Below are 57,671 nucleotides of genomic sequence, written 5' to 3'. Positions count from 1 at the left end.
TCGTTGCGACTTCTTTTTGCCGGTAGCCCCGAGGTTGCTGTTCCCAGTCTCGACGCGCTCCTGAACTCCGAGCACGAGGTAGCTGGCGTCCTCACCCGCACCGACTCGCCGCAGGGCCGTCGACGCGTCATGACACCGACGCCGGTGGCCGCGCGCGCTGAAGAAGCGGGGATCAGCGTGATTCGCGCCAATCGGCTCGACGCCGCTGCGGCATCCGCGATTACTGACCTCACCGTTGATCTGGGCGTCATTGTGGCCTATGGCGGGCTTGTTCCGGCCTCAGTTCTCACGATTCCGCGGCTCGGGTGGATCAACCTCCATTTCTCTCTCCTGCCTCAGTGGCGCGGAGCCGCCCCGGTGCAGCGCGCGATCATGGCGGGCGACACCGTCTCAGGCGCAGCGGTCTTTCAACTCGTCGAACAGCTTGATGCTGGCGACGTTTTCGCGACGATGACTGAACCGATTGGCGCCCAGCAAACAGCAGGGTCGCTCCTGCAACAGTTGTCCTTCTCGGGCGCTGAGCTGCTCAGCCGCGTGGTCGACTCCATCGGCGCAGGCACTGCCACCGCAGTTCCGCAAACCGGCGATGTGACTCTCGCGCCCAAGCTGTCGCTCGAAGACGGCCGCATTGACTGGACAGAGTCCGCTCAGACAGTGCACAACCGCATTCGTGGCGTGACGCCAGAACCCGGTGCCTCGACGACAATCGACGGAGCACGACTCAAGGTTCTCGAGGCCGCGATCGCTCGCGACGTCCCGACGCTCGCGCCGGGGCACTTCGATTTCGTCGGCAAGAAGGTGCTGGTCGGTACCGCAACCGAACCCCTTGAACTTCTCCGGGTCCATCCCGAGGGACGCAAAGCAATGGATGCCGCAGCCTGGTGGCGCGGCCTTAACTCAGAATCAGAGGTGGTGGCTTCGTGAGCTACGCACAGTCAGCCCGTCGGGTCGCGCTCGACGTCATCATGGCGGTGCGCGAGTCGGATGCGTACGCGAACCTTCTTCTTCCCGTGCACCTGGAGCGCGCGAAACTCTCGAGCGCGGATGCCGGCCTTGCCACCGAACTGACCTACGGCACCCTGCGTATGCAGGGCTATTACGACGCGGTGATCGCTCAGGCGGCCGGCCGCGACGTGTCCAAGATCGACCCGCCTGTGCTCGACGTGTTGCGCCTCGCCACGCACCAGTTGCTGTCGATGCGCGTTCCCTCGCACGCGGCAGTGGATGAGTCGGTGCGCCTCGCTAAGACGATCGGATCGCGTTCCGCGGTCGGGTTTGTCAACGCGGTGCTGCGTGCGATCACGAAGTACGATGCTGATACGTGGCGCGAGCGAGTGATTGGTGCTGCAAGCTCGGGGGAGCAAGCCCTTGCGGTGGCGTATTCCCATCCGTTGTGGGTGACCCGGGCTTTCCGGCAGGTATTGGTCGCTGAGGGTCGCGAAGCTGAGCTCGAAGGTTTGCTCGCAGCAGACAATGTTCCGGCCCGGGTATCGGTCGCGGCGCTTCCTGGATTCTCTAAGGTCGCCGGCATCGACATCACGCCGGCAGAATACTCGCCCGTGGGCGGAACTTTGCGTGAAGGAGACCCGTCGAAGAACTCGGCTATCGCCGCAGGGCGCGCTCGAGTGCAAGACGAAGGCTCCCAGATTGCGGCACTCGCGCTCAGCCGCGCTCGGCCCATCGTGGCCGGGGAGTCGTGGCTCGATATGTGTGCCGGACCGGGTGGCAAAGCCGCTCTGTTGGCCGCGGAAGCTCTGGAAGGCGGTGCCGTGCTCACCGCCAACGAACTGATTCCGGCCCGCGCCAAGCTCGTTCGCAACGCCCTCGCGGTCTTCGACGCTCCGCCTGTGGTCTGGGAGAAAGACGGCATCGATATCGGCGAGGAGCATCCCGAGCAGTTTGATCGCATCCTTCTCGATGCGCCGTGCACCGGCCTCGGTGCGCTACGCCGTCGCCCTGAAGCTCGCTGGCGCAAACAACCCGGCGATGTCGCTCAGCTGGGCGCGATTCAGACGGCGTTGCTGCAATCAGCATTGAAGGCACTCAAGCCGGGCGGAGTGTTGGCGTATGTGACCTGCTCGCCTCATGCCGCCGAGACAAAGGCGATTGTCGGTTCTGTGCTGCGCAAGGCTGAGGGCATCACCAAGATGGATACGCCCTCCGTGGTTCAGAGTTTCTCGAAAGCAGAACTCGACCTGCCGGAGGCAACTCATGTTCAGCTGTGGCCACACCGTCACGGAACAGACGCCATGTTCATCCAACTCCTTGTCAAAGCAGACTCCTAGATAGGCTCTCGGTATGTCAGTGCGCATTAGCCCCAGTATTCTCGCCGCCGATTTCGTCAACCTTGAGCGGGATATCGCGAAGATTTCGAATGCGGATTTCGTCCACGTCGACATCATGGACAACCATTTCGTGCCCAACCTCACGTTCGGTCTCCAAATGACAGAGCGTATTCAACAGGTGTCGTCGATTCCGCTCGATGTGCACCTGATGATCACCGATCCCGACCGCTGGGCCCCCGACTACGCCGATCTCGGTGCCTATGGTGTTACTTTCCACGCCGAGGCGGCAGCGGATGCGGTGGCCCTCGCCCGCACGCTGCGGGCGAAGGGTGCGCGAGCGGGCATCGCGGTCAAGCCGGGCACCGCTATTGAGCCGTACCTCGAGTTGCTCGAGGAATTCGACCAGGTTCTCGTGATGACGGTCGAACCGGGTTTTGGCGGCCAAAGCTTTATGGAAGAGACAATGCCGAAGCTGCGACAGCTGCGGGAGCTGGTCGACAAGCGCGGTCTCGACGTGTGGCTCGAAGTTGATGGCGGTGTCGATGAGCGCACGATTGAGATTGCCGCAGCTGCGGGTGCCGACACCTTTGTCGCGGGCTCCTCGGTGTATCGCGGAGATGATCCCTCGTTGCGTGTCTCAGAACTTCGTGAGCGCGCGAGCGCGCACCAGCACTGATCATCGCCGCCGCGTGACCACGCCGCCGAGAGCGAACATGGGCTCACGCGGCATCCACTAGCGCCGGTTTTAGTTTTGTTTCTGGTTGACTGGTCATATGACCGATTCAGGAAAAACTAAGCCAGAGGTCGAGTTCTATGCGGGCGATGCCCCCACCGAACTCGTCATTATTGACATTGAAGAGGGAACCGGCGCCGAAGCAACTGCTGGTTCCACCGTTGACGTGCACTACTTGGGCGTCGACTTTGAGACTCTCGAAGAGTTCGACTCCTCGTGGAGCCGCGGCGAGTCCATCAACTTCCCGCTGATGGCGCTCATCAGCGGTTGGCAAGAAGGAATCCCCGGCATGAAGGTGGGCGGCCGTCGCCAGCTCATCTGCCCGCCGCACCTCGCTTACGGTCCCGCAGGCGGAGGGCATCAGCTCTCCGGCCGCACGTTGACCTTCGTGATCGACCTGCTCGGCACGAACTAGTAACCCCACGTTCGAGTCATGCGGCAAGGGACCGCCCTCCGGGGCGGTACCCTTGACGTGTGAAAGACTTCGACGCACTTTTTGCTGAACTCAGCCGCAAAGCGGTAGAACGCCCGGCCGACTCCGGTTCGGTTGCCCTATTGGATGCCGGAGTGCATTCGATCGGCAAGAAGATTGTGGAAGAGGCTGCCGAAGTATGGATGGCAGCCGAGTACCAGTCGGATGAAGAAACCGCAGACGAAATCTCCCAACTCATTTATCACCTTCAGGTTCTGATGGTTGCTAAAGGGCTCAGCCCCGAGGACGTGTGGCGACATCTCTGATGTCCCTACGACCACTTTTCGCACCAACTGACTGAGAGCTGACATGTTAAGAGTTGCAGTGCCCAACAAGGGTTCACTGAGTGAGACCGCTTCCGAAATGCTGTATGAAGCGGGCTACACGGGCCGTCGCGATCCACGCGCGTTGAATGTGCGTGACGACCGCAACGGCGTCGAGTTTTTCTATCTTCGCCCTCGCGACATCGCGACTTACGTGGGCTCGGGAGCTCTCGACGTAGGAATCACCGGCCGAGACCTCCTGCTGGATTCTGGATCCACCGCGACAGAGATCGCCAGCCTCAACTTTGGCGATTCCACGTTCCGTTTCGCCGGGGAGCCTGGCCGCTTCACTGAACTTTCCGATCTCAACGGTGTTCGCGTTGCCACGAGCTACGCCGGGCTCGTCGGTGCCTTCCTCGAACGCAATGGCGTCACGGCAGAGCTCGTCAGCCTCGACGGTGCCGTTGAATCTGCGATCCGACTTGGTGTTGCGGATGCCGTGGCCGACGTCGTGTCGACAGGCTCAACCCTGCGCGCGCAGGGCCTCGAAATTTTCGGCCCTGTCATCCTCGATTCAACTGCTGTGTTGATCAGTTCAGGCAATGAGGTTGAGGGCAGCGCCACGCTCCAACGCCGCCTGCAGGGTGTGCTTGTCGCCCGCCAGTATGTGTTGATCGACTACGACGTGCCGGTAGCCCTCCTCGAGGCTGCGACGAAGGTGACTCCCGGTATCGAGAGTCCAACCGTTTCTCCGCTCCAAGACCCCGCGTGGGTTGCGGTGCGCTCGATGGTGCGTCGCGTCGATACCAATCAGGTGATGGACGAGCTTCACGCGGTTGGGGCGCGCGCGATCTTGGTCAGCGCGATTCACGCAGCGAGGATCTAAAATGGCGGTCGCAGTTCGGGTCATTCCGTGCCTCGATGTCGCCGACGGCCGTGTCGTCAAAGGCGTCAACTTCAAAGATCTCCGCGATGCGGGTGACCCGGTTTCCCTCGCGCGGCTCTACTACGAGCAAGGCGCTGACGAGGTGACGTTTCTCGATGTCACGGCCACAGTCGAGGGACGCGCAACGATGTATGACGTCGTGCGGTCGGCAGCCGAGCAAATCTTTATTCCCTTGACGGTCGGTGGGGGAGTCCGCGAGCCAGACGATGTCTCCAAGCTTCTCGCCCACGGCGCAGACAAAGTCGGGGTCAATAGTGCCGCTCTCGCCCGACCACAGCTCATTGATGACATCGCCCACCGCTTTGGTGCCCAAGTCCTCGTGATGAGCCTCGATATCAAACGGCGTGGTGATGGCTGGATCGTCACGACCCACGGCGGCCGCACCGAAACAGACCGCGACGCGCTCGAGTGGGCGCGCGAGGCGATGGAACGAGGAGCGGGCGAACTACTCGTCAACTCAATCGACGCGGATGGCACGAAAGAGGGCTTCGACCTCGAACTCGTGTCCGCGATCAGTGAGTTTGCGACAGTCCCGGTCATCGCCAGTGGCGGAGCGGGCAAGGTCGAACACTTTGCGCCGGCTATCGACGCCGGCGCCGATGCCCTGCTCGCGGCATCCGTTTTCCACAGTCGCCAGTTGACGGTGGGAGACGTTAAAGCTTCACTCAACAGTCATGGATTGGTTACACGATGAGCGATGAACTCACTCTTGAGACCGTCAGCGATGTGCTTGAACGCGCGCAGTTTGCTGCCGATGGTTTGTTGCCGGCAATTATTCAGCAGTGGGACACCAAAGAGGTGCTCATGCTCGGGTACATGAACGCTGAGGCGCTCACCCGCACGCTCACCGAGGGTCGCGTGACGTTTTATAGCCGTAGCCGCCAAGAGCTGTGGCGCAAGGGTGACACGAGTGGGCACCGTCAATACGTCCGCACTGCGGCCCTTGATTGCGATCGCGATGCGCTGTTGGTCGGAGTGGAGCAGGTTGGTCCTGCATGCCACACCGGCGCTCATTCCTGCTTCGAAGTAGACCCACTCGTACCTCATCAGGGGTTTTCTCATGAATAGCACGACGAGTCGCGAGGAATTCGAGGCGCTGGTTTCCGGCGGCAATCGCGTTGTCCCCGTTATCCGTCAGCTCTTTGCCGATGGTGAGACTCCCGTTGGGGTGTATCGCAAGCTCGCCAAGGCGAACCCGGGAACGTTTTTGCTTGAGTCGGCGGGCCAGGGTGGCATCTGGTCACGCTTCTCCTTCGTGGGCGTCGCCAGCTTCGGTGTTCTCACCCAACATGAGCACGGCGTCGAGTGGATTGACTATGGGATGCCGCGCGAGCGAATCCTCGGTGATGACTGCCCGACGGCGCCGCTGGAAGCCCTCGCTCATCTCAACGAGCGTTGGAAAACGCCGCGCGTCGAGGGGCATCCTCCGCTCACCGGCGGCCTTGTCGGGTTCATTGGTTGGGAGGCTGTTCGCGAGCTGGAGAACCTTCCCGATGCCCCGCCCGCCGACTTCGAGGTTCCTAGCCAGGCGCTGAGCTTTGTCTCCGACCTCGTGGTGCTCGACCACCGTTTCGGCACCGTCATGCTCATCTCGACTGCGCTGAACGACGGGCATCAGGATGTCGAGGAGATGTGGACCGAGACCCAGTCCCGCCTCGACGTGCTTCAGTCTGGCCTCGCTCAACCCACGGACGCCTTCCTCGCTGATGTGGATATCGAGATCGATCCCGAGCCAACGTCGCGTTCCACGCCGGCGGAGTACGCGAAGGCGATCGAGAAATCGAAGGAGTTCATCCGCGACGGCGATGTCTTCCAGGTCGTCATTTCGCAGCGGTTCGACCATGAGGTTTCGGCTACTCCGCTTGATGTCTATCGCGTCTTGCGCACTCTTAACCCGTCGCCCTATATGTATTTGCTGTCGCTTGTTGACATGGATGGTCGTCCGTATTCGATCGTCGGCGCGAGTCCGGAAGCACTCGTGAAGGTTTCCCAAGAACGCGTGCACATGCATCCCATCGCCGGTTCACGACCGCGTGGCGCTGACACCGAGCGAGATCTTGAGCTCGCGGAAGAACTGCTCGCCGACACGAAAGAACGTGCCGAACACCTGATGCTTGTTGACCTCGCGCGTAATGACCTCCTGAAGGTATGTACGCCGGGTACCGTCGCCGTCACCGAGTTCATGCAGGTCGAACGATTTAGCCACATCATGCACCTCGTCTCCTCGGTGGAAGGCGATCTCAGACCTGAAGCCTCCGCTGTCGATGTGTTCCGTGCTACTTTTCCTGCAGGCACGCTCTCGGGCGCGCCCAAGCCCCGCGCCCTTGAGATTATCGATGAGCTAGAACCAGCCCAGCGTGGCGTCTATGGGGGAGTCGTGGGCTACTTCGATTTCGCCGGCGATGCTGATCTCGCGATCGCCATTCGCACGGTCACGATCGTGGATGGCGTTGCTCGCGTTCAAGCCGGAGCTGGCCTTGTTGCCGATTCCGACCCTGCCGCCGAGCACCAAGAGGCTCAGAACAAGGCTGCGGCGCCCCTTCGCGCTGTCGCGGTCGCTAATGCGATGACTCACCTCAGCTCATGATCTGGAAACGTTCACGTTCGATCGTGCTGAGCAGCCTGGTGCTGCTTGGTGCAGTAGTAATGCTGTCGTGGACGCAGCGCTGGTTCACGATCACACTCCAGGATGAGGTGAGCGTCGAGGTGCTGGGCAGCGATGTTGCCGGGGCACTTGCTGCGCTCGCGCTCTCGACTTTCGCGCTCGTCGCAGCCCTCGGCATCGCATCGGTCACTGTACGGCGTGTTCTCGGAGTCATCGCCGCCATCGTGGGGGGAATCATCGTTGCGGTCAGCCAGGCGACGCTTGCCGACCCCGCCCGCGCAGCCTCGGAATTGATTACGGAGGCGACGGGAATCAGCGGCATCGACTCAATCCGTTCCTTAGTGGTCGCTGTTGACGGTAGTGCGTGGTCGTTCACGGCACTGGTTGCCGGCGTCCTCATCATCGCTATCGGCATCGCTGCCGCAGTTTCCGCTCGGCACTGGCCGACTGCGACCAAGAAGTATGACCGAACGACCGCGGTGATCGCCGATGATCCGGCATCACAGTGGGATGCTCAAAGTCGAGGATTAGACCCGACTGAGGGCTGATTGGCAACGCCAAGCGGGTTACTCCCGCTACAATTTAGGATCAGCAAAGAATGGAGCCTGATGAGTACTGATACTGACCCCGGCCACGGAAATTCCCCGGCGGCATGGACCGCTGTAGTGATCATGTTGGTCGCGTTCACGATCGGAACGCTCGCTTTTTGGTTCAACGTGGCATGGCTGGTGTACGCATCGGCTGGGCTGGTCGTCGTTGGTCTCCTTGTTGGCCAGGTGCTGAAGAAGCTTGGCTATGGCGTGGGTGGCGACAAGCTCACCCCCAAGCCGCACAGCTAGAGTGCTCTCCGATTTAGTTGACGGCGCGCTCGAAGATGCCGCCGTCCGTCGTGAGTCCGTCAGCCTTGCTGATGTAGAGCGTGCTGCCGCTGATGCGCTTCCGGCGTTAGATGCGCTGGAGGCTTTGTCTCCTCGCGAGCGAGTTCACATCATTGCGGAGATCAAGCGGTCAAGCCCGTCTCGTGGTGCTTTGGCTGAGATCAGCGACCCGGCGTCGCTTGCGACGTCCTACCAAACTGGTGGAGCAAGCGCGATCAGCGTTCTGACTGAACAGCGTCGTTTTGGTGGTTCTCTCGAGGACCTCATGACGGTGAAGTCGATCGTGCGCCTCCCGGTGCTTCGCAAGGATTTCATTGCTGAGCCGTATCAAGTGTTTGAGGCGCGAGCCGCTGGTGCTGACCTCGTTTTGCTGATCGTGGCGGCCCTGGAGCAAGAGAAGCTTCGCACGCTCTACGACCTCATCGTCGAGCTAGGCATGACGCCGCTCGTCGAAACACACTCCGCAGACGAGGTCTCTCGTGCTCTCGATGTTGGCGCAAGCCTCGTCGGCGTTAACGCGCGCAACTTGAGCACTTTCGAACTCGATCAGAATCTGTTCGGTGAGCTTGCCGACCAGATTCCTAGTGGAGTCATCCGTATCGCAGAATCAGCGGTCAAAACGGCCGCTGATGTCGCGCACTATCGCAACGCCGGCGCCGATGTGGTTCTGGTTGGCGAGGCTCTCGTCACCGGTGATCCGATCGCCACGTTGCAAGACTTTTTGGACTGCTAATGCTGAAAGATGAACTGGGCCCCTACTTTGGTGAGTTCGGTGGTCGATTCGTTCCTGAATCGCTCATCGCTGCTCTTGACGAGTTGGATGCCGCCTATAACGAAGCCAAGAATGATCCGGAGTTTGTCGCTGAGCTTGCCGAGCTTCACGCAAGCTACACCGGTCGGCCGTCGATTATCACCGAAGTACCGCGGTTTGCGGAGTACGCCGGTGGGGCTCGCATCATTCTGAAGCGCGAAGACCTCAACCACACGGGTTCGCACAAAATCAACAATGTGCTCGGCCAGGCGTTGCTTGCCCGTCGCCTGGGCAAGACCCGCCTCATTGCTGAGACCGGCGCCGGTCAACACGGCGTTGCAACGGCCACCGCTGCTGCGCTCTTCGGAATGTCATGCATCGTGTACATGGGGGAGGTCGACACCGAGCGTCAAGCGCTCAATGTTGCCCGCATGCGGCTTCTTGGCGCCGAGGTTATTCCGGTCACTGCAGGGTCGCGCACTCTCAAGGACGCGATCAACGAGGGTTTGCGCGATTGGGTAGCCAACGTCGATGACAGCCACTACCTCATGGGAACTGTTGCTGGCCCGCATCCCTTCCCCGTCATGGTTCGCGACTTCCACCGTGTCATCGGTGACGAAGCTCGTGAGCAAGTCATCAAGCTGACGGGCGCACTGCCGGATGCTGTCGTGGCGTGCGTCGGTGGTGGCAGCAATGCCATGGGTATTTTCCATGCCTTCCTCGACGACGCCGATGTTGCGCTCTACGGCTACGAGGCCGCTGGAGAGGGCCACCTGACGGAACGTCATGCCGCTACGCTCACTCGCGGTCGTCCCGGTGTTCTCCACGGGGCGCGCAGCTATATGCTGCAAGACGCTGAGGGCCAAACTGTCGAGTCGCACTCCATCTCTGCCGGTCTCGACTACCCCGGAGTTGGCCCTGAGCATTCGTGGTTGAAAGACATCGGTCGAGCCAACTATGAGCCCATTACCGATGCTGAAGCCATGGATGCGCTGCGCCTGCTCAGCCGCACCGAGGGCATCATTCCCGCAATCGAGTCGGCACACGCCCTCGCCGGAGCGATCAAGCTCGGCAAGGAACTCGGTCCGGATTCGGTGATCCTCGTGAACCTCAGCGGCCGCGGTGACAAAGATATGGAAACTGCGGCGGAATACTTCGATCTGATCGATTCGGCTGAGAAGGCGTCAGCGGAGGACAGGAAGGCGTCTGACAAGAAGGCCGCCGACGAGCAGAACGCTGCGGGGGATAAGTCATGAGCGCTGTAGAAGAAGCAATCGCTCAGGCCAATCGTGACCGTGCGGGTGCCCTCATCGGCTACTTGCCTGTCGGTTTTCCCACTGTTGCTGAGAGCATCGAAGCTGCTGTGGCCCTCGCAGAGAATGGCGTCGACGTCATTGAGCTCGGCCTGCCGTACTCAGACCCCGTCATGGACGGCCCTGCTATTCAGAAGGCTACCCAGCTCGCTCTCACGAACGGTTTTCGCCTCCAGGACGGCTTCGACGCGGTCGCCGAGATCACGTCTCGCGTGTCGACGCCTGTCATTCTCATGAGTTACTGGAATCCGATCATGCAGTATGGCGTCGATCGTTTTGCAGACGAGCTGAAGGCTGCTGGCGGAGCGGGAATCATCACGCCAGACCTCGTGAGCGATGAGGCCGCTGACTGGATTGCCGCCTCCGAGCGCACCGGTCTTGACCGCATTTTCTTGGCGGCTCCGTCCTCCAGCGATGAACGGCTCGTGCGCGCTGTTGAGGCCAGCACCGGCTTTGTCTATGCCGTATCTACCATGGGTATCACCGGTGCTCGTTCCGACGTAGATATCGCGGCCAAAACCCTCGTGGCACGCTTGCGTGAGGCAGGCTCCACGAGTGCGTGTGTCGGTCTGGGTATCTCCACTGCTGAGCAGGTTCGCGAAGTTCTTACCTACGCGGATGGCGCCATTGTGGGGTCCGTTTTCGTTAGTGCGTTGTCTTCCGGTGGGGTGGATGCTGTCGCTAAAACGGCCGCGTCGCTTTCGACCGGTACTCTTGCTTAGTCGCAGTTCAGAAAGGTCACCGTTTTGTCACTAATGCCGTTGAGCATTCCCAGCCCGCCTGATTCATGGGCGACGCTTGTTACCCTTCCGTTTGGCCAGTGGTTCAGCAACCTGGGCCTCAATTTCGGCGGTACGGTCGTGATTCACACGTACGCGATCTGCATCCTGATCGGCATTATTGCGGCAACATGGCTGACGTCACGTCGGTTGACTCGTCACGGTGCTGAGCCCGGGATTGTTATTGACATCATCATTTGGGCTGTCCCCCTTGGCCTTGTGGGTGCACGTTTGTATCACGTGTTTACCCACCCGGGCGATTACTTCTACGATGGCGCAGACCCGTGGGAGATCATTCGCATCTGGAATGGTGGAAACGCCATCTTCGGATCGCTGATTGGTGGTGCTGTCGGTGCCTACATCGGTGCTCGCCTGACGGGCATCCGTTTCTGGAGCTTTGCGGATGCACTGGCGCCCGCAATTCTGCTCGCTCAGGCCATTGGCCGCCTCGGTAACTACTTCAATCACGAACTCTTCGGTCAGCCGACGGCTTTGCCCTGGGGCCTCGAGATCGAGGCGGGCAACTCGGCTATTCCGGTTGGCCTGCCGGTTGACACTCTCTTCCACCCGACCTTCCTGTACGAAATGGTCTGGAACGTCGTCGGAATCGTCTTCTTGCTCACGATGGAGCGCCAGTACGGCTTCGTCAAGAAGCACGTTCTTGGCCTCTCCGTTCCTGTTTTCGCTGCAGTCGGTCCCGTTCGGTTGCAGTGGGGCAAGGTCTGGGCCTTGTACATGATTTGGTACGGAGTCGGCCGTTCGTGGTTCGAATCGATCCGTATTGATCCCAGCGAGGTCTACTTCGGTTTGCGCGTGAACGTGTGGGGAGCCATCCTTACTGTTGCGCTCGGTATCCTGCTCTACGTCATTCAGTCTCGCCGTCACGTTGGTCGCGAAAAGAGCGCCTACGTCGACGGTCACGTCTGGAGTGCCGATGGTGTTGTAAACTCCGATGAAAGATATTCCGAGCATGACATTGTCGTCAGCGCTGCGGAGGAGTCCGCTCCTGTCGTAGATTCGAAGTAGTCCGCCACAAGCGGCCACACCCCCTCAGGCCTGAATCAGGTACTGATTTTCTTTGGGCCATAGAAGTCCCTCTCCGCACCAGTAATACGTGAGGACGGTACGGCATGGCTGTTACCCCACCCTTTGAACGCTTTGGTTCTATTCCCGCAGCACAGGGAATGTACGACCCATCCAATGAGAAAGATGCCTGTGGCCTTGCCATGGTGGCGACGCTTCGCGGCACGCCGGGGCATGACATTATTGCGACGGCTCTAGAAGCGCTGCGCAACCTTGAACACCGCGGGGCCGTAGGGTCCGACGCGGGCACCGGTGACGGTGCTGGCATCATGACGCAGATCCCGGATGCCTTCTTCCGCGATGTTGTCGACTTTGAGCTGCCTTCTGTTGGCCGCTACGCCGTCGGCATTGCGTTCTTGCCGCTCGACAGCGTTGCTCGTGATGACGTCAAGCGCGGCATTGAGAAGTTAGCGGAAGAAGAAGACCTCACTGTCCTCGGGTGGCGCACTGTGCCGATCCAGCCGGGGGAGCTCGGTTCGCTCGCACGGGGAGCAATGCCCGCATTTGAGCAGCTCTTTCTGCAGTCGAAGCGCGTTGACCTCAAGGGCACGCTTCGTGGCATCCACCTCGATCGCCAGACCTACCGCTTGCGCAAGCGGGCTGAGCGGGATCTACACGTCTACTTCCCATCGCTGTCGTGCCGCACCATTACCTACAAGGGAATGGTCACGACCCTGCAGCTCGAGCCGTTCTACCCTGACCTGTCAGATGAACGCTTTGCCTCAAAGCTCGCTCTCGTGCACTCGCGGTACTCCACCAACACGTTCCCCTCATGGCCGCTCGCACAGCCGTTCCGTATGGTCGCCCACAACGGTGAGATCAACACGGTGCAGGGAAACCGCAACTGGATGCGCGCACGCCAGTCGCAGCTTGAATCTGCCGTTTTCGGCGACATCAAGGACATTCTGCCGGTCAACACGCCTGGCGCTAGCGACTCGGCGTCGTTCGATGAGGTTGTTGAGCTTCTCAACCTCGCTGGCCGTCCGCTGCCGCACGCCATGATGATGATGGTTCCGGAAGCGTATGAGAACCAGACAGACACCGATCCTCGTCGCCGTGCATTCTACGAGTACCACTCGATGCTCATGGAGCCGTGGGATGGTCCAGCCGCCCTGGTCTTCACCGACGGTTCGCTCGTAGGCGCGACTCTCGACCGCAATGGGCTTCGCCCCGGTCGCTACCTTGTCACCGACGATGGTCTTGTCGTGTTGGCGAGTGAGATTGGCGTCTTCGATATTGAGCCGACGAAGGTCGTGCGCAAGGGTCGGCTTCGCCCGGGCAAGATGTTCCTTGTCGACACGGCTGCCGGTCGTCTTATTGAAGATGATGAGATCAAGGCCGAGCTTGCCGCGTCGCGTCCCTGGGCTGAGTGGCTCGAGAGCGGCCGCATTGCTCTCGAAGAACTTCCCGAACGCGAACACATCGTGCACACGCCGGCGTCAGTTACGCGCCGCCAACGTACCTTCGGTTACACCGAGGAAGAAGTTCGCATTCTCATCGAGCCAATGTCGCGACTCGGCGCGGAACCGCTGGGCGCCATGGGCTCTGACACTCCCATTGCCGTGTTGTCTCAGCGACCCCGTTTGCTATTCGACTACTTCACGCAGCAGTTTGCTCAGGTTACGAACCCGCCGCTTGACTCGATCCGAGAGGCCGTCGTCACGTCGATGCGCCTCGGGGTTGGCCCTCAGCGCAACCTGCTCAGCGCAACTCAGGACCACGCTAGGCAAGTAGCGCTAGCGTTCCCGGTGATTGACAACGATGAGCTAGCGAAGATCCAACACATCGAGCCTCATCCTGGCAGCCGCTTAGCTACCACGATCAAGGGTCTCTATCGTGTGGATGCTGGTCCGTCCGCGATGCAAAAGCGTCTTGACGAAATGTGCGCGGAAGCTGACGCAGCAATCGCCGACGGCGCAGAATTCATCGTGCTCTCCGACCGCGATTCCAACAAGGATTTGGCACCGATTCCGTCGTTGCTCATGTTGGCAACGGTTCACCACCACCTCATCCGCCAAGAAGAGCGCATGAAGGTCGGCATGATCGTCGAAGCTGGCGACGTGCGTGAAGTTCACCATGTTGCGCTTCTAGTGGGTTATGGCGCTTCCGCCATCAACCCCTACCTCGCTATGGAGTCAGCTGAAGAGCTCGTGCGTAATGGCACGATCACCGACATCACTCCCGAGAAGGCTGTTCGCAACCTGATTACCGCGCTCGGTAAGGGCGTTCTGAAGATCATGTCCAAGATGGGCATCTCTGTGGTCAGTTCCTATGCTGGCGCTCAAGCTTTCGAAGCTGTTGGTTTGTCGCAGGCGTTCGTTGACCAGTACTTCACGGGAACCACGAGCATCTTGGGGGGAGTCGGTCTCGACGCGATTGCACGCGAGAACGCTGCCCGCCACGTAGCGGCGTACCCCGAAGACCGCGCACCCACGGTTCACGAACGACTCAACACGGGTGGCGAGTACCAGTGGCGTCGCGAGGGTCCGCCCCACCTCTTCAACCCGGAGACCGTATTCAAGCTGCAGCACTCTACTCGCACGCGCCGCTACGACATCTTCCGCGAGTACACCTCGAAGGTCGATGAGCAGGCCGAAGCGCTGATGACCCTTCGCGGGCTCTTTAAATTCAACATGACGGATCGCACGCCGGTTCCGATTGATGAGGTTGAACCGATCTCGAGCATCGTTAAGCGCTTTAGTACCGGTGCGATGAGCTATGGATCGATTAGCAAGGAAGCGCACGAAACGCTTGCTATTGCGATGAACCAGCTCGGCGCGCGCTCGAACACTGGTGAGGGCGGGGAGGATGTCGATCGACTTCTTGACCCCACTCGCCGCAGCGCCATCAAACAGGTGGCATCCGGTCGCTTTGGCGTCACGAGCATGTACTTGACGCACGCTGACGACATTCAAATCAAAATGGCTCAGGGAGCGAAGCCCGGTGAGGGTGGCCAGCTTCCCGCAGGCAAGGTTTATCCCTGGATTGCGCGCACTCGACACGGCACGCCAGGCGTCGGCCTCATTTCGCCGCCTCCGCATCACGACATCTATTCGATCGAAGACCTCAAGCAATTGATCTTCGATCTCAAGCGCTCGAACCCTTCGGCGCGGGTGCACGTCAAGCTCGTGAGCCAAAAGGGCATCGGTGCTGTTGCTGCCGGTGTCACGAAGGCAAAGGCCGATGTTGTTCTGGTGTCCGGCCACGATGGCGGAACGGGTGCTAGCCCGCTCAACTCGCTCAAGCACGCCGGAACGCCGTGGGAAATCGGTCTTGCGGAAACGCAGCAGACCCTCATGCTCAATGGCATGCGCGATCGCGTTGTGGTGCAGGTAGATGGCCAAATGAAGACCGGTCGCGACGTCATTATTGGCGCGCTTCTCGGTGCCGAAGAGTACGGTTTCGCCACCGCACCTCTCGTTGTCTCTGGTTGCATCCTCATGCGTGTGTGTCATCTCGACACGTGCCCGGTCGGTGTTGCCACGCAAAACCCCGTGCTTCGGGAGCGCTTCACCGGCAAGCCAGAGTTCGTCGTCAACTTCTTCGAGTTCTTGGCTCAAGAAGTTCGCGAATACCTCGCTGAGCTCGGCTTCCGCACTCTTGAGGAAGCCATTGGCCACAGCGAGATTCTCGACGTCAACCGCGCTATTTCACACTGGAAGACTGACGGTCTCGACCTGTCGCCCGTGTTCAATGGTCCGGAGTTCAGCGACACTGAGCCTCGCACGCACGCTGTCGAACAGGACCACGAGCTTGCTGAGCACTTTGATCAGCAGCTGATCGCCCTGAGCGAGGCTGCTCTTGAACGCAAAGAGCCTGTCTCGATCGATCTCCGCGTTCGCAACACCGACCGCGCGGTCGGCACGATGCTCGGTCACAATGTCACGTTGCGCCACGGTGAGCACGGTTTGCCCACCGACACGATTTCGATCACGCTGCACGGTTCTGCCGGTCAGTCGCTGGCCGCGTTCGTTCCGGCCGGTATTTCGATCAAACTGTATGGCGATAGCAATGACTACGTCGGAAAGGGATTGTCTGGCGGTTCCGTCGTAGTACGCCCTGATCTGACGAGCACGTTTGCGGCGGAGACCAACGTCATCGCCGGAAACGTCATTGGTTATGGCGCTACGAGCGGCAGCATCTTCATTCGCGGCAAGGTTGGCGAACGATTCATGGTGCGCAACTCGGGAGCCACTGCCGTCGCGGAGGGAGTGGGAGACCATGCCCTGGAGTACATGACCGGTGGCCTCGTTCTCATTCTGGGAGCCACAGGCCGCAACCTCGGCGCTGGTATGTCGGGCGGCACCGCCTACATCCACCAGCTTCGCGAGGAGCGCGTCAACGGTGACTCACTGAGTTCCGGCGAGCTTCAGCTGAGCGGACTCGGTGGCGCCGACGTTGAGATCGTCAAGGATCTTCTCGAACGCCACCTCGAAGAAACCGGCTCGGTCGTTGCCGAAGGCATGCTGGCCGACATGGATGCCACGGCAGCCCAGTTCACGAAGGTTACTCCTCGTGACTACGCGGCTGTCATCCAGACTCGAGAGACTGCAATAGCCGAGGGACTCGACCCCGACGGGGACGTTACCTGGGCTCGAATTAGGGAGGTAACCGGTGGCTGATCCCAAGGGATTCCTCAAGGTTCAAGAGCGTGAATTGCCGAAGCGGCGGCCTGTCAGCCTTCGGTTGATGGATTACAAAGAGGTCTACGAGCAGCAAGAATCGGGTGAACTGGCCCGTCAAGCTGGTCGCTGCATGGATTGCGGTGTGCCGTTCTGCCATCAGGGATGCCCGTTGGGCAACCTGATTCCCGAGTGGAACGACCTTATGCGTCGCGGCGAGAGCGCTGAAGCAATTGAGCGCCTCCATGCGACAAACAACTTTCCGGAGTTCACCGGACGTTTGTGTCCAGCACCGTGTGAGAGCTCGTGTGTTCTGGGAATCAATCAGCCTGCCGTCACGATCAAGCAGATCGAAGTCTCGATCATTGATCAGGCGTTCGCCGACGGTAATGTCACTCCGCATCCTCCGGGACGTTTGACGGGTAAAACTGTTGCTGTTGTCGGTTCGGGGCCCGCCGGCCTTGCGGCTGCTCAGCAGTTGACGCGCGCTGGCCACACGGTCGCTGTTTTCGAACGTGAAGATCGCATCGGTGGATTGCTGCGCTACGGCATCCCCGACTTCAAGATGGAAAAGCGCCACATCGAGTTACGTTTGGCTCAAATGCAGGCCGAGGGAACTCGTTTCCGTGCCGGCGTGAACATCGGTGTCGATATTTCGTGGAGCGATCTTCGCACCCGCTACGACGCTGTCGTAGTTGCTACCGGATCTACCGTGCCACGCGATCTGCCCATCCCCGGCCGCGATGCGCTCGGCGTTCACTTCGCTATGGAGTACCTCGTTCAGTCGAACCGCGCCGTTGCCGGCGACACCGTGAGCGAGCAAGTCACCGCAGAGGGCAAGCACGTCGTTGTTCTCGGTGGTGGCGACACTGGTGCTGACTGCATCGGCACAGCTCACCGTCAGGGTGCACTGTCGGTCACAAACCTGGCCATTGGTGTTCAGCCTCCCTCGGAGCGCCCGGAACACCAGCCGTGGCCATTGACACCGACCCTTTTTGAGATGTCGAGCGCCCACGAAGAGGGCGGCGAACGTGAATACCTTGCATCGACGGTGGAGTTCTTGACGAACTCTGTCGGCGAAGTTCGTGCGATTCGTGTCGCTGAGACCGAGTTCCTCGACGGCCGTCGTGTTCCTAAGGCTGGAACCGAGCGGGAGATTCCTGCCGACCTGGTTCTTCTTGCACTGGGCTTCACCGGGCCTGAGACCGAAACCCTCTCCACACAGCTTCCTCTCGCAGCGGATGCGCGGGGAAACCTCTCGCGCGACGAAAGCTACGAGACCGCAACCCCCGGCGTCTACGTTGTCGGGGATGCCGGCCGTGGGCAGTCGCTCATCGTGTGGGCTATCGCCGAGGGAAGGGCTGCAGCATCCGCCGTAGATCGCTACCTTGAAGGGGAGACGCAATTGCCATTCCCTGTTCGCCCAGACGATCGCGGCATGTCTCTCTAGAAGTTCCACCACCACTACCACCACCACTAACCCGTCAAAGGAAGTTATGAGACGCGCAAAAATCGTCGCGACACTCGGCCCGGCTACGTCGAGCTACGAGAACATCAGAGCAATCATCGATGCAGGTGTCGATGTTGCCCGGATGAACCTCAGCCATGGAAGCTACGCCGTCCACGAAGAGGTGTACGCGAACGTTCGTCGCGCCGCTGAGGATGCCGGCAAGCCGGTAGCGGTGATGGTTGACCTCCAGGGTCCCAAGATTCGTCTCGGAAAGTTTGAGGACGGCCCCTACGACCTCGCGGTCGCCGACATCTTCAAGATCACTATCGACGACATCGTGGGTAACCGCGAGATTTGCGGCACCACGTTCAAGGGTCTTCCTCAGGACGTTGCTCCCGGTGACTTCTTGCTCATTGATGACGGCAAGGTCAAAGTTAAGGTCGTGAGCGCGACTGACACGGTTGTCACAACTGAGGTCATCGTCGCCGGTGCGGTTTCTAACAACAAGGGCATCAACCTTCCCGGAGTTGCGGTCAATGTTCCTGCTCTGTCAGAGAAGGATGAAGACGACCTGCGCTGGGGCCTCAAGCTCGGCGCAGACCTCATTGCTCTTTCTTTCGTGCGCAACGCAGAAGACATTGTTCGCGTCCACGAGATTATGGACGAAGAGGGCCGTCGGGTTCCCGTCATCGCAAAGATCGAGAAGCCTCAGGCCGTCGACCACCTCGAAGCGATCATCGATGCGTTCGACGCCATCATGGTTGCCCGTGGTGACCTGGGCGTAGAGCTTCCTCTCGAGGCTGTTCCGATTGTGCAGAAGCGCACCGTTGAACTCGCGCGTCGCATGGCGAAGCCGGTAATTGTCGCGACTCAGATGCTTGAGTCGATGATTTCCAGCCCCGTGCCGACCCGTGCTGAAACATCTGACGTCGCGAACGCAATTCTCGATGGTGCTGATGCCGTCATGCTCAGCGGTGAGACTAGCGTGGGGGAGTACCCCGTGATTACCGTTCAGACCATGGCGAAAATCGTTGAGTCCACGGAAGAGCACGGTCTCGACCGCATCGCAAAGCTGGGCACCAAGCCCAAGACTCAGAGTGGTGCGATTACTCTTGCGGCAGCCGAGGTCGCTTCATTCGTTGAGGCGAAGTTCGTCTGTGTCTTCACGGAGTCGGGAGACTCTGCGCGTCGTATGTCGCGTTTGCGCTTCCGGATCCCTATGAAGGCGTTCACTCCGAGTCCAGAAATCCAGCGTCGCATGTCGCTGATTTGGGGCATTGAGTCGTTCATCGTTGACCGCGTTACGCACACCGATGAAATGTATCGCCAGGTAGACGAACTTCTGCTTGGCCAAGAACTCGCTGAGGTTGGCGACAAGGTCGTCGTGATTTCGGGATCCCCTCCCGGAATTTCGGGTTCCACTAACGACCTGCGAGTGCACGTGATCGGCGATGCCGTGAACGCCAAGGCACCCGCGTGGGCTACGAAGTAGCGTCAGCGCACTAATAAACGCCCAGCAGCGGCGCGAACTCTCGGGTTCGTGCCGCTGCTGTCGTTAACAAGAAAAACCGGGAGCACGTGCTGCTCCCGGTTTTTCGTGTAAATGTTGTGCCGAATGTGGGACTCGAACCCACACGTCCTTTCGAACAAAGCATTTTGAGTGCTCCGCGTCTACCATTCCGCCAATTCGGCTGACTACAACGCTGAATAGAATACCGTAGGCTTGCACTTGTGACTGACCAAAACACCAATCAAACTGCTCCCCGCCGCGTTGTCGTTGCCGAAGATGAGTCGCTCATCCGCATGGACATTGTCGAAATCCTGCGGGATGCCGGCTACGAGGTTGTCGGAGAAGCGGGTGACGGCGAGACTGCTGTTGCGCTCGCTACCGAGCTTCGCCCCGACCTGGTCATCATGGATGTCAAGATGCCTCAGCTCGACGGAATCTCCGCTGCGGAGCGCCTCAGCGCCAACCACATCGCCCCTGTCGTACTGCTGACTGCCTTTAGCCAGAAAGAACTCGTAGAGCGGGCTTCTGAGGCCGGAGCGCTGGCCTACGTGGTCAAGCCCTTCACCCCGAACGATCTTCTTCCGGCAATCGAGATCGCTCTCAGCCGTTACACACAGATCCTCACCCTCGAGGCTGAAGTGAGCGACCTGGTTGAGCGTTTCGAGACCCGCAAGCTCGTCGACCGCGCTAAGGGACTACTGAACGAGAAGATGGGGCTCAGCGAGCCTGACGCTTTCCGTTGGATTCAGAAGGCATCCATGGATCGCCGCCTGACGATGCACGATGTGTCTCAGGCCATCATCGACCAGCTCAGCGCCAAAAAGTAGCAGGCGCCCGCACCTTCTCCTCTGGGGTTCAGTTGCGGGCTCTCAACGCCGCTGAGAACTCCTAGCGGGGTTTCGACACGCCCGTCGCTACGCGGTTGGGCGATCTTTCAGGATGTTCGTAATCCGGATGGTGGAGAGCCGACGTTCTTCCTCATCGCGGATAACGATTTCATGTGTCGCTAGAGTGCGCCCGAGGGCGATCGCGGTGCAGGTAGCGGTGACGATGCCCGAGCGCACGGAGCGGCTGTGGGTCGCGTTGATTTCGATTCCCATCGCGACACGACCGGGGCCGGCGTGGATCGCCGACGAAATTGATCCGAGGGACTCGCCGAGCACGACGTGAGCGCCTCCGTGCAGGATGCCGATCACTTGAGTGTTGCCTTCAACGGGCATCGTTGCGACGGATCGCTCTGCGCCAAGTTCGAGAAACTCAATTCCCATTTTTCGCGTGAGAGAGCCGCCCCCTGACTCGACAAGTCGCGCAAATAGTTCGGGATCGAGGTCATCGGGGTACTTCACAGAGGGTGTCCTTCGCATTCGGCCGTTTCCGCTGTCGGCAGCCGCGGCTAGGCTGGCTCCGTGTCGGATTCCCAAAAGCCTACTCTTATGATCATTGATGGCCACTCGTTGGCCTTCCGAGCCTTTTATGCGCTCCCCGTCGACAGTTTTCAGAACCGCGAGGGGCAGCACACCAATGCCATCCACGGTTTCTTGTCGATGCTGATTTCTCTCTTGCAGAACGAGAAACCTACGCATTTGGCCGTTGCCTTCGATATTTCACGGTACTCATTCCGTACGCGGGAGTATCCCGAGTACAAGGGAACCCGTGGCGAAACGCCGGTGGAGTTCGTGGGGCAGATTCCCTTGCTCGAAGAGGCCCTCAAGGCGATGGGCATCCAAACTCTGAGCAAAGAGGACTACGAGGCTGACGACATCCTCGCCACCTTGGCGCACGAGGGCTCAGAGAACGGCTTCCGCGTTCTCGTGGTCTCCGGTGACCGCGATGCCATTCAGATGGTCAACGACAACGTCACCCTGCTGTATCCGAATGCTCGCGGTGTTTCTGAACTCAAGCGTTACGACCGTGACGCGGTTTTCGAGCGGTACGGCATCGAGCCTCACCAGTATCCGGATGTCGCAGCTCTTGTCGGGGAAACCAGCGACAACCTGATCGGCGTCGACAAGGTGGGGGAGAAGACTGCAGTCAAGTGGATCAACCTCTACGGCTCTCTCGATGAGGTGTTGGCTCACGCCGAGGAGATCAAGGGCGTTGTAGGCCAGAACCTTCGTGATCAGATTGATCGCCCCGTTCGCAACCGCAAGCTCAACCACTTGCTCACCGATGTTGAGCTTCCGGTCAATGTCGGCGATCTCGATCGCCGTGCGATCGACGAGGCTGCCGTACGTGAGGTGTTCGATCGCCTGCAGTTCAAGACGCTCTTGCAGCGCGTGATGAAGATTTCTGCGGTCGAAGGCGGCGGTGATGCGCAATCGTCGTCAGCAGCGAGCGCTCCTGACGATGCTGCAGCTATTCCTGCCGTGCGTACCATGGTTGACGAAGAGTTGGCCAAGTGGATTGCGACCAATAGCAACGGCAGTACGTCACCGCTGGGGCTCACCATCGCGAGTGTTGATGGCGTTGTCACCGGGCTTGGTCTTGCGACGGTCTCGGAGACTGCCTTTGTGCCGTGGGCGGCGGATCGCCCTGACTATGACGCGCTCACGCAGTGGCTCGCAAGTGACGCCCCCAAGTACATGCACTCCGCTAAGTCCCAGCTCAAAATTGCCGCCAACTGCGGCCTAACGATCGCGGGCGTGGCGTTCGACACAACGCTCGCGTCGTGGCTCTTGAAGCCGGGCGGCAAGCCTGAAGAGCTTGAGTCTCAGGTGTACAACTACCTCGGCGAAACCATCGAGCAGGGCGACCCCAACCAGTTGGTTCCGGAGACTGAAGAACTGAGTCCCGCCACCAAGTCGTGGTACGTCGTTCGCTTGGCTGCTTACCTTGCTGGGCGCCTCGACGAGGGCTCTCTGGCTGTGCTCACCGATATTGAGATGCCGCTCGTGCCTGTCTTTGCTCAGATGGAACGCACGGGCATTGCGGTCAACCGCCAGTTGCTTGACGACCTCAGTAGCTCCCTCAGCACGACCGCGGCCGATGTCGCCCGCAATGCGTTCGAGGTCATCGGTCGCGAGATCAATCTCGGCAGCCCCAAGCAATTGCAAGAGGTTCTCTTCACGCAGCTTGAGATGCCCAAGACCCGCGCGAACAAGACGGGCTTCTCGACGGATGCCGCGAGCTTGGCTGACCTCCAGGAACAAGCACCGCATCCGTTCCTCGACTTGCTCCTGCAGCACCGTGATGCCACCAAGCTCGTGCAGATCATTACCGGCATTGAGAAAGCTATTGATGCGTCGGGCCGGGTGCACACCACGTACGAGCAGGCCGGCTCGAGCACTGGCCGAATCGCCTCGAACGATCCAAACCTGCAGAACGTGCCAGTCAAGACGGCAACCGGGCGCCAGATTCGTGCTGCTTTCGAAGCGGGAGAGGGGTATGACACGCTTCTCACCGCTGACTATTCACAAATCGAAATGCGCATCATGGCGCACCTTTCGGGCGATGAGGGGCTCATTCAGGCTTTCAACGAGGGCGAAGATCTTCACCGCTTCGTTGGCTCTCGCATCTTCGGCGTTGAGCCGGCCGATGTCACTCCCGAAATGCGTACCAAGGTGAAGGCAATGTCCTACGGCTTGGCATACGGGCTGAGCGCGTTTGGCCTGAGCAAACAGCTTCGTATCGAGACGAGCGAAGCCAAAGCACTCATGACGGATTACTTCGCGCGGTTTGGCGCGGTGCGGGACTACCTCCGCAACGTTGTCGAGCAGGCCCGAGTTGATGGGTACACCACAACGATTTTCGGCCGCCGTCGGCCTTTCGGAGATCTCACGTCAAAGAACCGAGTGTTGCGCGATAACGCGGAACGTCAGGCACTCAATTCGCCCATCCAGGGCTCGGCAGCAGACATCCTCAAGCGCGCCATGCTTCAGATCGATGGCGATATCCGTGAGGAGGGCCTGAAGTCACGAATGTTGCTTCAGGTGCACGACGAATTGGTGTTCGAAATCGCTGGAGGTGAGCTCGAGCGAATGACTACTATTGTTCATGAGCGAATGTCAGGGGCTGCAACCCTGTCGGTTCCGCTTGATGTGCAGATCGGCACCGGTCACAACTGGGATTCGGCTGCACATTAGGCTCGCACCGTGCGGCATCCACTCTCAGAGCACCCCACAAAGGAGCAGCGGTGAGTAGCACAACGGTAGTGATTGGTTCACGGGTTGGCCTGCACGCGCGTCCCGCTTCTGTCTTCACGCATGCCGTTGCGCAGTGCGGAATCACGGTGATGCTGACGGATGCCGCGGGCTCAACGATCAACGCCGGCAGTATCCTCGGCGTGCTCGCGATGGGTATCGGCTATGGCGATGTCATCACTCTCAGCTCAGACGACGACGCGGCGGAGTCCGTCTTGGCGTCCCTCGCCGCGCTGCTCGAACGCGAACTCGATAGGCCCTAGCGTGACCTCGGGGCGGATTGCCCGCCCCATCAATTCCCGACGATCAATCAAGGAGCCAGACAACGATGTCAGATTTGACGCCCTCTACTTCGGAAGCTGCAACCTCGGGTCGGCAGGCTACGCCGCTCGATGCGATTGCTGAGGAATGGGTCACCACTCTGGTTGAACTAGACCCGACCATCGGAACGTATATCGGTTCGCCGGGACAACACTCGGGGTATGCCGACTATTCGCCCGAAGGGCATGCTCATGTTGTGGCGTCGACCAGGGACATTCTTGCTCGGCTCGAAGCCGCACCGGTGATGGATGACGTTGATCTCGTTACAAAGTCCGACATGGTCTCCACTCTGAAGCTCGATCTAGAGTCCGATGCCGCGCAATTGTGGAAGCGTGATCTTAATAATCTGGCGAGTCCCGCCCAAGAGATTCGTGGCGTTCTCGATCTGATGCCGACCGCATCGAGCGAAGATTGGTCCGTGATTGCGGAGCGCCTGCACAATATTCCGGAGGCGATCAATGGCTACATCGCCACTCTTCGTCACGGTATGGATGGGGCAGTGGTTCCTGCGCAGCGTCAGGTTGCCGAAGTTGTGGCGCAAGCCCGCCAGATCTCAGCCCCCGGAGGATTCTTCGAGTCGTTCATTGCGCAGGCTGAGGCTGTGGGCGGCGACAGCGCTCTCCAAGCAGCGCTGGCAGATGGCGCTGCCGTTGCGGCATCCAGTTATCAGCGACTTGAGCGTTTTTTGAGTGACGAGCTTGCTCCGCGGGCGACACCTCAGGACGCTTTTGGACGCGAGCTTTACGCGTTGCAGTCTCAACGCTTCCTCGGCGCCACGGTCGACCTCGATGAAACCTATGAGTGGGGGATTGAGGAACTGGCGCGCATGACTGCTGAGCAAAAGCAGATCGCGCACGAGATCAAGCCGGGAGCATCCATCGCCGAAGCAATCGAGCTTCTTGACTCCGACCCTTCGCGAACGCTGCACGGCACCGATGCCCTGCAGAGGTGGATGCAGCAGCTCAGCGATGAAGCCATCGAAGCGTTGGCAGGCACCCACTTTGATATCGCAGAGCCCATGCGCGCGTTGGAGTGCATGATTGCGCCGACTCACGACGGAATCATCTATTACACGGGGCCGAGCGATGACTTTTCGAGGCCGGGTCGCATGTGGTGGTCTGTGCCGGAATCGGTCACTGAGTTCACCACGTGGCGCGAGGCGACAACCGTCTATCACGAGGGCGTTCCCGGGCATCACCTCCAGATCGCCCAAGCCGTCTATAACCGCGATCAGCTGAATACCTACCGTCGGCAGCTGTCGGGAACCTCTGGCCATGCCGAGGGATGGGCGCTCTATGCTGAGCGGCTGATGGCGGACCTCGGTTTCCTCGACGACCCTGCCAATCGACTCGGGATGCTCGATGGTCAGCGGATGCGTGCTGCCCGCGTTGTTCTCGACATCGGTGTCCATCTCGGCAAGCCCAAGCTCACTGGTTCGGGCGTCTGGGATTGGGATTATGCTCTCGATTTCATGACGAACAACGTCACGTTAGATCCCGCCAATGTTCGCTTCGAAGTGAACCGTTATTTCGGTTGGCCAGGACAGGCACCGTCATACAAGGTGGGGCAGCGCATCTGGGAGCAGCTGCGCGATGAGTGCAGTGCCATTGAGGGCGCTGATTTCTCACTTCGTGAGTTCCACCGTCGTGCCCTCAATGTGGGTGGCGTTGGGCTGGATACCCTTCGGGCCGCGCTTCTGGCCCCCTACACAGCACGCTGATCTTCGGCAGGATTTTCGCTCGAGAGGTCTGAGGGATCCCGCAGCACGAGATACCTCGAAACACGGCCGTTAAGTGGTTGGTTTTACCGCCGTCGAAGCGCTAGGCTGGAGTGTCGCATTTGTGACTTCTTATTCGCCTGCCTACGGCGAGCACACAGATTCATTTCGCCGTCGGCCCAATTATGCGCTTTTCGAAGCGTGACCCATACCGGAGCAACTACTACATGACAAACGCAACGACTGACAAGGCACCCAAGCAGGTCGCCATCAATGACATCGGATCTGCTGAAGATTTCCTCGCCGCAGTCGAAAAGACGCTGAAGTTCTTCAACGATGGTGACCTTATCGAAGGTACCGTCGTCAAGATCGACCGTGACGAGGTTCTCCTCGACGTCGGTTACAAGACTGAGGGTGTTATCCCCTCTCGTGAACTTTCCATCAAGCACGACGTTGACCCCACTGAGGTTGTCAACGTCGGTGACACCGTTGAGGCCCTCGTTCTTCAGAAAGAAGACAAAGAAGGCCGCCTCATCCTCTCCAAGAAGCGCGCACAGTACGAGCGTGCATGGGGCGACGTCGAGAAGATCAAGGAATCGGATGGCGTTGTCACCGGTTCGGTCATCGAGGTTGTCAAGGGTGGACTCATCGTCGACATCGGACTTCGTGGATTCCTCCCCGCATCGCTCATCGAGCTTCGCCGCGTTCGTGACCTCACGCCGTACCTCGGCCAGGAGATCGAAGCCAAGATCCTCGAGCTCGACAAGAACCGCAACAACGTTGTCCTGTCGCGCCGCGCACTCCTCGAAGAGACGCAGTCGGCAAGCCGCACTTCGTTCCTCAACAACCTCGCCAAGGGCCAGGTTCGCAAGGGTGTCGTGTCGTCGATCGTCAACTTCGGTGCATTCGTTGACCTCGGTGGCGTAGACGGCCTCGTCCACGTTTCTGAGCTCTCGTGGAAGCACATCGAGCACGCTTCAGAAGTTGTTGAAGTTGGCCAGGAAGTTACGGTTGAGATCCTTGAGGTTGACCTCGAGCGCGAGCGCGTGTCGCTGTCGCTCAAGGCAACGCAGGAAGACCCGTGGCAGGTATTCGCCCGCACCCACGCAATCGGACAGGTTGCTCCCGGTAAGGTCACCAAGCTCGTTCCGTTCGGTGCGTTCGTTCGCGTCGCAGACGGCATCGAGGGCCTCGTGCACATCTCCGAGCTTTCGGGTAAGCACGTTGAACTCGCCGAGCAGGTTGTTTCGGTCGGCGACGAAGTATTCGTCAAGGTCATCGACATCGACCTCGAGCGTCGTCGCATCTCGCTTAGCCTCAAGCAGGCTAACGAGGGTGTTGACCCCGAGGGTACCGAGTTCGACCCGGCACTCTACGGAATGCTCACCGAGTACGACGACCAGGGCAACTACAAGTACCCCGATGGTTTCGACCCCGAGACCAACGAGTGGAAAGACGGCTTCGAGTCACAGCGCGAGAAGTGGGAGCAGGACTATGCTGCAGCCCAGGCGCGTTGGGAACAGCACAAGAAGCAGGTTGCCGCCGCAGCGATTCAGGAAGAGTCGATCAGCAGTGCACCCGCCGGAGCATCGTCGTTCTCCAACGACGACGCTGCAACAAGTGCAGGCGCGGGCACGCTCGCAGACGACGAGACTCTCGCCGCTCTGCGCGAGAAGCTCTCGAGCAACAACTAGTAACACTTAGCTGAACAGTGTGGCCAGTCTCCTTCGGGAGGCTGGCCACACTCAGTTAACGAGCCACGGCTGTCCGCTGAATGATCGGCGGCAAGCGGGCGGGGGAGTGCTCTGCTCAGCTGGCGAGCCTGAGCGGGGGTGCCTAGGTTGTGCGCTTTGTGGCGCGTCGCGCTCGTCGAACTCGTGCAACCAGCCACGCCACGAGCCCGATGAGGGCAAGCGTTCCGATGACAGGAACAATGAGCGCCATCAGACTGAGCAGTACGCTACTGACGTCCTCTGCGGCGCTGAGCACTGGTGCAGCCGCTCCGGCAGTAGCGGCGTTGAGCACGGGGCGTGCAGCCATTTTGGTGGCGTGCGTGCCGAACGCAAGAATGATTCCGATAACGACGGGCACCCACGCCTCTGACGTGAAAAATGATGCTGGATCGGTGACCGCTGCTGTCTCAGAAGCGGCACCCGTACCGAAGGCGATACCGCCTGCTGCGGGACGCACGATGGTCTGAATCCAATCGTTCACGGAATCCACGACGGGCACTTTGTCGGCGATTACTTCCACGACGAGCAGCACCCCGAGAACGGCGATCACCCAGGGGTTTTCGAGCCACGACCATGCGGCGGGCAGCTCTACAAAGTCAAAGACTCGGCCGGCGATGCCCAATATGAGAAGCGGAATATAGGCGTTGAGGCCAGCCGCAACGGCGAGGCCGCTGCCGGTGAGTATTTCGAACATCCGCTCTCCCTTTCAACAGGCTGAGGTTAGCATTGAGGAATGCACTTGATAGCGCTCACCGGTGGGATTGCTTCGGGAAAGTCGACTGTAGCTAAGCGGTGGGCCGAACACGGAGCTGTCGTCGTCGACGCGGATGCTCTCGCCCGCGAAGTGGTTGAGCCAGGCTCTCCGGCGCTGGCCGCGATCGTTGATCATTTTGGCGCAGACGTGCTGAACGACGATGGATCTCTCAACCGCCAGGCTCTCGGCAGTATCGTTTTTGGTGACTCGGATGCCCGTCAGGCTCTTAACAGCATCACCCATCCGGCGATCAGTCGGCTCGCCCAGCAACGTTTCGCTGCCGCCTACGATCGCGACCCTGAGGCGCTGATTGTGTACGACATCCCCTTATTGGTGGAGTCGGGTCAACCCGTCGATAAGTTCTCGGCAGTAGTGACGGTTGAGGCTGATCCAGAAACTCGCATTCAGCGTTTGATCGAGCACCGCAACATGCCGCGCAGTGAGGCAGAGGGGCGCGTCGCGTCTCAAGCGTCGAGCGCCAATCGCAGAGCGGTGGCCGACTTCGTCGTGGATTCCGGAGCCAATTTGACGGATACAGAACGTCACGCTGACGAAGTGTGGCAGTTGCTTCGCGACCAATTAGTGAGTTCGCGCTAAGCGTTCGCTTGGCGACTCCGTTTTCGGGTCGTTGTCAGTGCCGGTGCCTACACTTGAGGTATGGAACCAACTCGCTCAGTACGTCCTTTTGAGGTAATTAGCGAGTACTCACCTTCCGGAGATCAGCCTCAGGCGATCCGCGAGCTTGCTCAGCGAATCAATGCCGGCGAAACCGATATTGTGCTGCTCGGCGCCACCGGCACGGGAAAGTCGGCAACAACCGCGTGGCTTATCGAACAGGTACAGCGACCAACGCTCATCATGTCCCACAACAAGACTCTTGCCGCTCAACTGGCCAACGAGTTCCGTGATTTGATGCCCAACAACGCGGTTGAGTATTTCGTTTCGTACTACGACTACTACCAGCCCGAGGCCTACATTCCGCAGACAGATACCTTTATCGAGAAGGACTCGTCGGTCAACGCCGAAGTCGAGCGACTGCGACATTCCACTACCAACTCTTTGCTCAGCCGCCGCGACACGGTCGTGGTGTCCACCGTGTCGAGCATTTACGGGCTTGGCGCTGCTGAGTCCTATCTTGAAGCGATGATCGCCCTGCAGGTGGGAATGCGCATCGATCGCGAAACGCTCATCCGCAAGTTTGTGGGAATGCAGTATCAGCGCAACGACTACGACTTTTCGCGGGGAAACTTCCGCGTGCGCGGCGACACCATTGAGATCATTCCAGTGTATGAAGAGCTTGCTATCCGAATCGAGATGTTCGGAGACGAAATCGAGGCGCTCTACTCCCTGCATCCGTTGACCGGCGACATCGTCAAGAAGATGGATTCGGTGTCGGTGTTCCCAGGCACGCACTATTCGGCAAGCCCCGAAACGATCAAAACCGCAATCGTGTCCATTCAGGAAGAGCTCGCCGACCGGCTTGGCGTGCTGGAGCGTCAGGGAAAGCTCCTCGAAGCTCAACGCTTGCGTATGCGCACGACCTTCGACATCGAAATGATGGAGCAGATCGGTTTCTGCAACGGCATTGAGAACTATTCTCTCCACATGGATGGGCGCCAACCCGGCGAACCACCAAGCTGTTTGCTCGACTACTTCCCGGATGATTTTCTCGTGGTGCTCGATGAGTCGCACGTCACGGTGCCTCAGATCGGCGCCATGTACGAGGGCGATGCCTCACGAAAGCGCACTCTTGTGGAACATGGGTTCCGGCTCCCGAGCGCGCTCGACAATCGCCCGTTGAAATGGGAAGAGTTTCTTGAGCGTGCCGGCCAGAAGGTCTACCTTTCTGCGACACCGGGCAAATACGAGATGGGTATCACTGACTCCGTTGTCGAGCAGGTGATCCGCCCGACAGGACTCATCGATCCGCAAATCGTCGTTAAGCCGTCGAAGGGTCAAATTGACGACCTTCTCGAACAAATCAGGCTTCGCGTCGAGAAGAACGAGCGTGTGCTCGTCACCACGCTCACAAAGAAGATGGCTGAAGAACTCACCGAATTCCTTTCGGAGAATGGTGTTCGGGTGCGCTACTTGCACTCTGACGTCGACACGCTACGCCGCGTGGAGCTACTCACCGAGCTCCGACAGGGCATCTATGACGTGCTCGTGGGCATCAACCTCCTGCGGGAAGGGCTTGACCTTCCCGAAGTGTCGCTCGTCGCGATTCTGGATGCAGACAAGGAAGGCTTCTTGCGGTCGTCCACATCACTCATTCAAACCATCGGGCGTGCCGCTCGAAACGTCTCCGGCGAGGTTCACATGTACGCCGACGTCATTACGCGATCGATGGCGTTTGCGATCGAGGAGACTGATCGTCGCCGCGAAAAGCAGGTGGCATACAACACCGAGCACGGTATTGACCCCCAGCCGCTACGCAAGAAAATTGCTGACATCACTGATGCCCTTCTCCGTGAGGGCGCTGACACCGCAGAGCTGCTCGCCACCCGCAATCGTGACGGCAAGAAACGCACTCCGACGCCCAAACTGGCGCGGGAAGGAATCGCTGCCGCCGGCGGAAATGATCTTGAGAATATCATTGGCGATCTCAACGAACAGATGCTTCAAGCGGCATCCGAGTTGAAGTTTGAGCTTGCTGCTCGATTACGAGATGAAGTTCAGGAACTCAAGAAGGAACTGCGCCAGATGGAGCAGGCTGGTCATTTAAAGTAGTGGCCAGCGTTTCGTGCATCGCAATCATGCGGCGCTCCTGAGCGAAGGAGTCGTGGGGGAGTGCGGTCGTTCGCGCCGCCCCACGTCGTTCCTCTACCGGGATATCGGCAAGAACTCTGAGCGCGTGAGCGATATGAGTGAGATCCGGAGCCACCGTGAGTCCACCGCCATCGGCGAATGCAATGTGCTCCTTGCACGCGGTAGTGATAATCGTGGGAGTGCCCGTAGCGAGGGATTCCAGAGCTATGGCCTGAGCGCACGATCCGTTTGTTGTGACGATCGCAAGGTCTGCAGTCGCAAAGACTTCTGCTCGCTCCACCAGCGTGAGATCGTGCGCGCTCAGAAATTGAACTGAAATCCCCACCGCACTTCGTTCGAGCCGGGCACGCAGCGGGCCATCGCCCAAGATCACCAAATGGAGGTCCTCGCCCTGAGAAGCTCGGTGTCGCACTGCGTCAATCGCGACTGAGACCGCTCCCGCGGAGGTGAGCGGCGCCGCACATACGACGACCAATTCGGCGCCGCTTGAGTCGCGGAGAGTGCTGTTGTGGCGCAGCGGCGAGAACACTTCGACGTTTACCCCTGACGGGATGCTCACAACGCGATTGTCGGGAGCGGACGTCGTTGCAGGGTCGGTCGCCGTGCGCGAGTTTTCGTGGGTCGCAGAATCGGAACCCTGCGCGCCGACTACCCCCGTGTGAATGACCTGGTCGAACCCCAGTGGGGTGTGTGCCGTAGCCCACTCGGCTTCGTCATCGTCCGTGAGGAGCACGGCCGGCACACGGTTGTCGCGAGCCCACGCGCCCAGTTCGCGAGCACTGAGGCGGTCGGCGACTTCGATCTGATCGGGCACAAGCTTTTCGAGAGCACGGCGCACAGCTTTGGCGATTGGAACGAATCCGCGGGATAATGCTCGGCCACGAGCGGGGACCGTGACCACAGTGCCGTATTCGGTCCAGGTCACCGATGACTCGGCTCCGGGGATGATGATGGAGAACTCGTGCCCGGCTGCCTGATACGCCAGACCACGAGAACGCACAGCGCTTGAAGGCAATAAGGCTGGTGCCGAGTAAAAGCTCGTAACGTGCGCAATGTGCATTCACCCATTATCGCGGGGACGAGCACTCTGTGCTGGGCGAACGTCCAGACAATGTCAGTGGTTTCCGTAGAATAGGAAGAGTGACTACAGCACAGTCGATTCCTAATTCTCACCTCAGCGTCCGTGGCGCTCGGGTTCACAATCTCAAGAACGTTGACCTCGAGATTCCGCGCGACTCTCTCGTTGTCTTCACTGGTCTTTCCGGGTCAGGCAAATCGAGCCTCGCGTTCGACACTATTTTCGCAGAGGGCCAGCGACGCTACGTCGAATCGCTTTCGGCCTATGCGCGTCAATTCCTAGGCCAGGTCGATCGGCCAGACGTCGATTTCATTGAGGGACTCAGCCCGGCGGTCTCGATTGACCAGAAATCCACGAACCGAAACCCACGGTCAACCGTCGGAACGATCACAGAGATCTACGACTACATGCGACTGTTGTGGGCGCGCATCGGAGTTCCGCACTGCGCCGTGTGCGGCGAAAAGATTGAGCGCCAATCGGTGCAACAAATTGCCGACCAACTGATGAAGCTTGAGAGCGGCACACGCTATCAAATTGTCAGTCCCGTCGTTTCTCAGAAAAAGGGCGAGTTCGTTGATCTCTTCGCGGAGCTCGCCTCGAGCGGTTACTCCCGCGCCATCGTGGATGGCGATGTCATCCAGCTCAGCGAGCCTCCCAAGCTGAAGAAGCAGTACAAACACGATATTTCTGTCGTCGTTGACCGGTTGGTGGCAAGCGACGACATCCTTACGCGCCTTACCGATTCACTCGAGACCGCACTGCGACTCACCGACGGAACTGTCGCGATCAACTTTGTTGACGAGGAGGGGGATGCCGCGTGGCGTTCGTTCTCCGAGAAGCTGTCCTGCCCCAATAATCACCCCATCCAGCTCACCGAAATCGAGCCACGCACCTTCTCATTCAACGCCCCTTTCGGCGCGTGCCCGGAGTGTTCGGGGCTCGGTACCCGCATGTCGATCGACGCAGAGCTCCTCATCGCCGATGATTCAGTCAGTCTCTCTGAGGGCGCAATCTTGCCCTGGACGAACTCGGGCAAGGGTCTCTATAACTACTTCGAAAAGTTGCTCGGCGGCCTAGCCCTCGACCTTGATTTCTCGCTCGACACTCCGTGGGGCGATCTCCCCGAAGATGTTCGCGAAGCAGTATTGCGAGGCAACGATTTCAAGGTGTCCGTTAAGTGGAAAAACCGCTACGGGCGCGAGATGAAGTACTCCACGGGGTTTGAGGGAGTGATTCCCTACATCGAGCGCAAATACCTCGAGGCGGAGACAGATGTTCAGCGCCAGCGCTATGCGGCGTACCTCCGCGAGATTCCCTGCCCCGTATGTGATGGCAAGCGTTTGAAGCCAGAGGTCTTGGCCGTTACTGTCGCTGACAACAGCATTTCTGACATCTGCGAGCTCAGCCTCATCGATGCCTACGGCTTCATGAATGAACTGGTTCTCTCTGAGCGGGATGCCCACATTGCTGCTCAAGTGCTTCGCGAAATCCGATTGCGCCTAGAATTCTTGGTCGAGGTCGGCCTGAGCTATCTGAACCTCGCACGTGCGGCCGCAACATTGAGCGGTGGCGAGGCGCAACGCATTCGTCTGGCGACCCAAATTGGCTCCGGTCTCACTGGCGTGCTCTATGTGCTCGACGAGCCCAGCATCGGACTTCACCAGCGTGACAACCGACGATTGATCGAAACTCTCGTCAAGCTCAAGAACCTCGGCAACACCCTCATCGTGGTTGAGCACGATGAAGATACGATTCGCACCGCCGATTGGGTTGTCGATATTGGGCCTGGCGCCGGCGAACACGGTGGAGAAGTCGTTCACTCCGGTTCCTACGAAGAGCTACTCACCAATACACGGTCGATAACCGCTGACTACCTGTCGGGGCGTAAGGCCATCGAAACGCCGAAGAAGCGTCGCCCGATTGACAAGGCGCGCCAGATTACCGTTGAGGGAGCGAAGGCGAACAACCTCAAGAACGTCACCGTCAAATTCCCGCTTGGCACGTTCACCGCGGTCACGGGCGTCAGTGGTTCTGGAAAATCAAGCCTCGTCAACGACATCCTCTACAAGGTCCTTGCCAACGAACTCAACGGTGCGCGCCAGATTCCAGGCAAGCACACGCGAGTCACGGGCCTCGAGAACCTCGACAAGGTAGTTCATGTCGACCAGAACCCGATCGGACGCACTCCACGATCCAATCCCGCCACGTACACGGGCGTCTTCGACAAGATCCGCACGTTGTTCTCCGAGACCGCGGATGCGAAAGCTCGAGGATACTTGCCCGGTCGCTTCAGCTTTAACGTCAAGGGCGGTCGCTGCGAGAACTGTTCGGGTGACGGCACTATCAAGATCGAGATGAACTTCTTGCCCGACGTGTACGTCGCGTGTGAAGTGTGCGGGGGAGCGCGCTATAACCGCGACACCCTCGCCGTAAAGTACAAGGCCAAGAACATCGCTGAAGTGCTCGACATGCCGATCAGTGAGGCCGCGGACTTCTTCGAGGCAATCACGAGCATTCACCGTTACTTGAAGACGCTCGAAGAGGTCGGGCTTGGCTATGTGCGTCTCGGCCAGAGCGCGACAACTCTCTCGGGCGGTGAGGCACAACGAGTCAAGCTTGCTACTGAGCTCCAGCGCCGATCGATGGGGCGCAGCGTCTATGTGCTCGATGAGCCAACGACAGGTCTCCACTTCGAAGACGTGCGCAAGCTCTTGTTGGTGCTCAACGGTCTCGTTGATAAGGGAAACACTGTCATCGTGATCGAGCACAACCTTGATGTCATTAAGTCTGCTGACTGGCTCATTGATCTCGGCCCCGAAGGCGGGTCTGGCGGCGGAGAGCTGCTGTCCGTCGGAGCTCCCGAGAAGGTCGCCAAGGTCGCGGGAAGCCACACTGGCCAGTTCTTGGCTGAAGTATTGAGTGGCAATCGTGTCTAGGCCGCTGGGAGTCAACGGTGGCTAACACTGTTCCTTGGCGCCCGCGCGCAGGAGACATCCCTAACCAGCCTGGCGTCTATCGGTTCACCGACGATAAGAAGCGCGTGCTCTACGTGGGAAAAGCGAAGAACTTGCGCGCCCGTCTCAGCAACTACTTTGCACCGCTGACCACTCTTCACGAGCGCACTCGACGGATGGTGCTCACCGCAACAAACGTTGAGTGGACGATCGTCGGCAATGACTTTGAAGCGCTGCAGCTGGAATACACCTGGATCAAAGAATTCGATCCGCCGTTTAACGTTCAGTACAAAGACGACAAGTCCTACCCGTACCTTGCGATCACGATGGGTGATCCTGTTCCAAGGGTGCTTGTCACGCGCAATCGTAACCTGCCCAATGCGCGATACTTCGGCCCCTATTCGCGCGCGTGGGCCATCCGCGACACGGTCGATGTGATGCTCAAAGCTTTCCCGATGCGCAGCTGCTCGACGTCGGTCTACAAGCGCGCCCAACAAACTGGTCGCCCCTGCTTGCTCGGCGATATTGGTAAGTGTGCGGCGCCCTGTGTCGGCCGAGTGACGCTCGAAGAGCATAAATCGATTGCACTAGATTTTGCGTCGTTCATGGGAGGCAACGACTCTCGAATGCTCAACTCAATCAAAGCCAAAATGGCAGAGTCCGCAGCGACTCAGGAGTATGAGGCGGCCGCGCGCTATCGAGACCAAATTGGGGCGATGGAGACAGCGCTCGCTAAAAACCAGATCGTGTTGTCCGAGGATGTGGATGCCGATTTCTTCGGAATTGCGCACGATGAACTCGCAGCCGCCGTGCAACAGTTCATTGTTCGAGGCGGCCGAATTCGCGGTGTTCGTGGATGGGTCGTCGATAAAGAACTGGATGTCGAACTCGGCGGACTGGTCGAATCTGTGTTGCAGAACGCCTACGACGACACCGTCCCACCGCGCGATGTCCTCGTGCCAGCGCTGCCAGAGGACGGCACTGCGCTGGAAGAGTGGCTAGCGCAGCGCCGTGGGCCGGGCGCGCGCGTCCGTTTGAGGGTCGCGCAGCGGGGCGAAAAGGCGTCACTGGCACAGACTGTGGAGACAAACGCTAAGAACGCGCTCATGCTCTATAAGTCGAAACGGAGCGGCGACTTCGTTGCTCGTTCGCAGGCGCTGGCAGATATCCAGGAAGCATTGGGAATGACCGAGGCTCCGCTTCGGATGGAATGTTTCGACGTTTCGCACCTCTCAGGCACGAATGTGGTTGCATCCATGGTCGTCTTCGAAGATGGACTGCCCAAGAAGCAGCACTACCGGCGTTTTAATATCCCCGAGACCACCGACGACACTGATTCCATCTACCAGGTCCTCACGCGTCGGCTTGCCTATCTTGCCGCCGGGAATGCGGTCCCTACTGCCGCTGAAGCGCAGGCGACTTCACCCAACAAGACGCTCAGTACGGGGGAGCCCGATGAGGATGCCGCAGCTTCTGCGGAGCTCGCGACCGATGTCGTGGCTCCTTCTCCCAAGTTTGCTTATCCGCCCCAATTGCTCATCGTTGATGGTGGGCAACCGCAGGTTTCAGCGGCACAGCGCGCTCTCGAGGAGTCCGGCGTTTCCGGTATCCAACTCGCTGGAATTGCTAAGCGACTAGAAGAGATCTGGCTGCCCAACTCTGAGTATCCGGTTATTCTTCCCCGCAATAGTGATGCGCTTTTTTTGATTCAACGCATCCGCGATGAGGCGCACCGCTCCGCAATTACTCATCAGCGTCAGCGAAGGTCAAAGGACATTTCCTCGATCCTCTCCACTGTTCCGGGCCTCGGCCCGTCCCGCATCAAGGCGCTGTTGCAGCACTTTGGCTCCGTCGCTCGGCTCAAGGCGGCAACGCCCGAACAGATCACAGAAGTCCCGGGAGTAGGAGAGGCGACTGCTGCCGCGATCATCGAGAAGCTCGGTCAGCGCTAGCTCAGGTAGTCTGAAGCCACCATGAAACCCGTGACAGAGCAGCAAGAAGTTCTTATTGTGACTGGCATGTCGGGCGCCGGTCGTTCGACCGTCGGCAACGCGCTAGAGGATCTCGGCTGGTATGTCGTAGACAACTTGCCACCTCAGATGCTTCTGCCTCTTGTGGACCTCGCTCACCGCGCCGGAGATTCCCTCCCACGCGTGGCTGCGGTTATCGACGTGCGTGGTGGCAAACTCTTCTCGGATGCCCAGCATGCAATTGAGGCCCTCCGTGCTTCCACTTCTCTTCGGGTTCTTTTTCTTGATGCCGAAGATGCCGCGCTGGTTCGCCGTTTTGAGCAGGTCCGCCGGCCGCACCCTCTCCAAGATGAGGGAACCCCGCTCGATGGAATTGCTGCCGAACGAACCCGTATGGCGGAGATTCGCTCCAGTAGCGACATCATCATCGACACTACAGACCTCAACATCCACCAGTTGGCGATGACCATCATCGAAAAGTTCTCTGCGGAGAGCGACGCTGGATTGCGTATTACTATTGAGAGCTTCGGATTTAAGTACGGACTTCCAGCAGACGCCGACATGGTTGCTGACTGCAGATTCTTACCTAATCCCTTTTGGGTGCCCGAGCTCAAAGCATTAGACGGACTCGATGAACGCGTCCGTGCCTATGTCGTTGGGGCGCCAGGAGCACAGGAGTTCGTTGCAGATTATGCGCGAGCCCTCGAACCTGTATTCGCCGGGTATCAGCGCGAGAATAAAAGACACGCAACGATCGCGATCGGCTGTACTGGTGGCAAACACCGTTCGGTTGCGATTGCCGAAGAGCTGTCAGCTATTCTTAGCGGCCTGCCCGGTGTAGCCGTAAGCATTAAGCATCGGGACCGTGGACGAGAGTAGATTGCTCATCCAACAGAACCGCCATCTTGGAAGGAAGGCCAGTTAGTGGCATTAACTGCTGAAGTCAAAGACGAACTGGCACGAATTCAGTTGGGCAAGACGACTGAGCGCGCTGCAGAGCTCGCAACAATTTTGCGGTTCTCGGGTGGTCTCCATCTGATTTCCGGACGTATCGCCGTCGAATCTGAGCTGGAAAGCGAATTGCTCGCTCGCCGTGTGCGGCGCGACATTGCTGAGCTGTACGGCGTTCGCTCTGAGATCTCGCGCGTTGCGTCTTCCGGTGGCCGGCGTACGAACAATCTTCTGGTGCGCGTTCTCGACGGGGGAGAGACCCTCGCTCGCCAGACTGGACTTTTGGATGCCCGCCGCCGCCCCATCCGCGGCCTCCCGAACCGCGTGACTACTGGCGGCCGCGGTGAACTCGCTGCTGTCTGGCGTGGGGCGTTTCTTGCGGCAGGCTCGCTCACAGACCCGGGTCGCTCGGCCGCTCTCGAAGTAACCTGCCCTGGCAACGAGGCCGCAATGGCGCTCGTTGGCGCTGCAGGTCGACTCCGCGTCGCCGCAAAGGCACGCGAGGTTCGCGGTGTTCACCGTGTCGTTGTTCGCGATGGCGAAGCCATTAGCGCCATGCTCACGATCATGGGCGCCGAGACGACTGTGGTGAGCTGGAACGAATTGCGTCAACGTCGCGAAGTTCGCGCCACCGCCAACCGCCTAGTGAACTTTGACGATGCGAACCTTCGCCGTTCGGCGCAAGCTGCTGTTGCCGCGTGCGCCCGCGTCGAACGCGCTCTTGAGATCCTGGGGGATGACGTGCCGCAGCACCTGCGTTACGCCGGCGAACTTCGCCTCAGCCACCGAGACTCAAGCCTGGACGAATTAGGCCACCATGCTGATCCGCCGATGACGAAGGATGCCGTTGCTGGCCGCATCCGTCGGCTACTGGCAATGGCGGACAAGCGCGCAAGCGACCTCGGTGTAGCCGGTACTGAAGCAAACCTTCCCGCTGAGTTGGACGAGGCTTAGCGTTCCCTCCATACGACACGTGCGTCGGATGGACGTGGTTAGACTGGATGTATCTCACCTGACCGTGCTCGCCAGCCGGCGCAGGAATCACGATCCTAGGAGGACTTCCGATGGCTGATTACACGCTTCCAGAACTTTCGTACGACTACTCCGCGCTTGAGCCAAGCATCAGCGCCATGATCATGGAGTTGCACCACAGCAAGCACCACCAGGCATATGTCACTGGTGCGAATGCTGCGATCGCCGGGCTTGCTGAAGCTCGCGATTCCGGAAACCTCGCCAATGTAAACAAGCTCGAGAAGGACCTCGCGTTCAACTTGGGTGGACACATCAACCACTCCATTTTCTGGACCAACATGTCGCCCAACGGTGGCGACAAGCCCACCGGCGACCTTGAGAGCGCCATCGACGACCACTTCGGCTCGTTCGATAAGTTCACGGCACACTTCACAGCGACCGCTATGGGTGTGCAGGGTTCAGGCTGGGCAGTGTTGGCTTGGGACTCCATCGGTGAGCGCCTCATCATCGTTCAGTTCTTCGACCAGCAGGGCAACTTGCCTGCGGGCATCGTTCCTCTCCTCATGCTTGATGTGTGGGAGCACGCCTACTACCTCGACTACAAGAACGTGCGTGCTGACTACGTCAAGGCGTTCTGGAACATCGTTGACTGGGCCAACGTTCAGGACCGCTTCAGCGCAGCGCGCTCGAAGACAAACGGTCTGCTGCTACTCTCGTAGCGGCATCGTGGCCGGGTTAGGCCCCGGCTTTAGCCCAGTCTCCACCCAAGCAACACCCCCACCACTACAGCACGACGCGTCCTAGACGCCTGATTTTCTGGAGCAACAGTGAGCGTAAAAATCGGTATTAATGGTTTCGGTCGCATCGGTCGCAACTTCTTTCGAGCGGCAATGGCTAAGGACAGCAACATTGAAATTGTTGCGGTCAACGACCTCACAGACAACAAGACCCTCGCTCATCTCCTCAAGTACGACACCATCACTGGTCGTCTAGACGCTGAGGTTACGTTTGATGACGAGCAGATCGTCGTCGACGGCAAGGCAATCAAGGTTTTCGCTGAGCGCGATCCCTCGAACCTCCCGTGGGGCGAGCTTGGCGTCGACATCGTCATCGAGTCGACCGGTCACTTCACCAAGTCGGCGGATGCTGCGAAGCACATCGCTGCTGGTGCCAAGAAGGTCATCGTTTCGGCGCCGGCTTCGGGCGATGACGTAGCAACTCTGGTGCTCGGCGTCAACGAGGGAATCTACGACCCCGCCGTTCACAACATCATCTCGAACGCATCGTGCACGACCAACTGCCTCGCACCGTTGGCCAAGGTCTTCATGGACAACTTCGGAATCGACACCGGGTTCATGACGACTGTTCACGCGTACACCGCAGATCAGAACCTTCAGGACGGCCCGCACGGAGACCTTCGCCGCGCTCGCGCAGCAGCGCAGAACGTCATCCCGACGTCGACTGGTGCAGCTAAGGCACTCGGCTTGGTCATCCCTGAGCTCGTCGGCAAGCTCGATGGTTATGCACTTCGCGTTCCCGTCATCACTGGTTCGATCACTGACCTCACCATCACGACTTCGTCTGAAGTTACGGTCGAGCAGGTCAACGCGGCGTACAAGGCCGCGGCTGAGGGCCCTCTCAAGGGCATCCTCAAGTACACCGAGGACCCCATCGTTTCCACCGACATCGTCGGCGACCCACACTCGTCGATCTTCGATGCAGGACTGACGAAGGTCATTGGCAACCAGGTCAAGGTCGCTTCGTGGTACGACAACGAGTGGGGTTACTCCAACCGCCTCGTTGACGTTGCAGAATACGTCGGCGCCCGCCTCTAACATCCAACGACTATGAGCCTCAGAACTCTTTCAACGCTTCCCGACTTGCGCGGTAAGCGCGTGATCGTCCGTTGCGACCTGAACGTACCCCTCAAGGACGGCCAGATCACGGATGACGGTCGCATTCGTGCATCGTTGCCCACGCTCAACGCACTCATCAATGAGGGCGCTCGCGTCGTCATCGTGTCTCACCTGGGTCGCCCCGGTGGTGAGCCCGATGCTCAGTACAGCCTCGAGCCGGTCGCACAGCGGCTCTCGGAGCTGTTGGGCAAAGCCGTTGTGTTCGCTAAGGACACCGTCGGGCACGCCGCTGAGCAAGCGGTTGCCGAGCTCGACGATTGCGGCGTAGCGCTGTTGGAGAATCTGCGGTTCAACTCCGGTGAAACCTCAAAGTCAGAGACGGAACGCGAAGAGTTTGCCGCCAAGCTCGCTCGCTTCGGCGACGCGTTCGTCTCTGACGGTTTCGGAGTAGTTCATCGCAAGCAAGCAAGCGTGTTTGAGTTGGCTAAGGCCCTCCCGAGTGCTGCTGGTTTGCTTATCGAGACTGAACTTGGCGTTCTCGAGCGCCTCACGGTAACCCCAGAGCGTCCTTACACGGTCGTGTTGGGCGGTTCTAAAGTTTCTGACAAGCTCGACGTCATCGGCGCGCTTCTTCCGCGCGTTGATTCGTTGCTCGTTGGTGGCGGAATGCTCTTCACCTTCCTTGCCGCGCAGGGCTACAAGGTTGGAGCTAGCCTCCTTGAAAACGATCAGCTCGATACAGTCAGGGGCTATATCGCCCAGGCTGAAGAGTTGGGTGTCGAGATTGTTCTTCCGACAGACATTGCAGTGGCCGCTTCGTTCGGGCCGGATGCCGCTCACACAATAACGTCGGCTCAGGCGATTGAAGACACCGAGTTCGGTGCTGCTGGCATCGGACTCGACATCGGGCCGGACACTGCAGCTCGATTCGCCGAAGTAATTCGGGCCTCCAAGACTGTTTTCTGGAACGGGCCTATGGGCGTGTTCGAGTTCCCAGCATTTGCGGCAGGAACGAAGGCAGTCGCGCAAGCGCTCACGGAGACAGATGGGTTCGGCGTTGTCGGTGGTGGCGATTCTGCCGCAGCCGTTCGCGCATTAGGTTTTGACGACGACCAGTTTGGTCACATTTCTACGGGTGGCGGTGCGAGCCTCGAGTTTCTCGAAGGCAAGCAGCTCCCCGGACTGGAGGTACTTGGATGGCAAAGGTAAAGCGCGTCCCGCTTATTGCGGGCAATTGGAAGATGAATCTTGACCATCTTCAGTCAATCGCGTTTGTGCAGAAGTTGGCATGGACGTTGAAAGACGCAAATCACGACTTCGGTGTCGACGGTGCAGAGGTTGCGGTGTTTCCCCCGTTCACCGATCTGCGTTCGGTGCAAACCCTCGTCGCAGCGGACAAGCTTGACGTACGCTTCGGCGGCCAAGATCTTTCCGAACATGATTCGGGTGCATACACGGGAGAAATCTCCGGTGCGTTCCTGTCATCGCTTGACTGCCGCTATGTGCTGGTCGGTCACTCCGAGCGTCGCACGATGCACGGAGAAACCGATGAGCAGCTTGCTCGCAAGGTTGCCGCAGCGCTGAAGCACGGCCTCGTGCCGGTTCTGTGCGTCGGCGAGACCGCGGATGACCTCGAAGCTCACGGTCCTAGCGCTGTCCCCGTCGCTCAGCTGAAGGCCGGACTCGCTGGACTCTCTGGCACGCCAGAGCTCGTAGTTGCTTACGAGCCCGTCTGGGCTATCGGCTCGGGCAAGGCCGCGACACCTGAACAGGCCGAGCAAGTTGCGGCACGACTGCGCGAGACCCTCGCCGAGGTGCTCGGCGATGATGTCGCTGCGGCCACACGAATCCTCTATGGCGGTTCCGTGAAGTCAAGCAACATTGCGAGCCTCATGCGCGAACCCAACATTGACGGCGCTCTTGTGGGCGGTGCAAGCCTTGATGTGGCGGAATTTGCCAGCATCTCGCGCTTCTCCAAGCACGTCGGCACCTAGCCGTTATACTGTTCGAGGCCGGAACGGCCTGTTCGAAAGGTTCTTTGTGGAAATTCTCCAAGTTGTGCTGCAGGTATTGCTCGGCATTACGAGCTTGCTGCTCACACTTCTCATCCTTCTTCACCGCGGACGCGGTGGAGGTCTCTCCGACATGTTCGGCGGGGGAACCACGTCCAATCTGGGTGCTTCCGGTGTTGCAGAACGCAACCTGAACCGCATCACTGTGATCCTGGGCGTCGTATGGATCAGTTGCATCGTCGTACTCGGTCTCATCACCAAATACAACGGCGCTTAAGAACCTCCAGCTTTAGCAAACGAAGGAACACAGTGGCAGCAGGCGGAAGTGCAATTCGTGGGTCGCGCGTTGGCTCGGGCCCGATGGGGGAACAAGATCGTGGTTTTCACGCTGAACGCGTGCAGATCTCGTACTGGGACGCTCTCGGGAACGAAACCGTAAGGTCGTTCTCGGCGAACGTTCCCGACGACGAAATCCCCGCGACGATTGATTGCCCGTCGTCCGGTCTGCCCGCGGGCCGCGACAAGGAGAACCCGCCGTCGGCTTCGAAACTGGAGCCCTACAAAACCCATCTTGCCTACGTCAAAGAGCGTCGCAGCGATGACGAAGCGACTGAGCTCCTCGATGAGGCTCTTCTGCAGCTTCGAACCCGTCGTGGCACGGCTACCGCGGAATAGCACGATCGCTGTCAGCGTGGTCTTTTAACATCGCATAGTGCGGTCGACACAAGCCTAAGAACAGAGGCCCCAACCGAATCGGTTGGGGCCTCTGTTCGTTAAAACCGCATCTGAGGTTTAGTGCTCGTCCGTGGAGTCTGCGCTGGTCCAGAACTGCCCAGGATCGATCAACGATGCCGGAACTTGGGCTGCGGCGTCGGAATCGACAAAGAACAAGGTTTTGCGACGGCCTTCAAGGCCCGCTGCGGGAACCTCGTTGTAGCTGGCACCGGCCAGAGTGAGTCCCAACGCGGACGCTTTATCGCTTCCGGCAACGACTGCCCAGATTCGAACTGAAGAGTTGATCACCGGCAGCGTGAGGCTAACTCGTTCATCAGGGGGCTTGGGGGAGTTGCGCACAGCAATAACGGTTCGCTCGGTTTCACGGATGCCTTCACGCTCCGGAAAGAGCGAAGCAATGTGACCGTCCGGGCCGACCCCGAGGAAGACGATGTCGAAGTTCGGGTACTTGCCGTTACGTGCGGAGTGAGCTGCGAGGTCGTTGGCATAAGCCTGAGCCGCGTCATCCAGAGTGAGACCCGAGTCGGATGCCGCAACGGCGTGGACACGGCTGGGGTCGACGGGGATGTGATCGAGCAGAGCAGCGCGCGCCTGCACATCGTTGCGCTCGGGATCGCCGGCAGGCAGCCAACGCTCATCGCCCCACCAGAAGTTAACGCGTGACCAGTCAACACCGTCGCGTTTGGACGACTTATTGATGGCTTCGAGAACTGCTATCCCCATACTTCCACCGGTAAGAACCACGGTTGCTTCATCGAACTCGGCGATGAAGTGGGGGACTTTCGAGAGAAAGCGCGCAGCAACAGCTTTCGCCAGCTTCGCTTTATCGGTGTGGACTATCGCACGACGTTCGTTACTCATTCGCTCTTCGCCTTCGTAGAGTTGTTGATCTGAACCCCAGTGATCTCGCTGACACCGTGACGAACGACGTCACCAAAGAGGCTGTCAGGGTCGAGGCGGCGGAGTTCTTCCGCCAGACAGTCGCGAAGACTGCGCCGTGGCAGCGAAATGTCGTGCACGGGCTGGTCTGGCTGTGTCAACGTTGCGATGTTGGCCATGTTGCGCTCGAGCGTGATCGTGCCCGATGCTCGCTCAAGGATGACGGCGTGGATGCCGGTGGGAACAGGCGAGCCCTCAGCGACGTGCAGCGTGACCTTCACTTTGAGCTGCATCTGCAACCAGGCTGCGAGCAGCATCGTGGAGGCGGAATCGGCGGCGCCACTGACGGTGACGGCGGTGATGGCCTCGTACGGAGGCTGATCCAGCACAGCGGCAAGCTGCGCGCGCCACAGCGTAAGTCTGGTCCACGCGAAGTCTGTGTCACCAGGTACGTAGGTCTTGCACATGCGGTGCATTGCATCCAGCGGGTTGGTGCTGGCAGCCGCATCGGTGATGCGGCGCTGTGCAATACGACCGATTGGTGACTGTGAAGCACTAGCGGGGCCTTCACCGGGCCACCACGCGACGACGGGAGCATCGGGCAGGAGCAATCCAGTTACGAGGCTCTCCTGGTCGAGTGCGGCATCTCCGTGGGCGGTGACAACGATTACCTCGCTCGCACCGGCGTCTCCGCCAACACGAATCTGAGCATCAACGCGAGCGTCGTCGTCACGAGCGGATGACGCGCTGCTCGTCGACACAACCAGTACACGCATCGGGTGTTCACGCGAGGCGTCGTTTGCCGCTTCAATTGCTTCTTCTTCGTTGCCGAACTCGGTCGCAATGATGAGCGTGAGCACGCGACCTAACGCGACCGCACCGCCATCCTCTCGAATGCGCACGAGCGCTTTCGAGATTTTCGCGGTTGTGGTGTTGGGCAGATCAACAATCATGGTCGTCTCCAGACTCGTCCATCGCGTTCCATGAGGTCGTCGGCAGATTTGGGACCCCACGTGCCTGGACGGTACTGCTCCGGTGCGCCTTGCGTTGCCCAGAACTCTTCAATGGGATCGAGAATCTTCCAGCTAAGCTCTACCTCTTCGTGACGGGGGAACAGCGGCGGATCGCCAAGCAAGACGTCAAGAATCAGTCGTTCATAGGCCTCCGGGCTAGCCTCTGTGAAAGCATGGCCGTATCCGAAGTCCATTGTGACGTCGCGCACATGCATTTCGGCGCCGGGAACTTTCGACCCGAAGCGAATCGTGACGCCCTCATCGGGCTGTACGCGGATTACGAGAGCGTTTTGCCCCAGCGCCGAAGTGCGGCTCTCTTCAAAGAGATACTGCGGAGCGCGCTTGAAGACGACGGCAATTTCGGTGACCCGTCGTCCGAGACGCTTTCCAGCGCGGAGGTAGAACGGAACGCCTGACCATCGACGCGTGCCAATGTCGAGGCGAATAGCTGCGTAGGTTTCTGTCTCGGATTCGGGATTCATCCCGTCTTCTTCGAGGAAACCGGTGATCTTTTCGCCACCTTGCCAACCGCCGGCATACTGCCCGCGCGCGGTGTGCTCGCCAAGATTGTCAGGAAGGCGAACCGCCGAAAGTACCTTCTCCTTTTCGGCGCGCAGATCCGCGGCGTCAAAAGAGACAGGTTCTTCCATTGCCGTGAGAGCGAGAAGCTGAAGGAGGTGGTTCTGGATGACGTCGCGAGCTGCGCCGATTCCGTCGTAGTACCCGGCCCGGCCCCCAACTCCGATGTCCTCTGCCATCGTGATCTGAACATGATCGACGTGGTTGGAGTTCCAGATCGGCTCAAAGAGCTGATTGGCAAAGCGCAACGCGAGGATGTTCTGAACGGTCTCTTTGCCCAGATAGTGATCGATGCGAAACACACTGTCGGGAGGGAATACCGATTCAACGACGTCATTGAGCTCGCGAGCCGTCGTGAGATCGCTACCGAATGGCTTCTCGATGACAACGCGACTCCACTGCCCGTCGCGCTGTTCTGCGAGCCCGGAGTTACGGAGCTGCTCCGTTACCTGCGGGAATGACTTCGGAGGGATCGAAAGATAGAACGCGTGGTTGCCCATCGTGCCTCGCTCACTATCCAAATCGGAGAGTGTGTCCTTCAGGCGTTCGAAGGCCGCGGCATCATCAAACTCACCCTGCACGAAGCGAATGCCTTGAGCCAGCTGCTTCCACACATCCTCGTCAAAAGGCGTGCGAGCGTACTGTTTGACAGCGTCGTGAACGACTTTCTCGAAGTCTTGGTCTTCCCAGTCTCGTCGAGCAAAGCCGACGAGTGCGAAGCCTGGGGGAAGTAGCCCCCGGTTGGCGAGGTCATAGACGGCCGGCATGAGCTTCTTGCGCGACAAGTCGCCGGTTACGCCAAAAATGACCAGAGCGCTCGGACCAGCAATACGGTTAAGCCTGCGGTCAGAACTCAACCGCAGGGGATTGAATTCAGCACTGATGTCAACGGGGGACATACTTCTCCTCTACGTGCGGCACGTACGTGCTGCAGCTATCCGATCGCGTCGAGAACCTGCGGCAACGACACCTTCGGGTTCGATACCGTGAGGCTCAAGACGGGGCGGCCGTGCTCAGCAAGCACGCTAGCGTCACCGGCAGCCTGAGCGCGGATGAGCTGTCCAAACGTGAATGGACGGTCGGGAATCTGCAGATCAGATTCTTCGACCACAATGATTTGAAGGAACACACCAATTGCAGGCCCGCCCTTGTGGAACTGACCAGTGGAGTGCAGGAACCGGGGTCCCCAACCGAAAGTGACTGGGCGCTTGGCGCGCGCCGCAGTCTTCTCTCGAAGCTCCGAAAGTTCCGGGTAGCCAGTGCGGTCGGCGTAGACCTGAATGGCGACGTAACCGTCGTCATCGAGGTAGGACAGAAGCGAAGACACAACTCCGGCGAGGTCGCTGCTATCAGCCACCACGCCCTCGGTGCCCCGAACCTCGATGTCGCCAACCGAGAAGGCAGGCGCCTGCGGAGGAGTCGGGTTATCAATGAGTTCCCGCGCTGCGTTCTTTGCAGCCTCAACATCGGGCTGATCAAAGGGGTTGATGCCGAGAAGGCGACCAGCGACGACAGTGGCGTACTCCCAGAGCAGCAACTGTCCACCGAGCGAACCAGCGATTTCAATCTCGCCCTCTGCTACCTCTTTGGTGTCGTCCCAGTCTCCGACGAGTCGAACGATTTGGAGGTCATCCAAACCTTCCGTGACCTCGGGGGAGTCAGTGCGCAGGACAACGGGAAGAAGTCCCTTGCCGAGCTTTCCCGTCGACTCAGCGATGAGCTGCTCAGCCCAATCTCCAAAGCCGAGGATGTGGGTTCCGTCGGTCACGATGCCGAGCTTGTCTTTCAGCGGGTCAGTTCCTGCAATCGCAGCGCCAAGCACGAGACCAGGGTTGCTCTCGTTGTCGACAGCAAGCTCAACCATGACGGCTTCGGCCTCGTCGAGAAGCTCGGTCAGATCGACACCAGCCAGTCCAGACGGAACGAGTCCGAAGGCGGTGAGCGCCGAGTAACGGCCGCCGACGTTGGGATCAGCGTTGAACACGCGGTATCCCGCAGCGCGAGCCGCGACATCCATCGGCGAACCGGGATCAGTGACGATTACGATGCGCTCCCGTGGGTCGATTCCGGCATCCGTGAAGAACTTTTCGTAGATGCGTTTCTGGGAATCAGTCTCGAGCGTAGAGCCCGACTTGGACGAGATGACGACGGCCGTCGACTGAAGACGATCCGCGAGGGCAGCCTGCACCTGTGCGGGGTCTGTCGAGTCGAGAACTGTGAGTTCAACTCCGTACGTGCGAGTAATGACCTCAGGGGCAAGCGACGAACCGCCCATACCGCCGAGGACAAAGTGATCCACGCCGTCGGCGCGCAGTTTGTCGCGCAGAGCGTAGATGTCCTCGATCATCGGCCGACCGACGGAAACAGCTTCGACCCAGCCCAGGCGCTTCGCCGACTCTTCTTCGGCCGCAGGGCCCCAGAGAGTTGCGTCGCCGCCAGTGATGCGGCTTGCAACTAGATCATTGACGAGCTGCGGAACGATGCGGTCGACGGCTTCTGCCGCCGCACCGGATACTGCAAGCTTCACACTCATTTTGCGGCCTCAAGAGCAGCTGACACGGTGTCGAGCAGCTCGTTCCAGGACACGATGAACTTCTCAACGCCCTCCTTTTCGAGCAGCGCGGTCACCTCGTCATACGAGATTCCGAGTGCGGAGAGTGCGTCGAGAGTGAAGTTTGCCGCGTCGTAGTGAGCCGTGACCTGCTCGCCCTCGATTACGCCGTGGTCGAAGGTCGCTTCAAGCGTCTTCTCCGGCATCGTGTTCACCGTCTCGCCAACGGCAAGCTCCGTGACGTAGAGCGTGTCGGGCAGGCTCGGGTCCTTCACACCGGTGGAAGCCCACAGCGGACGCTGCTTGTTTGCGCCAGCGGCAATGAGAGCCTGAGCGCGCTCCGTAGCGAAGGCGTTCTCGTAGACCTGGTACGCAAGACGAGCGTTTGCAATACCGGCCTTGCTCTTGAGAGCCTTGGCGTCATCGGTGCCGATCGCGTCAAGACGCTTGTCGATCTCGGTGTCGACGCGGGAGACGAAGAACGACGCGACCGAGTGAATCTTCGAAAGGTCGTGGCCGGCAGCCTTCGCCTTCTCCAAACCAGCGAGGTAAGCCTCGATAACTTCGCGGTGACGCGCCAAGCTAAAGATCAAGGTGACGTTGACGCTGATTCCGGCTGCGATCGTTGCAGTGATGGCCTCAAGGCCCTCAACGGTCGCGGGAATCTTGATCATTGCGTTCTCGCGGGCAACCTTCGCCCAGAGCTGCTGAGCCTGAGCAATCGTGCCAGCGGCATCATGAGCCAGTCCAGGTTCAACCTCGATCGAGACTCGACCATCGCGGCCGTCAGTTGCGTCATATACGGCGCGGAAAATGTCGCTGGCGGCAGCAACATCATCGGTCGTGATCTCGAACACAGCATCAGTGACGCTCGTGCCCTTGGCCGCCAGAGCAGCGACCTGCTCGTCGTAGGCCTCGCCCTTTGCCAACGCCGTGGCAAAGATCGTGGGGTTAGTCGTGACGCCAACAACGTTGCGTGAAGCAATGAGCGACTGGAGTCCACCCGAGTTGATTCGCTCACGCGAGAGGTCGTCGAGCCAGATGCTTACGCCGACGCCCGAGAGCGCTGCGGTGGGTGTTTCGTTAGTCATTTCTTGTCTCCTTATCTGGGGCGCCTAGACGGCGTCCAGAGAATCGCGTGCAGCGGCCACAACGGCCTCGGTGGTGATTCCAAACTCACGGAAAAGAGTCTTGTAGTCGGCGGATGCTCCAAAGTGATCGATCGAGATGCTGCGACCTGCGTCGCCAACGTACTCGCGCCATCCAGTGGATACTCCTGCTTCAACCGATACGCGTGCACGCACAGTAGAAGGCAAAACGGACTCGCGGTATTCCGCGGTCTGCTCGGCGAACCACTCAAGGCTAGGAGCGGATACGACGCGCGCATTGATTCCGTCAGCCTTGAGCGTCTCGCGCGCTTCCACAGCGAGCTGCACTTCAGAACCGGTGGCAATCAGGATTACGTCCGGAGTTCCGTTCGGCGCCTCAGCGAGCACGTAAGCTCCCTTGGCTACGTTCGCAGCGGAAGCGAAGGTCTCGCCAGACGCGTCGGCATCCCCACGATCGAATGTGGGCACGTTTTGACGGGTGAGGGCGATACCCGCTGGGCCGTTACGACGCTCAAGGATGGTCTTCCATGCCCAGGCGGTCTCGTTGGCGTCGGCTGGGCGAACTACGTCCATGCCAGGAATCATGCGCAAGCTAGCAAGCTGCTCGATCGGCTGGTGAGTAGGACCGTCTTCGCCGAGGGCGATCGAGTCGTGAGTCCAGACAAAGATCGACGGCACACCCATGAGAGCGGCCAGTCGAACAGCAGGACGCATGTAGTCGCTGAAGATCAGGAACGTTCCGCCGAAAGCACGAGTGTTTCCGTGAAGAACGATGCCGTTGATAATCGCGCCCATGGCGTGCTCGCGGATACCGAAGTGGAGTACGCGGCCGTACTCGTTTCCGCTCCACTCGCCGGTGGAGTGCTCGCTCGGCACGAAGGACTTCGCCCCGGCGATGGTGGTGAGGTTCGATTCGGCGAGGTCGGCAGAGCCACCCCACAGCTCGGGCATGATGGCACCAATAGCGCCGAGTACCTTGCCGCTTGCCGCACGAGTCGAGACGTCTTTGCCTGCTTCGAACTGGGGGAGTGCTTCTTCGACGCCCTCAGGCAATGCACCAGAGAGAACACGGTCGAGTAGAGTCTTGCGCTCGGGGTTTGCCGCAGCCCACTTGTCGAAGGATTCTGTCCACTCAGCGCGCTGTTGCTTGCCACGGTCGATAGCTTGACGCGTGTGAGAGATAACGTCGTCGTCGACGACGAAGCTCTGTTCGGGATCAAAGCCGAGAGCCTTCTTAGTGCCAGCAAGTTCTTCAGCGCCCAGAGCGGATCCGTGGATCTTTCCGGTGTTCTGCTTGCTGGGGGCTGGCCAGCCGATAATGGTGCGCAGAATGATGAGCGAAGGCTGGTCGGTGACGGACTTGGCGTCTTCGATCGCGGCGTTGAGCGCCTCGACGTCTTCGACGTATTCGCCGGTCTTCTTCCAGTCGACGACCTGTACGTGCCAGTTGTAGGCCTCGTAGCGCATCTTAACGTCTTCGGTGAAGGCGATGTTGGTGTCGTCTTCGATAGAGATCTGGTTGCTGTCGTAGATCGCAATGAGGTTGCCAAGCTTCTGGTGTCCCGCGAGGGACGAAGCTTCTGCTGATACGCCTTCTTGAAGGTCGCCATCACCGGCAATGACATAAACGAAGTGATCGAAGGGGCTCGTGCCTGCTTCAGCCTCAGGGTCAAATAGTCCACGCTCGTACCGTGCTGCGTAAGCGAAGCCGACAGACGATGCGATTCCTTGCCCGAGAGGGCCCGTGGTGATTTCTACACCCTTGGTGTGCCCGTACTCGGGGTGCCCCGGAGTGAGCGAGCCCCACGTGCGTAGAGCCTTGAGGTCGTCGAGTTCAAGCCCGTACCCCGCGAGGTACAACTGAACGTACTGAGTCAATGAGCTGTGGCCCACCGAGAGAATGAACCGGTCGCGGCCAATCCACTGATCGTCGCTCGGATCGCGACGCATCACCTTCTGAAAGAGCAAGTACGCTGCAGGCGCCAAACTCATCGCGGTACCGGGGTGACCGTTACCTACCTTCTCAACAGCATCTGCCGCCAGAATTCGAGCGGTGTCTACCGCTTTGTTGTCGATGTGATCCCATTGAAAAGCTGCCATGAGAATAATGACCCTTCTGCAAGCGAAGTGCCTAGCCAGAAACGGCTAGGGCACATGAACGACCCGCCACACGCCTTCGTTGGCTCGGTCAGTGGTTTTGCCGTAGTGCACTGGTGGTGCGCGCGAGCATGCCACCGACAGGCGGGCACCCCAAGTATAGGGAACCCAGTAGATGATCGCTCCCTTGCTACGGTGACGGTCAGCAGTTTTTGTTATGCGGTTTAGAATCGTAGGTATGGATGTCACTTTAGAAGCCCCCACGCAGCAGCAACGCATTGGCATCCTTCGCAAGATTCGCGCCTACGTTGCTCTCACGAAACCGCGGGTCATCGAGCTTCTGCTCGTCACCACGGTGCCCGTTATGGTGCTCGCCGCTGGCGGAATCCCTAATCTGTGGCTGGTTTTGGCCACCTTGGTCGGTGGAATTCTCAGCGCATCCTCGGCTAATGCCTTCAATTGCTACATCGACCGCGATATCGACCGCGTGATGGCCCGCACCAAGAACCGACCTCTCGTGACAGGCGAGCTCAGCGACCGCGAGGCTCTCTTGTTCGCGTGGATCAGCGGAGTCGGCTCGGTTGTGTGGCTCGGGTTGCTCACGAACTGGCTTGCAGCAGCGCTGTCGCTGTTCGCGATCCTCTTCTACGTTTTCATCTACACGCTTCTTTTGAAGCGTCGTACACCCCAGAACATCATTTGGGGTGGCATCGCCGGTTGCATGCCCGTGCTTATTGGCTGGGCTGCCGTCACCAATGATCTCTCGTGGGCAGCGTGGATCTTGTTCGCCGTTGTCTTCCTTTGGACGCCGCCGCACTACTGGCCGTTGTCAATGAAGTACCGGGCTGAGTACCAATCTGTTGGCGTTCCCATGCTCGCTGTCGTTCGTGGCCGCGCCGCTGTCGGACTCCAGGTGATCTTGTACGCCTGGGCAACCGTCGCGTGCTCGTTGCTTCTTGTACCGGTTGCTGACATGGGCATCGTATACACGCTCGTAGCGAGCCTGAGCGGCGCCTGGTTCATTATCGAATCTCACCGTTTGTACTCGACGGCGATCCGTCATGGAGACGTCAAAGCTATGCGCGTATTCCACAGCTCGATCAGCTATCTGACGCTCGTATTCCTCGCGGTGGGCATCGACCCGCTGCTGCCGTTCTAGCAGACACAGCAACACCGGGTCGCACCTCGCGGGCTACGTTGTGGCGAAAGACTTCTCGTCGGCTGCCGCTCGCTGCGTAACGCTGGGGCGCAGCGAGAGCACTACGGCCGTCATAGCGGCCGCAATTGCACAAGCAATAACCATGTGGCTACCGACCAGAAGGATCGGCAGTCCACTACGGGACTGAATGATTCCGATTGTGGCCTGAACGACTTCGAGCACGAGCAGAATCACTGCGAAGTCAAGGATTCGACGGTGGCCGCCCTTGGCGAGCAGAATCACCAACGCGAGAGTCGTAGCGAGAAGCACATAGCCCGGCCAACTGTGGACGTGTTGCAGGATGCCCGCATCCAAACCATTGCGCGCCGTGCCATCGTCGCCCGCGTGCGGACCAGCACCGGTCGTGAGAATACCGGCAACGATCGTCAACGCGACGAAGAGGCTCGTCACATGGGTCACGATCGTGATGGGGCGCGACACTTCACTCTGGGTCCCACGAAGCCCGGTCCAGACTCGATAGACGAGGGCCGCGCTCACCGCGACAAGGATCGCTGAGATCGCGTAGTGAACGCCTACGATGCTGGGGTCGAGCTGAACGCGCACGGAAAGCCCACCGATGAGTCCCTGGAGAACGGTACCGCCGAGGATCAGAAGGGCGAGCGACATCAGGTCGCGACGTTCACGGCGGATTCGCAGCACCATAAGAACCATCAGGATGGCGACGAAACCCACGATGATCGATAGCAGTCGATTGCCGAATTCGATAGCGCCGTGCAGCCCCATCTCCGGGGTTGCCACGAGAGATGCGTCGGTGCACAGCGGCCAAGTAGGGCAACCGAGGCCAGAACCAGTCAATCGAACGGCCCCGCCCGTCGCCACGATCAGTATTTGGATGACTAGCGTCGCCACTGCAAAAATTCTCACTCGAGCGTCTACAGATTGGGGCAATCGTGCGATGACGGCGTTCACGGCCGTACCTCCTGTTATTTCGGGCTTCTGCCTGTAGAATGGATTGCGTTCAGGAACACAGCCCACGCCGGGAAGTCAATGTTGACAGCGAGAGAATCTTTCGCTCGTCCTGTTTCAGTCTAAGTTCGCCCGCGCAGTGTTGTGACACAGCGCACGCGGCCCCACTAAATATTCCCGGCAAAGTGCTGTGCGAAGGAATGCCAACGCAGCCACCTTGGTTGATAGGGGCAGGAAAAGAGGTACCAATGTCCGACGTGCTGATCGATCGTCCGGAACTCAATGGCATGGGCCAGTATGAGTTTGGCTGGGCTGACTCCGACGTTGCGGGAGCCTCTGCGCGACGGGGCATCAACGAAGAGGTCGTTCGCGACATCTCTACGCTTAAGAACGAGCCTGAATCTATGCTCAAATTGCGGCTCAAGGGCCTTGAGCTCTTCGGTCGCAAACCGATGCCGAAGTGGGGTGCCGACTTGTCGGGCATCGACTTCGACAACATCAAATACTTTGTGCGCTCCACTGAAAAGCAGGCGCAGACGTGGGAGGACCTTCCCGCAGATATTCGCGATACCTACGAGAAGCTGGGTATTCCGGAGGCAGAGCGCAACCGTCTGGTTTCGGGCGTTGCTGCACAGTATGAGTCCGAGGTTGTTTTCCACTCGATCAACGCCGAGCTTGAAGCCAAGGGCGTCATCTTCATGGACACTGACACGGCGCTGCGCGAGCACCCCGAGTTCTTTGACGAGTACTTCGGCACTGTGATTCCCGCCGGCGACAACAAGTTCGCTGCGCTGAACACCGCCGTGTGGTCGGGTGGTTCCTTCGTTTACGTGCCCAAGGGCGTCCACGTTGAGATCCCGCTTCAGGCCTACTTCCGTATCAACACGGAGAACATGGGCCAGTTCGAGCGCACGCTGATCATCGCTGATGAAGGTTCGTACGTTCACTACATTGAGGGCTGCACGGCTCCGATCTACAAGTCGGACTCGCTTCACTCGGCCGTCGTTGAGATCATCGTGAAGAAGGACGCTCGCGTTCGGTACACGACGATTCAAAACTGGTCAAACAACGTGTACAACCTCGTCACCAAGCGCGCTATCGCTCACGAAGGCGCAACCATGGAGTGGATCGATGGCAACATCGGCTCCAAGGTCACGATGAAGTACCCGTCGATCTACCTGGTGGGGGAGCACGCAAAGGGCGAAACCCTTTCGGTGGCCTTCGCCGGCCCCGGTCAGCACCAAGACGCCGGAGCCAAGATGATCCACATGGCGCCGTACACGACATCCTCGATCGTCTCGAAGTCTGTGGCGCGCGGTGGTGGTCGTGCTGGTTATCGTGGAGAAGTCCGCGTTGACGAGAAGGCCCATCACTCAGCAAACACTGTTCGCTGTGATGCGCTGTTGGTCGACACTATTTCGCGCTCTGATACGTATCCGTCGATTGACATTCGAGTGGATGACGTTCAGCTTGGCCATGAAGCAACGGTTTCCAAGGTCAGCGCTGAGCAGCTCTTCTACCTCCAGTCGCGCGGTATGGAAGAAGATGAGGCGATGGCGATGATCGTGCGTGGCTTCATCGAACCCATCGCGCGCGAACTGCCCATGGAGTACGCCTTCGAACTCAATAAGCTCATTGAACTGAGCATGGAAGGATCCGTCGGCTAAATGACCGTCGTTACACCAGAACAGCACGGACTCACGGCTCACAGCGACGGTGGATGGGACGCAAGCGAAAAAGGCTTCGTTCCCGTTCAGACTCGCTCAGCACGCCCTCAGTCTTTCGAACACACCGATTTCGCTCCCGTCAACGGGCTAGAAGCGGAGTGGAAGCTCACGCCAGTGAAGCTCATCAAACCGCTCCTTGACGACGCACTTGACGGCGCTCCCTACGCGATCGACACCGAGGCCCCTGAGGGCATCAGTGTCGAGTGGGTAGCGCGTGACGACGCGCGCATTGCTTCGGCAGGCGCGCCAGAAGAGCGTGCCTCCGCCAATGCGTGGACCAACTTCGAGCAGGCCCTCGCCATCACCATTACGGGCGAAGAGCACTCAACCGTGCGAATCTCTCGCTCAGAGTTGGGCAGCACTGCACGCGCCGGCCACATCGTGATTACCGCGCGCCCGCACAGCAACGGCACCGTCATTGTGGAGTCCACTGGCTCCGCACTTCTCAGCGAGAACGTTGAGGTCGTTGTTGAGGAAGGCGCAACGCTGAACTTTGTCAGTGTTCAGGACTGGGCAGACGACGCCATCCATCTCGCGAGTCATTTCGTACAGGTCGGACGCTCAGCCACGCTCAAGCACACGATCGTGTCGCTTGGCGGCAAGGTTGTTCGCGTCAACCCGTCGGTGCATTTGTCAGGCGAAGGCGCCGACGGCGAACTCTACGGTCTCTATTTTGCGGATGCGGGACAACACCTCGAGCAGCGTGTTTACCTTCACCATGAAGCGGCCCAAACTCGCGGCCGCGTCAGCTACAAGGGTGCCCTTCAGGGCACCGGAGCGCGCACCGTATGGGTCGGAGACGTCCTCATCGGCCCTCACGCTGCCGGCACCGATAGCTACGAACAGAACCGCAACCTCGTTTTGACCGAGGGAACGCGCGCTGACTCGATCCCGAACCTTGAGATTGAGACTGGCGACATCCAGGGTGCCGGCCACGCTAGCGCAACCGGCCGTTTCGATGATGAGCAGTTGTTCTACCTGCAGGCTCGCGGTATCTCCGAGTCAGAAGCACGACGCCTCGTCGTGATCGGCTTCCTCTCTGAGATCGTTCAGAAGGTCGGCGATGAGCAGCTCGAAGCCCGCCTTCACACCGCCATTGAGGCGGAGCTGGAAGGAACCATCTCGTGACCGCTCAGCGCGTGTGTGGCGTGGACGAACTTGAACCCAACAAGGCCTACCGCGTAGAGCTTGAGGGCACAGCTATCTGTGTCGTAAAAGACTCTGCCGGCACGGTCCATGCCATCGGTGACACGTGCACTCACGGCGACATTTCGCTTGCGGAAGGTTTCGTCGAAGACGGAGCCATCGAGTGCTGGGCCCACGGCTCACTCTTTTCGCTCGACACCGGTAAGCCCTTGAGTTTGCCCGCCTATGAACCTGTACCGGTCTTTGTAGTGAAGATCGACGACGACGGAGGGGTCCACATCGATCCCGAGGACACCGTCGCCATCGAGAGCTAATAGCTCTCCATACGAGACCATTAAGGAAAGAAATAATGTCAGTATTGTCAGTCAAGGACCTGCACGTCAGCGTCGAAACCGAGCAGGGCACGAAGCAGATCCTCAAGGGCGTCAACCTTGAGATCAAGCAGGGCGAAACTCACGCCATCATGGGCCCTAACGGTTCGGGCAAGTCCACGCTTGCCTACACAATTGCGGGTCACCCCAAGTACCACGTCGAAAGTGGTTCCATCACGCTCGATGGTGTTGAGGTGCTCGACATGAGCATCGACGAGCGCGCTCGCGCAGGTCTCTTCCTCGCGATGCAGTACCCGGTTGAGATTCCCGGTGTCAAGGTCGCTGACTTCTTGCGCACGGCGAAGACCGCTCTTGCTGGCGAAGCTCCGGCGCTTCGCCCGTGGATCAAGGAAGTCAACGGTGCGATGAAGGCACTGCGTATGGACAAAGCTTTCTCCGACCGCAATGTCAACGAAGGCTTCT

At 59.4% G+C, this 57,671-nt stretch carries 50 protein-coding genes and 1 tRNA gene (1 of these 51 cut by a window edge); 40 read left to right on the top strand and 11 right to left on the bottom strand.

The window, feature by feature from the left end:
* Positions 1-3: 3 nt before the first annotated feature.
* The 18 genes from fmt to pyk all read left to right on the top strand — a co-directional run bounded on the left by fmt (position 4) and on the right by pyk (position 19,672).
* Positions 4-924, top strand: coding sequence for a methionyl-tRNA formyltransferase (fmt, locus tag ACWFSR_RS07625; protein ID WP_197107120.1), 921 nt, complete (start codon positions 4-6; stop codon positions 922-924).
* Complete coding sequence (locus tag ACWFSR_RS07620; RefSeq protein ID WP_447522119.1) at positions 921-2,285, top strand: RsmB/NOP family class I SAM-dependent RNA methyltransferase; 1,365 nt, start codon at positions 921-923, stop codon at positions 2,283-2,285. The genes fmt and ACWFSR_RS07620 overlap by 4 nt, the downstream gene beginning before the upstream one ends.
* 13 nt (positions 2,286-2,298) lie before the next feature.
* Positions 2,299-2,961, top strand: coding sequence for a ribulose-phosphate 3-epimerase (gene rpe, locus ACWFSR_RS07615; RefSeq protein WP_197105682.1), 663 nt, complete (start codon positions 2,299-2,301; stop codon positions 2,959-2,961).
* Positions 2,962-3,058: 97 nt separating this feature from the next.
* On the top strand, positions 3,059-3,433 hold the full coding sequence (locus tag ACWFSR_RS07610) for an FKBP-type peptidyl-prolyl cis-trans isomerase (RefSeq protein ID WP_197105681.1): 375 nt from the start codon (positions 3,059-3,061) through the stop codon (positions 3,431-3,433).
* A gap of 59 nt (positions 3,434-3,492) precedes the next feature.
* Positions 3,493-3,756 carry a phosphoribosyl-ATP diphosphatase gene (locus ACWFSR_RS07605; protein ID WP_197105680.1) on the top strand — a complete coding sequence of 88 codons (264 nt, stop codon included), beginning with the start codon at positions 3,493-3,495 and terminating at the stop codon, positions 3,754-3,756.
* Between the two features lie 43 nt (positions 3,757-3,799).
* Positions 3,800-4,639 carry an ATP phosphoribosyltransferase gene (hisG, locus tag ACWFSR_RS07600; protein WP_197105679.1) on the top strand — a complete coding sequence of 280 codons (840 nt, stop codon included), beginning with the start codon at positions 3,800-3,802 and terminating at the stop codon, positions 4,637-4,639.
* Position 4,640: 1 nt separating this feature from the next.
* The gene (gene hisF, locus ACWFSR_RS07595; RefSeq protein ID WP_197105678.1) at positions 4,641-5,393 is read left to right on the top strand and encodes an imidazole glycerol phosphate synthase subunit HisF; all 753 of its coding nucleotides are present in this window, start codon (positions 4,641-4,643) and stop codon (positions 5,391-5,393) included.
* Positions 5,390-5,767, top strand: a complete 378-nt coding sequence (gene hisI / locus ACWFSR_RS07590) for a phosphoribosyl-AMP cyclohydrolase (protein WP_197109921.1) — start codon at positions 5,390-5,392, stop codon at positions 5,765-5,767. The genes hisF and hisI overlap by 4 nt, the downstream gene beginning before the upstream one ends.
* Entirely contained in the window at positions 5,760-7,286 is a 1,527-nt protein-coding gene (locus ACWFSR_RS07585) for an anthranilate synthase component I (protein ID WP_447522118.1), read from the top strand. The genes hisI and ACWFSR_RS07585 overlap by 8 nt, the downstream gene beginning before the upstream one ends.
* Entirely contained in the window at positions 7,283-7,852 is a 570-nt protein-coding gene (locus ACWFSR_RS07580; RefSeq protein ID WP_447522117.1) for a Trp biosynthesis-associated membrane protein, read from the top strand. Before ACWFSR_RS07585 ends, ACWFSR_RS07580 begins: the two co-directional genes overlap by 4 nt.
* A 60-nt stretch (positions 7,853-7,912) precedes the next feature.
* Positions 7,913-8,143 carry a DUF6704 family protein gene (locus ACWFSR_RS07575; protein WP_197105674.1) on the top strand — a complete coding sequence of 77 codons (231 nt, stop codon included), beginning with the start codon at positions 7,913-7,915 and terminating at the stop codon, positions 8,141-8,143.
* Between the two features lies 1 nt (position 8,144).
* Positions 8,145-8,915, top strand: a complete 771-nt coding sequence (gene trpC, locus ACWFSR_RS07570; RefSeq protein WP_197105673.1) for an indole-3-glycerol phosphate synthase TrpC — start codon at positions 8,145-8,147, stop codon at positions 8,913-8,915.
* Positions 8,915-10,189 carry a tryptophan synthase subunit beta gene (gene trpB, locus ACWFSR_RS07565; protein WP_447522116.1) on the top strand — a complete coding sequence of 425 codons (1,275 nt, stop codon included), beginning with the start codon at positions 8,915-8,917 and terminating at the stop codon, positions 10,187-10,189. Before trpC ends, trpB begins: the two co-directional genes overlap by 1 nt.
* Positions 10,186-10,968: a tryptophan synthase subunit alpha gene (gene trpA / locus ACWFSR_RS07560; RefSeq protein ID WP_447522115.1), complete on the top strand. Its 783-nt coding sequence runs from the start codon at positions 10,186-10,188 to the stop codon at positions 10,966-10,968. Before trpB ends, trpA begins: the two co-directional genes overlap by 4 nt.
* Before the next feature lie 33 nt (positions 10,969-11,001).
* The gene (gene lgt / locus ACWFSR_RS07555; protein WP_197109926.1) at positions 11,002-12,051 is read left to right on the top strand and encodes a prolipoprotein diacylglyceryl transferase; all 1,050 of its coding nucleotides are present in this window, start codon (positions 11,002-11,004) and stop codon (positions 12,049-12,051) included.
* Between the two features lie 104 nt (positions 12,052-12,155).
* Positions 12,156-16,730 carry a glutamate synthase large subunit gene (gene gltB / locus ACWFSR_RS07550; protein WP_197105669.1) on the top strand — a complete coding sequence of 1,525 codons (4,575 nt, stop codon included), beginning with the start codon at positions 12,156-12,158 and terminating at the stop codon, positions 16,728-16,730.
* Positions 16,723-18,180 (top strand): glutamate synthase subunit beta, encoded by a 1,458-nt coding sequence (locus tag ACWFSR_RS07545; protein WP_447522114.1) that lies wholly within the window; start codon positions 16,723-16,725, stop codon positions 18,178-18,180. The genes gltB and ACWFSR_RS07545 overlap by 8 nt, the downstream gene beginning before the upstream one ends.
* Before the next feature lie 46 nt (positions 18,181-18,226).
* On the top strand, positions 18,227-19,672 hold the full coding sequence (gene pyk / locus ACWFSR_RS07540; RefSeq protein ID WP_447522113.1) for a pyruvate kinase: 1,446 nt from the start codon (positions 18,227-18,229) through the stop codon (positions 19,670-19,672).
* Between the two features lie 117 nt (positions 19,673-19,789).
* Here the strand turns inward: pyk and ACWFSR_RS07535 are convergent.
* Positions 19,790-19,872 (bottom strand) — tRNA-Leu (locus tag ACWFSR_RS07535).
* Between the two features lie 39 nt (positions 19,873-19,911).
* Here ACWFSR_RS07535 and ACWFSR_RS07530 point away from each other — a divergent pair.
* Positions 19,912-20,517, top strand: coding sequence for an ANTAR domain-containing response regulator (locus ACWFSR_RS07530; protein ID WP_197105666.1), 606 nt, complete (start codon positions 19,912-19,914; stop codon positions 20,515-20,517).
* Between the two features lie 87 nt (positions 20,518-20,604).
* On the opposite strand, the gene ACWFSR_RS07525 is transcribed toward ACWFSR_RS07530, so the two are convergent.
* Entirely contained in the window at positions 20,605-21,036 is a 432-nt protein-coding gene (locus ACWFSR_RS07525) for a PaaI family thioesterase (RefSeq protein ID WP_197109928.1), read from the bottom strand.
* A gap of 87 nt (positions 21,037-21,123) precedes the next feature.
* On the opposite strand from ACWFSR_RS07525, the gene polA reads away from it, so the two are divergent.
* The 4 genes from polA (at position 21,124) to rpsA (ending at position 27,561) form a co-directional block, all read left to right on the top strand.
* A complete protein-coding gene (polA, locus tag ACWFSR_RS07520; RefSeq protein WP_231603837.1) occupies positions 21,124-23,772 on the top strand; it encodes a DNA polymerase I in 2,649 nt (882 codons plus the stop codon).
* A 50-nt stretch (positions 23,773-23,822) separates the two neighbouring features.
* A complete protein-coding gene (locus tag ACWFSR_RS07515; RefSeq protein ID WP_447522112.1) occupies positions 23,823-24,092 on the top strand; it encodes an HPr family phosphocarrier protein in 270 nt (89 codons plus the stop codon).
* A gap of 65 nt (positions 24,093-24,157) precedes the next feature.
* Positions 24,158-25,870, top strand: a complete 1,713-nt coding sequence (locus ACWFSR_RS07510; RefSeq protein WP_447522111.1) for a DUF885 domain-containing protein — start codon at positions 24,158-24,160, stop codon at positions 25,868-25,870.
* A gap of 224 nt (positions 25,871-26,094) precedes the next feature.
* Positions 26,095-27,561: a 30S ribosomal protein S1 gene (gene rpsA / locus ACWFSR_RS07505; RefSeq protein WP_197105661.1), complete on the top strand. Its 1,467-nt coding sequence runs from the start codon at positions 26,095-26,097 to the stop codon at positions 27,559-27,561.
* A gap of 142 nt (positions 27,562-27,703) precedes the next feature.
* Here the strand turns inward: rpsA and ACWFSR_RS07500 are convergent, their stop codons facing one another.
* Positions 27,704-28,294 carry a DUF4126 domain-containing protein gene (locus tag ACWFSR_RS07500; protein ID WP_447522110.1) on the bottom strand — a complete coding sequence of 197 codons (591 nt, stop codon included), beginning with the start codon at positions 28,292-28,294 and terminating at the stop codon, positions 27,704-27,706.
* Positions 28,295-28,333: 39 nt separating this feature from the next.
* On the opposite strand from ACWFSR_RS07500, the gene coaE reads away from it, so the two are divergent.
* Positions 28,334-28,951 (top strand): dephospho-CoA kinase, encoded by a 618-nt coding sequence (gene coaE / locus ACWFSR_RS07495; RefSeq protein WP_447522109.1) that lies wholly within the window; start codon positions 28,334-28,336, stop codon positions 28,949-28,951.
* Between the two features lie 60 nt (positions 28,952-29,011).
* A complete protein-coding gene (gene uvrB / locus ACWFSR_RS07490) occupies positions 29,012-31,084 on the top strand; it encodes an excinuclease ABC subunit UvrB (protein WP_197105658.1) in 2,073 nt (690 codons plus the stop codon).
* Here uvrB and ACWFSR_RS07485 read toward each other — a convergent pair.
* Entirely contained in the window at positions 31,038-32,183 is a 1,146-nt protein-coding gene (locus tag ACWFSR_RS07485) for a glycosyltransferase (protein ID WP_447522108.1), read from the bottom strand. The two genes, uvrB and ACWFSR_RS07485, sit on opposite strands and share 47 nt — an antisense overlap.
* An 80-nt stretch (positions 32,184-32,263) precedes the next feature.
* Between ACWFSR_RS07485 and uvrA the strand changes: the two genes are divergently transcribed.
* From uvrA to ACWFSR_RS07435, 10 genes are all read left to right on the top strand, one after another.
* Positions 32,264-35,137, top strand: a complete 2,874-nt coding sequence (gene uvrA / locus ACWFSR_RS07480; RefSeq protein WP_197105656.1) for an excinuclease ABC subunit UvrA — start codon at positions 32,264-32,266, stop codon at positions 35,135-35,137.
* Positions 35,138-35,154: 17 nt separating this feature from the next.
* Complete coding sequence (gene uvrC / locus ACWFSR_RS07475) at positions 35,155-37,107, top strand: excinuclease ABC subunit UvrC (protein ID WP_447522107.1); 1,953 nt, start codon at positions 35,155-35,157, stop codon at positions 37,105-37,107.
* Positions 37,108-37,128: 21 nt separating this feature from the next.
* Positions 37,129-38,004 (top strand): RNase adapter RapZ, encoded by an 876-nt coding sequence (gene rapZ, locus ACWFSR_RS07470; RefSeq protein WP_197105654.1) that lies wholly within the window; start codon positions 37,129-37,131, stop codon positions 38,002-38,004.
* 45 nt (positions 38,005-38,049) lie between these two features.
* On the top strand, positions 38,050-39,030 hold the full coding sequence (gene whiA / locus ACWFSR_RS07465; RefSeq protein ID WP_197105653.1) for a DNA-binding protein WhiA: 981 nt from the start codon (positions 38,050-38,052) through the stop codon (positions 39,028-39,030).
* A 110-nt stretch (positions 39,031-39,140) separates the two neighbouring features.
* Positions 39,141-39,767, top strand: coding sequence for a superoxide dismutase (locus ACWFSR_RS07460; RefSeq protein WP_197105652.1), 627 nt, complete (start codon positions 39,141-39,143; stop codon positions 39,765-39,767).
* Positions 39,768-39,875: 108 nt separating this feature from the next.
* Positions 39,876-40,883 (top strand): type I glyceraldehyde-3-phosphate dehydrogenase, encoded by a 1,008-nt coding sequence (gap, locus tag ACWFSR_RS07455; RefSeq protein ID WP_197109937.1) that lies wholly within the window; start codon positions 39,876-39,878, stop codon positions 40,881-40,883.
* Between the two features lie 12 nt (positions 40,884-40,895).
* Positions 40,896-42,113 (top strand): phosphoglycerate kinase, encoded by a 1,218-nt coding sequence (locus tag ACWFSR_RS07450; RefSeq protein ID WP_197109938.1) that lies wholly within the window; start codon positions 40,896-40,898, stop codon positions 42,111-42,113.
* On the top strand, positions 42,101-42,898 hold the full coding sequence (tpiA, locus tag ACWFSR_RS07445) for a triose-phosphate isomerase (protein WP_197105649.1): 798 nt from the start codon (positions 42,101-42,103) through the stop codon (positions 42,896-42,898). The genes ACWFSR_RS07450 and tpiA overlap by 13 nt, the downstream gene beginning before the upstream one ends.
* Positions 42,899-42,944: 46 nt before the next feature.
* A complete protein-coding gene (secG, locus tag ACWFSR_RS07440) occupies positions 42,945-43,193 on the top strand; it encodes a preprotein translocase subunit SecG (protein ID WP_197105648.1) in 249 nt (82 codons plus the stop codon).
* Between the two features lie 32 nt (positions 43,194-43,225).
* Entirely contained in the window at positions 43,226-43,591 is a 366-nt protein-coding gene (locus ACWFSR_RS07435; protein WP_197105647.1) for an RNA polymerase-binding protein RbpA, read from the top strand.
* 117 nt (positions 43,592-43,708) lie between these two features.
* Here the strand turns inward: ACWFSR_RS07435 and pgl are convergent, their stop codons facing one another.
* The 6 genes from pgl to tkt are packed head-to-tail and all read right to left on the bottom strand — an operon-like array spanning position 43,709 to position 51,882.
* A complete protein-coding gene (gene pgl, locus ACWFSR_RS07430) occupies positions 43,709-44,512 on the bottom strand; it encodes a 6-phosphogluconolactonase (protein WP_197105646.1) in 804 nt (267 codons plus the stop codon).
* Positions 44,509-45,483, bottom strand: coding sequence for a glucose-6-phosphate dehydrogenase assembly protein OpcA (locus tag ACWFSR_RS07425; RefSeq protein WP_197105645.1), 975 nt, complete (start codon positions 45,481-45,483; stop codon positions 44,509-44,511). The genes pgl and ACWFSR_RS07425 overlap by 4 nt, the downstream gene beginning before the upstream one ends.
* The gene (zwf, locus tag ACWFSR_RS07420; protein WP_197105644.1) at positions 45,480-47,021 is read right to left on the bottom strand and encodes a glucose-6-phosphate dehydrogenase; all 1,542 of its coding nucleotides are present in this window, start codon (positions 47,019-47,021) and stop codon (positions 45,480-45,482) included. Before zwf ends, ACWFSR_RS07425 begins: the two co-directional genes overlap by 4 nt.
* A gap of 35 nt (positions 47,022-47,056) precedes the next feature.
* On the bottom strand, positions 47,057-48,655 hold the full coding sequence (locus tag ACWFSR_RS07415) for a glucose-6-phosphate isomerase (protein ID WP_447522106.1): 1,599 nt from the start codon (positions 48,653-48,655) through the stop codon (positions 47,057-47,059).
* A complete protein-coding gene (gene tal, locus ACWFSR_RS07410; RefSeq protein WP_197105642.1) occupies positions 48,652-49,764 on the bottom strand; it encodes a transaldolase in 1,113 nt (370 codons plus the stop codon). Before tal ends, ACWFSR_RS07415 begins: the two co-directional genes overlap by 4 nt.
* Positions 49,765-49,788: 24 nt before the next feature.
* Positions 49,789-51,882, bottom strand: a complete 2,094-nt coding sequence (gene tkt / locus ACWFSR_RS07405; RefSeq protein WP_197105641.1) for a transketolase — start codon at positions 51,880-51,882, stop codon at positions 49,789-49,791.
* Positions 51,883-52,117: 235 nt separating this feature from the next.
* On the opposite strand from tkt, the gene ACWFSR_RS07400 reads away from it, so the two are divergent.
* Positions 52,118-53,038 (top strand): heme o synthase, encoded by a 921-nt coding sequence (locus tag ACWFSR_RS07400; protein ID WP_197105640.1) that lies wholly within the window; start codon positions 52,118-52,120, stop codon positions 53,036-53,038.
* 33 nt (positions 53,039-53,071) lie between these two features.
* Here ACWFSR_RS07400 and ACWFSR_RS07395 read toward each other — a convergent pair whose 3' ends face one another.
* Entirely contained in the window at positions 53,072-53,962 is an 891-nt protein-coding gene (locus ACWFSR_RS07395; RefSeq protein ID WP_307784077.1) for a COX15/CtaA family protein, read from the bottom strand.
* Positions 53,963-54,252: 290 nt separating this feature from the next.
* On the opposite strand from ACWFSR_RS07395, the gene sufB reads away from it, so the two are divergent.
* The 4 genes in view from sufB to sufC are tightly spaced (at most 35 nt apart) and all read left to right on the top strand, a layout consistent with a single transcriptional unit that may run on beyond the window.
* On the top strand, positions 54,253-55,671 hold the full coding sequence (gene sufB, locus ACWFSR_RS07390; protein ID WP_197105638.1) for a Fe-S cluster assembly protein SufB: 1,419 nt from the start codon (positions 54,253-54,255) through the stop codon (positions 55,669-55,671).
* The gene (gene sufD / locus ACWFSR_RS07385) at positions 55,672-56,859 is read left to right on the top strand and encodes a Fe-S cluster assembly protein SufD (protein WP_447522105.1); all 1,188 of its coding nucleotides are present in this window, start codon (positions 55,672-55,674) and stop codon (positions 56,857-56,859) included.
* Positions 56,856-57,191: a non-heme iron oxygenase ferredoxin subunit gene (locus tag ACWFSR_RS07380; RefSeq protein ID WP_197105636.1), complete on the top strand. Its 336-nt coding sequence runs from the start codon at positions 56,856-56,858 to the stop codon at positions 57,189-57,191. The genes sufD and ACWFSR_RS07380 overlap by 4 nt, the downstream gene beginning before the upstream one ends.
* A 35-nt stretch (positions 57,192-57,226) precedes the next feature.
* Positions 57,227-57,671: the 5' portion of a Fe-S cluster assembly ATPase SufC gene (gene sufC / locus ACWFSR_RS07375; protein ID WP_447522104.1), read on the top strand. It continues 320 nt past the right edge of the window; only the first 445 of its 765 coding nucleotides appear in the window; the start codon lies at positions 57,227-57,229; its stop codon lies beyond the right edge, outside the window.

It is taken from the genome of Salinibacterium sp. NYA9b (assembly GCF_976973725.1).
The sequence above is the reverse complement of the archived record's forward strand: the minus strand, read 5'-3'. Positions and strand labels throughout refer to the sequence as shown.

Excerpts from the sequence above, each read along its gene's own strand:
- pgl (WP_197105646.1), bottom strand. The coding sequence starts at position 44,512 with ATGAGTAACGAACGTCGTGCGATAGTCCACACCGATAAAGCGAAGCTG.
- rpsA (WP_197105661.1), top strand. The coding sequence starts at position 26,095 with ATGACAAACGCAACGACTGACAAGGCACCCAAGCAGGTCGCCATCAAT.
- ACWFSR_RS07585 (WP_447522118.1), top strand. The coding sequence starts at position 5,760 with ATGAATAGCACGACGAGTCGCGAGGAATTCGAGGCGCTGGTTTCCGGC.
- trpA (WP_447522115.1), top strand. The coding sequence starts at position 10,186 with ATGAGCGCTGTAGAAGAAGCAATCGCTCAGGCCAATCGTGACCGTGCG.
- tpiA (WP_197105649.1), top strand. The coding sequence starts at position 42,101 with ATGGCAAAGGTAAAGCGCGTCCCGCTTATTGCGGGCAATTGGAAGATG.
- ACWFSR_RS07485 (WP_447522108.1), bottom strand. The coding sequence starts at position 32,183 with ATGCACATTGCGCACGTTACGAGCTTTTACTCGGCACCAGCCTTATTG.
- tal (WP_197105642.1), bottom strand. The coding sequence starts at position 49,764 with ATGACTAACGAAACACCCACCGCAGCGCTCTCGGGCGTCGGCGTAAGC.
- ACWFSR_RS07460 (WP_197105652.1), top strand. The coding sequence starts at position 39,141 with ATGGCTGATTACACGCTTCCAGAACTTTCGTACGACTACTCCGCGCTT.
- ACWFSR_RS07575 (WP_197105674.1), top strand. The coding sequence starts at position 7,913 with ATGAGTACTGATACTGACCCCGGCCACGGAAATTCCCCGGCGGCATGG.
- rapZ (WP_197105654.1), top strand. The coding sequence starts at position 37,129 with ATGAAACCCGTGACAGAGCAGCAAGAAGTTCTTATTGTGACTGGCATG.
- ACWFSR_RS07425 (WP_197105645.1), bottom strand. The coding sequence starts at position 45,483 with ATGATTGTTGATCTGCCCAACACCACAACCGCGAAAATCTCGAAAGCG.
- coaE (WP_447522109.1), top strand. The coding sequence starts at position 28,334 with ATGCACTTGATAGCGCTCACCGGTGGGATTGCTTCGGGAAAGTCGACT.
- sufB (WP_197105638.1), top strand. The coding sequence starts at position 54,253 with ATGTCCGACGTGCTGATCGATCGTCCGGAACTCAATGGCATGGGCCAG.
- zwf (WP_197105644.1), bottom strand. The coding sequence starts at position 47,021 with ATGTCCCCCGTTGACATCAGTGCTGAATTCAATCCCCTGCGGTTGAGT.
- lgt (WP_197109926.1), top strand. The coding sequence starts at position 11,002 with ATGCCGTTGAGCATTCCCAGCCCGCCTGATTCATGGGCGACGCTTGTT.
- sufD (WP_447522105.1), top strand. The coding sequence starts at position 55,672 with ATGACCGTCGTTACACCAGAACAGCACGGACTCACGGCTCACAGCGAC.
- ACWFSR_RS07580 (WP_447522117.1), top strand. The coding sequence starts at position 7,283 with ATGATCTGGAAACGTTCACGTTCGATCGTGCTGAGCAGCCTGGTGCTG.
- polA (WP_231603837.1), top strand. The coding sequence starts at position 21,124 with ATGATCATTGATGGCCACTCGTTGGCCTTCCGAGCCTTTTATGCGCTC.
- trpB (WP_447522116.1), top strand. The coding sequence starts at position 8,915 with ATGCTGAAAGATGAACTGGGCCCCTACTTTGGTGAGTTCGGTGGTCGA.
- gltB (WP_197105669.1), top strand. The coding sequence starts at position 12,156 with ATGGCTGTTACCCCACCCTTTGAACGCTTTGGTTCTATTCCCGCAGCA.
- ACWFSR_RS07610 (WP_197105681.1), top strand. The coding sequence starts at position 3,059 with ATGACCGATTCAGGAAAAACTAAGCCAGAGGTCGAGTTCTATGCGGGC.
- ACWFSR_RS07500 (WP_447522110.1), bottom strand. The coding sequence starts at position 28,294 with ATGTTCGAAATACTCACCGGCAGCGGCCTCGCCGTTGCGGCTGGCCTC.
- hisF (WP_197105678.1), top strand. The coding sequence starts at position 4,641 with ATGGCGGTCGCAGTTCGGGTCATTCCGTGCCTCGATGTCGCCGACGGC.
- ACWFSR_RS07450 (WP_197109938.1), top strand. The coding sequence starts at position 40,896 with ATGAGCCTCAGAACTCTTTCAACGCTTCCCGACTTGCGCGGTAAGCGC.
- uvrB (WP_197105658.1), top strand. The coding sequence starts at position 29,012 with ATGGAACCAACTCGCTCAGTACGTCCTTTTGAGGTAATTAGCGAGTAC.
- pyk (WP_447522113.1), top strand. The coding sequence starts at position 18,227 with ATGAGACGCGCAAAAATCGTCGCGACACTCGGCCCGGCTACGTCGAGC.
- ACWFSR_RS07510 (WP_447522111.1), top strand. The coding sequence starts at position 24,158 with ATGTCAGATTTGACGCCCTCTACTTCGGAAGCTGCAACCTCGGGTCGG.
- hisG (WP_197105679.1), top strand. The coding sequence starts at position 3,800 with ATGTTAAGAGTTGCAGTGCCCAACAAGGGTTCACTGAGTGAGACCGCT.
- ACWFSR_RS07400 (WP_197105640.1), top strand. The coding sequence starts at position 52,118 with ATGGATGTCACTTTAGAAGCCCCCACGCAGCAGCAACGCATTGGCATC.
- hisI (WP_197109921.1), top strand. The coding sequence starts at position 5,390 with ATGAGCGATGAACTCACTCTTGAGACCGTCAGCGATGTGCTTGAACGC.
- tkt (WP_197105641.1), bottom strand. The coding sequence starts at position 51,882 with ATGGCAGCTTTTCAATGGGATCACATCGACAACAAAGCGGTAGACACC.
- rpe (WP_197105682.1), top strand. The coding sequence starts at position 2,299 with ATGTCAGTGCGCATTAGCCCCAGTATTCTCGCCGCCGATTTCGTCAAC.
- ACWFSR_RS07415 (WP_447522106.1), bottom strand. The coding sequence starts at position 48,655 with ATGAGTGTGAAGCTTGCAGTATCCGGTGCGGCGGCAGAAGCCGTCGAC.